The 56,367-nt window shown below is 64.7% G+C and carries 55 protein-coding genes (2 of these 55 running past the window's edge); 41 read left to right on the forward strand and 14 right to left on the reverse strand.

Going from position 1 to position 56,367, the window contains the following annotated elements; translation table 11 throughout:
* The 7 genes in view from HJG53_RS12440 to HJG53_RS12470 are tightly spaced (at most 34 nt apart) and all read left to right on the forward strand, a layout consistent with a single transcriptional unit that may run on beyond the window.
* Window positions 1-86, forward strand: partial view of a DUF2334 domain-containing protein gene (locus HJG53_RS12440; RefSeq protein WP_171131041.1) — the final stretch only. It extends 667 nt beyond the left edge of the window; 86 of the gene's 753 nt are visible here — the last part of the coding sequence; the start codon falls outside the window, past its left edge; the stop codon is at window positions 84-86.
* Window positions 87-120: 34 nt separating this feature from the next.
* A complete protein-coding gene (locus tag HJG53_RS12445) occupies window positions 121-1,311 on the forward strand; it encodes a glycosyltransferase (RefSeq protein WP_171131043.1) in 1,191 nt (396 codons plus the stop codon).
* The gene (locus HJG53_RS12450) at window positions 1,308-2,282 is read left to right on the forward strand and encodes a hypothetical protein (RefSeq protein ID WP_171131045.1); all 975 of its coding nucleotides are present in this window, start codon (window positions 1,308-1,310) and stop codon (window positions 2,280-2,282) included. The genes HJG53_RS12445 and HJG53_RS12450 overlap by 4 nt, the downstream gene beginning before the upstream one ends.
* The gene (locus HJG53_RS12455; RefSeq protein ID WP_171131046.1) at window positions 2,279-2,803 is read left to right on the forward strand and encodes a DUF2141 domain-containing protein; all 525 of its coding nucleotides are present in this window, start codon (window positions 2,279-2,281) and stop codon (window positions 2,801-2,803) included. Before HJG53_RS12450 ends, HJG53_RS12455 begins: the two co-directional genes overlap by 4 nt.
* A gap of 4 nt (window positions 2,804-2,807) precedes the next feature.
* Window positions 2,808-3,977, forward strand: a complete 1,170-nt coding sequence (locus HJG53_RS12460) for a glycosyltransferase (protein WP_171131048.1) — start codon at window positions 2,808-2,810, stop codon at window positions 3,975-3,977.
* Window positions 3,974-4,183, forward strand: a complete 210-nt coding sequence (locus HJG53_RS12465) for a hypothetical protein (protein ID WP_171131050.1) — start codon at window positions 3,974-3,976, stop codon at window positions 4,181-4,183. The genes HJG53_RS12460 and HJG53_RS12465 overlap by 4 nt, the downstream gene beginning before the upstream one ends.
* A 9-nt stretch (window positions 4,184-4,192) precedes the next feature.
* A complete protein-coding gene (locus HJG53_RS12470) occupies window positions 4,193-5,548 on the forward strand; it encodes an LptF/LptG family permease (RefSeq protein ID WP_368039574.1) in 1,356 nt (451 codons plus the stop codon).
* Here HJG53_RS12470 and HJG53_RS12475 read toward each other — a convergent pair.
* Both HJG53_RS12475 and HJG53_RS12480 read right to left on the reverse strand, forming a co-directional pair.
* A complete protein-coding gene (locus tag HJG53_RS12475; RefSeq protein ID WP_171131054.1) occupies window positions 5,545-6,609 on the reverse strand; it encodes a S1C family serine protease in 1,065 nt (354 codons plus the stop codon). The two genes, HJG53_RS12470 and HJG53_RS12475, sit on opposite strands and share 4 nt — an antisense overlap.
* On the reverse strand, window positions 6,606-8,345 hold the full coding sequence (locus tag HJG53_RS12480) for a chloride channel protein (protein WP_368039575.1): 1,740 nt from the start codon (window positions 8,343-8,345) through the stop codon (window positions 6,606-6,608). The genes HJG53_RS12475 and HJG53_RS12480 overlap by 4 nt, the downstream gene beginning before the upstream one ends.
* Window positions 8,346-8,501: 156 nt before the next feature.
* Here HJG53_RS12480 and HJG53_RS18760 point away from each other — a divergent pair, with 156 nt between their 5' ends.
* From HJG53_RS18760 to dmeF, 3 genes are all read left to right on the forward strand, one after another.
* Window positions 8,502-8,816, forward strand: a complete 315-nt coding sequence (locus HJG53_RS18760; protein ID WP_254447728.1) for a DUF4168 domain-containing protein — start codon at window positions 8,502-8,504, stop codon at window positions 8,814-8,816.
* Between the two features lie 95 nt (window positions 8,817-8,911).
* Entirely contained in the window at window positions 8,912-9,187 is a 276-nt protein-coding gene (locus tag HJG53_RS12485) for a metal/formaldehyde-sensitive transcriptional repressor (protein WP_171131058.1), read from the forward strand.
* Window positions 9,188-9,197: 10 nt separating this feature from the next.
* Window positions 9,198-10,121: a CDF family Co(II)/Ni(II) efflux transporter DmeF gene (gene dmeF / locus HJG53_RS12490; protein WP_171131059.1), complete on the forward strand. Its 924-nt coding sequence runs from the start codon at window positions 9,198-9,200 to the stop codon at window positions 10,119-10,121.
* A 34-nt stretch (window positions 10,122-10,155) separates the two neighbouring features.
* Here dmeF and HJG53_RS12495 read toward each other — a convergent pair whose 3' ends face one another.
* Window positions 10,156-10,560, reverse strand: coding sequence for a hypothetical protein (locus HJG53_RS12495; protein ID WP_171131061.1), 405 nt, complete (start codon window positions 10,558-10,560; stop codon window positions 10,156-10,158).
* 365 nt (window positions 10,561-10,925) lie between these two features.
* Here HJG53_RS12495 and HJG53_RS12500 point away from each other — a divergent pair, with 365 nt between their 5' ends.
* From HJG53_RS12500 to HJG53_RS12525, 6 genes are read left to right on the forward strand one after another with little or no spacing between them, the layout of a single operon-like run.
* The gene (locus HJG53_RS12500; RefSeq protein WP_171131062.1) at window positions 10,926-11,231 is read left to right on the forward strand and encodes a PepSY domain-containing protein; all 306 of its coding nucleotides are present in this window, start codon (window positions 10,926-10,928) and stop codon (window positions 11,229-11,231) included.
* 5 nt (window positions 11,232-11,236) lie between these two features.
* Window positions 11,237-11,914, forward strand: a complete 678-nt coding sequence (locus tag HJG53_RS12505; protein WP_171131064.1) for a response regulator transcription factor — start codon at window positions 11,237-11,239, stop codon at window positions 11,912-11,914.
* Between the two features lie 3 nt (window positions 11,915-11,917).
* Window positions 11,918-13,255 (forward strand): HAMP domain-containing sensor histidine kinase, encoded by a 1,338-nt coding sequence (locus HJG53_RS12510; protein WP_171131066.1) that lies wholly within the window; start codon window positions 11,918-11,920, stop codon window positions 13,253-13,255.
* Window positions 13,252-14,592 carry a TolC family protein gene (locus HJG53_RS12515; protein ID WP_171131068.1) on the forward strand — a complete coding sequence of 447 codons (1,341 nt, stop codon included), beginning with the start codon at window positions 13,252-13,254 and terminating at the stop codon, window positions 14,590-14,592. Before HJG53_RS12510 ends, HJG53_RS12515 begins: the two co-directional genes overlap by 4 nt.
* Window positions 14,589-15,608: an efflux RND transporter periplasmic adaptor subunit gene (locus tag HJG53_RS12520; RefSeq protein WP_171131070.1), complete on the forward strand. Its 1,020-nt coding sequence runs from the start codon at window positions 14,589-14,591 to the stop codon at window positions 15,606-15,608. Before HJG53_RS12515 ends, HJG53_RS12520 begins: the two co-directional genes overlap by 4 nt.
* Window positions 15,605-18,703 (forward strand): efflux RND transporter permease subunit, encoded by a 3,099-nt coding sequence (locus tag HJG53_RS12525; protein WP_171131072.1) that lies wholly within the window; start codon window positions 15,605-15,607, stop codon window positions 18,701-18,703. Before HJG53_RS12520 ends, HJG53_RS12525 begins: the two co-directional genes overlap by 4 nt.
* Before the next feature lie 16 nt (window positions 18,704-18,719).
* Here the strand turns inward: HJG53_RS12525 and HJG53_RS18765 are convergent, their stop codons facing one another.
* A complete protein-coding gene (locus HJG53_RS18765; protein WP_254447729.1) occupies window positions 18,720-18,920 on the reverse strand; it encodes a hypothetical protein in 201 nt (66 codons plus the stop codon).
* A gap of 1 nt (window position 18,921) precedes the next feature.
* Window positions 18,922-19,617, reverse strand: coding sequence for a YncE family protein (locus HJG53_RS12530; RefSeq protein WP_254447730.1), 696 nt, complete (start codon window positions 19,615-19,617; stop codon window positions 18,922-18,924).
* A gap of 235 nt (window positions 19,618-19,852) precedes the next feature.
* Here HJG53_RS12530 and HJG53_RS12535 point away from each other — a divergent pair, with 235 nt between their 5' ends.
* Together HJG53_RS12535 and HJG53_RS12540 are read left to right on the forward strand one after the other, a co-directional pair.
* Window positions 19,853-20,401, forward strand: a complete 549-nt coding sequence (locus tag HJG53_RS12535) for a phosphatase PAP2 family protein (RefSeq protein ID WP_171131074.1) — start codon at window positions 19,853-19,855, stop codon at window positions 20,399-20,401.
* Window positions 20,402-20,409: 8 nt separating this feature from the next.
* On the forward strand, window positions 20,410-21,120 hold the full coding sequence (locus HJG53_RS12540) for a sulfotransferase family 2 domain-containing protein (RefSeq protein WP_217352814.1): 711 nt from the start codon (window positions 20,410-20,412) through the stop codon (window positions 21,118-21,120).
* On the opposite strand, the gene HJG53_RS12545 is transcribed toward HJG53_RS12540, so the two are convergent.
* The 4 genes from HJG53_RS12545 to HJG53_RS12560 all read right to left on the reverse strand — a co-directional run bounded on the left by HJG53_RS12545 (window position 21,049) and on the right by HJG53_RS12560 (window position 25,085).
* Window positions 21,049-22,446, reverse strand: coding sequence for a lipopolysaccharide biosynthesis protein (locus tag HJG53_RS12545; protein ID WP_254447731.1), 1,398 nt, complete (start codon window positions 22,444-22,446; stop codon window positions 21,049-21,051). The genes HJG53_RS12540 and HJG53_RS12545 overlap by 72 nt on opposite strands.
* The gene (locus HJG53_RS12550) at window positions 22,439-23,632 is read right to left on the reverse strand and encodes a hypothetical protein (protein WP_171131076.1); all 1,194 of its coding nucleotides are present in this window, start codon (window positions 23,630-23,632) and stop codon (window positions 22,439-22,441) included. Before HJG53_RS12550 ends, HJG53_RS12545 begins: the two co-directional genes overlap by 8 nt.
* Window positions 23,629-24,501, reverse strand: coding sequence for a nucleotidyltransferase family protein (locus tag HJG53_RS12555; RefSeq protein WP_171131078.1), 873 nt, complete (start codon window positions 24,499-24,501; stop codon window positions 23,629-23,631). Before HJG53_RS12555 ends, HJG53_RS12550 begins: the two co-directional genes overlap by 4 nt.
* Before the next feature lie 143 nt (window positions 24,502-24,644).
* On the reverse strand, window positions 24,645-25,085 hold the full coding sequence (locus tag HJG53_RS12560; protein ID WP_171131080.1) for an ion channel: 441 nt from the start codon (window positions 25,083-25,085) through the stop codon (window positions 24,645-24,647).
* Window positions 25,086-25,468: 383 nt separating this feature from the next.
* On the opposite strand from HJG53_RS12560, the gene HJG53_RS12565 reads away from it, so the two are divergent.
* Entirely contained in the window at window positions 25,469-25,768 is a 300-nt protein-coding gene (locus tag HJG53_RS12565) for a hypothetical protein (RefSeq protein ID WP_171131082.1), read from the forward strand.
* Between the two features lie 227 nt (window positions 25,769-25,995).
* Here the strand turns inward: HJG53_RS12565 and HJG53_RS12570 are convergent, their stop codons facing one another.
* Window positions 25,996-26,436, reverse strand: a complete 441-nt coding sequence (locus tag HJG53_RS12570; protein WP_171131084.1) for a YidH family protein — start codon at window positions 26,434-26,436, stop codon at window positions 25,996-25,998.
* Window positions 26,437-26,853: 417 nt separating this feature from the next.
* Here HJG53_RS12570 and HJG53_RS12575 point away from each other — a divergent pair, with 417 nt between their 5' ends.
* A complete protein-coding gene (locus HJG53_RS12575) occupies window positions 26,854-27,129 on the forward strand; it encodes an HU family DNA-binding protein (RefSeq protein WP_171131086.1) in 276 nt (91 codons plus the stop codon).
* 40 nt (window positions 27,130-27,169) lie between these two features.
* Here the strand turns inward: HJG53_RS12575 and HJG53_RS12580 are convergent, their stop codons facing one another.
* On the reverse strand, window positions 27,170-28,165 hold the full coding sequence (locus tag HJG53_RS12580) for a HEPN domain-containing protein (protein WP_368039576.1): 996 nt from the start codon (window positions 28,163-28,165) through the stop codon (window positions 27,170-27,172).
* A 625-nt stretch (window positions 28,166-28,790) separates the two neighbouring features.
* Between HJG53_RS12580 and HJG53_RS12585 the strand changes: the two genes are divergently transcribed.
* Window positions 28,791-29,153 carry a DUF411 domain-containing protein gene (locus HJG53_RS12585; RefSeq protein ID WP_254447732.1) on the forward strand — a complete coding sequence of 121 codons (363 nt, stop codon included), beginning with the start codon at window positions 28,791-28,793 and terminating at the stop codon, window positions 29,151-29,153.
* Window positions 29,154-29,352: 199 nt separating this feature from the next.
* Here the strand turns inward: HJG53_RS12585 and HJG53_RS12590 are convergent, their stop codons facing one another.
* Window positions 29,353-30,666 (reverse strand): type II restriction endonuclease, encoded by a 1,314-nt coding sequence (locus HJG53_RS12590; protein WP_171131227.1) that lies wholly within the window; start codon window positions 30,664-30,666, stop codon window positions 29,353-29,355.
* Between the two features lie 134 nt (window positions 30,667-30,800).
* Here HJG53_RS12590 and HJG53_RS12595 point away from each other — a divergent pair, with 134 nt between their 5' ends.
* The 14 genes from HJG53_RS12595 (at window position 30,801) to adhP (ending at window position 46,851) form a co-directional block, all read left to right on the forward strand.
* Window positions 30,801-31,214, forward strand: a complete 414-nt coding sequence (locus HJG53_RS12595; protein ID WP_217352815.1) for a hypothetical protein — start codon at window positions 30,801-30,803, stop codon at window positions 31,212-31,214.
* Between the two features lie 198 nt (window positions 31,215-31,412).
* Window positions 31,413-32,579 (forward strand): TolC family protein, encoded by a 1,167-nt coding sequence (locus tag HJG53_RS12600; RefSeq protein ID WP_171131091.1) that lies wholly within the window; start codon window positions 31,413-31,415, stop codon window positions 32,577-32,579.
* Window positions 32,580-32,584: 5 nt separating this feature from the next.
* Window positions 32,585-34,093: an efflux RND transporter periplasmic adaptor subunit gene (locus tag HJG53_RS12605; protein ID WP_171131093.1), complete on the forward strand. Its 1,509-nt coding sequence runs from the start codon at window positions 32,585-32,587 to the stop codon at window positions 34,091-34,093.
* Window positions 34,090-37,317 carry an efflux RND transporter permease subunit gene (locus tag HJG53_RS12610; RefSeq protein ID WP_171131095.1) on the forward strand — a complete coding sequence of 1,076 codons (3,228 nt, stop codon included), beginning with the start codon at window positions 34,090-34,092 and terminating at the stop codon, window positions 37,315-37,317. Before HJG53_RS12605 ends, HJG53_RS12610 begins: the two co-directional genes overlap by 4 nt.
* Before the next feature lie 186 nt (window positions 37,318-37,503).
* Window positions 37,504-37,869: a hypothetical protein gene (locus HJG53_RS12615; RefSeq protein ID WP_171131097.1), complete on the forward strand. Its 366-nt coding sequence runs from the start codon at window positions 37,504-37,506 to the stop codon at window positions 37,867-37,869.
* A gap of 53 nt (window positions 37,870-37,922) precedes the next feature.
* A complete protein-coding gene (gene gnd / locus HJG53_RS12620; protein WP_171131099.1) occupies window positions 37,923-38,882 on the forward strand; it encodes a phosphogluconate dehydrogenase (NAD(+)-dependent, decarboxylating) in 960 nt (319 codons plus the stop codon).
* A gap of 64 nt (window positions 38,883-38,946) precedes the next feature.
* Window positions 38,947-39,300: a hypothetical protein gene (locus tag HJG53_RS12625; RefSeq protein WP_171131101.1), complete on the forward strand. Its 354-nt coding sequence runs from the start codon at window positions 38,947-38,949 to the stop codon at window positions 39,298-39,300.
* A 26-nt stretch (window positions 39,301-39,326) separates the two neighbouring features.
* On the forward strand, window positions 39,327-41,261 hold the full coding sequence (locus tag HJG53_RS12630) for a 2Fe-2S iron-sulfur cluster-binding protein (protein ID WP_171131230.1): 1,935 nt from the start codon (window positions 39,327-39,329) through the stop codon (window positions 41,259-41,261).
* On the forward strand, window positions 41,261-41,989 hold the full coding sequence (locus HJG53_RS12635; RefSeq protein ID WP_171131103.1) for a hypothetical protein: 729 nt from the start codon (window positions 41,261-41,263) through the stop codon (window positions 41,987-41,989). Before HJG53_RS12630 ends, HJG53_RS12635 begins: the two co-directional genes overlap by 1 nt.
* Entirely contained in the window at window positions 41,986-42,702 is a 717-nt protein-coding gene (locus HJG53_RS12640; protein ID WP_171131105.1) for a cytochrome c3 family protein, read from the forward strand. Before HJG53_RS12635 ends, HJG53_RS12640 begins: the two co-directional genes overlap by 4 nt.
* Complete coding sequence (locus tag HJG53_RS12645; RefSeq protein WP_171131107.1) at window positions 42,689-43,126, forward strand: DUF1622 domain-containing protein; 438 nt, start codon at window positions 42,689-42,691, stop codon at window positions 43,124-43,126. Before HJG53_RS12640 ends, HJG53_RS12645 begins: the two co-directional genes overlap by 14 nt.
* A 666-nt stretch (window positions 43,127-43,792) precedes the next feature.
* Complete coding sequence (locus HJG53_RS12650; RefSeq protein ID WP_171131109.1) at window positions 43,793-44,134, forward strand: hypothetical protein; 342 nt, start codon at window positions 43,793-43,795, stop codon at window positions 44,132-44,134.
* A gap of 146 nt (window positions 44,135-44,280) precedes the next feature.
* On the forward strand, window positions 44,281-45,801 hold the full coding sequence (locus HJG53_RS12655; protein WP_171131111.1) for an aldehyde dehydrogenase family protein: 1,521 nt from the start codon (window positions 44,281-44,283) through the stop codon (window positions 45,799-45,801).
* A gap of 24 nt (window positions 45,802-45,825) precedes the next feature.
* On the forward strand, window positions 45,826-46,851 hold the full coding sequence (adhP, locus tag HJG53_RS12660) for an alcohol dehydrogenase AdhP (protein WP_171131113.1): 1,026 nt from the start codon (window positions 45,826-45,828) through the stop codon (window positions 46,849-46,851).
* 49 nt (window positions 46,852-46,900) lie between these two features.
* Here adhP and HJG53_RS12665 read toward each other — a convergent pair whose 3' ends face one another.
* Complete coding sequence (locus tag HJG53_RS12665; RefSeq protein WP_171131115.1) at window positions 46,901-47,122, reverse strand: hypothetical protein; 222 nt, start codon at window positions 47,120-47,122, stop codon at window positions 46,901-46,903.
* A 183-nt stretch (window positions 47,123-47,305) separates the two neighbouring features.
* Here HJG53_RS12665 and HJG53_RS12670 point away from each other — a divergent pair, with 183 nt between their 5' ends.
* The 6 genes from HJG53_RS12670 (at window position 47,306) to HJG53_RS12695 (ending at window position 55,993) form a co-directional block, all read left to right on the forward strand.
* Window positions 47,306-48,700, forward strand: a complete 1,395-nt coding sequence (locus tag HJG53_RS12670; protein ID WP_171131117.1) for an MBL fold metallo-hydrolase RNA specificity domain-containing protein — start codon at window positions 47,306-47,308, stop codon at window positions 48,698-48,700.
* 253 nt (window positions 48,701-48,953) lie between these two features.
* Window positions 48,954-50,087 (forward strand): MFS transporter, encoded by a 1,134-nt coding sequence (locus HJG53_RS12675; RefSeq protein WP_217352816.1) that lies wholly within the window; start codon window positions 48,954-48,956, stop codon window positions 50,085-50,087.
* Between the two features lie 146 nt (window positions 50,088-50,233).
* Window positions 50,234-50,524, forward strand: a complete 291-nt coding sequence (locus HJG53_RS12680) for a hypothetical protein (RefSeq protein ID WP_171131120.1) — start codon at window positions 50,234-50,236, stop codon at window positions 50,522-50,524.
* 236 nt (window positions 50,525-50,760) lie between these two features.
* Window positions 50,761-52,290 carry a thymidine phosphorylase family protein gene (locus tag HJG53_RS12685; RefSeq protein ID WP_171131122.1) on the forward strand — a complete coding sequence of 510 codons (1,530 nt, stop codon included), beginning with the start codon at window positions 50,761-50,763 and terminating at the stop codon, window positions 52,288-52,290.
* Window positions 52,287-53,246, forward strand: coding sequence for a ribose-phosphate pyrophosphokinase (locus HJG53_RS12690; protein ID WP_171131124.1), 960 nt, complete (start codon window positions 52,287-52,289; stop codon window positions 53,244-53,246). Before HJG53_RS12685 ends, HJG53_RS12690 begins: the two co-directional genes overlap by 4 nt.
* A gap of 362 nt (window positions 53,247-53,608) precedes the next feature.
* Window positions 53,609-55,993: a heavy metal translocating P-type ATPase gene (locus HJG53_RS12695; RefSeq protein WP_368039577.1), complete on the forward strand. Its 2,385-nt coding sequence runs from the start codon at window positions 53,609-53,611 to the stop codon at window positions 55,991-55,993.
* A gap of 348 nt (window positions 55,994-56,341) precedes the next feature.
* Here the strand turns inward: HJG53_RS12695 and HJG53_RS12700 are convergent, their stop codons facing one another.
* A protein-coding gene (locus tag HJG53_RS12700; RefSeq protein ID WP_171131126.1) for a DUF305 domain-containing protein crosses the window boundary here: on the reverse strand, window positions 56,342-56,367 show its 3' end. 421 nt of this gene lie beyond the right edge of the window; only the last 26 of its 447 coding nucleotides appear in the window; its start codon lies beyond the right edge, outside the window; it ends in the stop codon at window positions 56,342-56,344.

The raw sequence follows: 56,367 nt of genomic DNA on the forward strand, positions 1-56,367 counted from the left end.
TCCTCGACAGCATCGTAAGGACGCTCGCGGCGACAAAGCGAGGGCGGCGCGCATCCGGCTATGGAGACCTTCTGGCCCCACACTGATTGAGGAATTCCGCAGCGGCGCCGTCAGCGATCGATGGCCAAGTCGTTTCGCATCCTCACCTTCCTCCACAGTTTCGAACCCGGCGGCGTCGAGCGGGTGGCGTTGCGGCTCAATGCCGCCTGGCGTGCGCGCGGCGTCGATGCGCAAGTGGTGCTCGGGCGTCCCGACGGGGCAATGCGCGAAGAGGCGCCCCCGCTTGACTATCACTATCTGGAGCGGGGTGGCCTTCGAACTAGATGGTTCGAGACCTTGTGGATGATCATGCGCCTTCCCGGCGTGATCCGCCGCCAGGCCCCGGATATATTGTTCTGCGCGGGCAACACCTATGCGGTGGTCGCAGTGGCGATGCGGCTGCTGCTCGGGCGTCGCTGCCCGCCGATCGTCGCCAAGATCAGCAATGATCTGGAACGGCGTGACCTGGGCGTCATCGCCCGGCAGGCCTATTATCTCTGGCTTCGCATCCAGGCGCGCGCGATCGGTCACTTCGTCGGCATGGCAGCGCCGATGAAGTCCGAAATCGCAATCGCCATGTGGATCAGCGAGACGCGGGTCGCGATCATCGAGGACCCGGCGCTCACGCAAATGGAGCATGCGCGGCTGGCACGCTCCAGCCGACCGGAGCGGCGGGCGGGCGAGAGCCGTCACTTCGTCGCCGCGGGACGGCTGGTCGCTCAGAAGAATTTCGCGCTCCTGCTTCGCGCATTTGCCTCGGGAGCAGGCTCCGAGGACCGGTTGACGATATTCGGCGAAGGTCCGGAGCGGCGATCGCTTGAGCGATTGGCATCAAGGATCGGCATCGCAGAGCGCGTGAACATGCCGGGCCATGTCCGGCGCTGGGCGGAGCAACTGAGCGTCGCGGATGCGTTCCTTGTTTCCTCCGACTATGAAGGTGTGCCCGCCGTCGTCATCGAGGCTTTGGCCGCCGGTGCACCGATCATCGCGACGGCATGCAGCGTCAGCATGGCGGACCTGCTGGGCGCGGGCAGATTCGGACGGCTGGTGCCTGTCGGCGATGTCGACGCGCTCGCCCGTGCCATCGCCACAATCGGCGATCGCGGATTCTGCGTGGCGGGGGCACGCGCTCAGGCCGGCCGTTTCACGGTCGAGCACGCAGCCGACGCGTATCTCGCCGTAATGCGCGAGTCTGCGCGACTAGTATCGGTCGAGCCCGCTTCCGGTGCGCCTGCGGATTTTTCAGTTGGGCGACGTCCAGTCATCGAATGACCACGACCGCGGGGCGCTTGCGCGTGCATGACATGAACCAGGTAATCCGCGCGCGTGTGCTGCCGCTCGAGTGGGCGGGGCCTCAAGCTTCCGACCCCCCGGCATTGAAGATCCGAGGGCGCGGGCTTGCAGCCTTTGTCGGCCCGGCGATTTCATTGGCGGTACTGGTCGCTGTGGTCATGCAGCTGCGCACCCTGGATTGGCGGCAAATCTGGGCGATCGTGCCCAGCTCGCCGCTGTTCTGGACAGTGTTTGCGGCGACCTATTTCGCAGCGCCATTCGCGGACTGGATAATTTTTCGGAAGCTTTGGGGGATACCGGCGTCCGGCTTTGCGGCGCTGCTGAAGAAGCTGATCGGCAATGAAATCCTGCTCGGCTATATCGGCGAGGTCTATTTCTACGATTGGGCGCGCAAGCGGGCCGACATCACGACCGCGCCGTTCGGCGCGGTCAAGGACGTCACAATCCTGTCGGCCCTGGTCGGCAACGCGGTGACGCTTGCGATGCTCGTCTTCGCATGGCCGTTTCTGGGCATTCTGCAACTCGGCACGCAGGGAAGGACGCTGCTGCTTTCGGTCGCCGCCGTGATCCTCACATCGCTTGCAGCGATGGTGCTTCGTCGACGCTTGTTCAGCCTGCCGCCGCGCGAGCTCCGGTTCGTCGCATGGGCGCATCTTGGGCGCATCATCGCTTCGACTGTCCTGGCGGCGATGATGTGGCATCTCGTGCTGCCTCAGGTGGCGCTCGTCTGGTGGCTGTTGCTGGCAACTTTCCGTCTGTTGCTGTCCCGACTGCCCTTCCTGCCCAACAAGGACATCGTGTTTGCAGGGATGGCGGTGTTCCTGGTCGGCCATGAGCGCGACATCGGCGCGATGATGACGATGATCGCGAGCTGCATCCTTGCCGCCCATCTGCTGCTCGGCGCGGCGCTGACGAGCGGCGACCTTGCCAATCGCGGGAAGCGGGCATGAGGGCGCTGCTGCTCGCGAGCTGCGCGATGCTCTGCGGCGCTGCTGCTCCCCTGCGCTCGACGCCGGATCTGGGCAAGGCCGAAGGACAGTGCCGCAGGAACGAGCCGGGGCCGGCGTTCGAAGTGACGGTGGTCGGACTCAAGGACCGCAAGGGACTGCTTAAGCTTGAGCTCTACCCGGACAACGACACCGACTTTCTTGCCGACGACAATGTGCTGCTCGAACAGGGAAAGGCGTTCGCACGTGTGGAGATGCGCGTCCCTCAGCGGGGCCCTGTCGAGATGTGCATCCGTGCCCCTCGCCCGGGCGGGTACAGCCTGTCGCTGCTCCACGACCGCGACATGAACCGCAAATTCGGCGTATCGAGCGACGGCATCGGGTTCCCGAATGACCCGAAGCTGGGCTGGTCGAGACCAAAGGCGGCTGCTGCGCGGGCCTTGGTCGGATCGGGAGTCTCCCGGCTCCGCATCCGCCTCAACTACCGCCACGGACTGTTCTCCTTTGGCCCGATCGACAGGTGAGGGAATGAAGGTCGTCGACGTCTGTGCATTCTATGCGCCCAAAGGCGGCGGCGTGCGTACCTATGTGGACCGCAAGCTTGCTTGGGGCCAAGGCGCGGGACACGAGATCGTCGTGGTCGCGCCGGGACAGCGCACCTGCCAGGAATGGCGGCCCGAGGGCGGCCGCATCCAGTGGATCCGGGCGCCCCGCTTCCCGCTCGACCTGAACTACCGCTACTTCGCTGATGCCCAAGCACTTCACGACGTGCTTGACGCCGAGCGGCCGGACCTGGTCGAGGCATCGTCACCCTGGCGGAGCGCGTCGATGGTGGCGGCGTGGCGCGGTTCTGCCCCGCGTGCGCTCATCATGCATGCCGATCCGCTGGCCGCTTATGCGTATCGCTGGTTCGAAGATGTGGCCGACCGCGCGACGGTCGATCGTCATTTCGATTGGTATTGGCGCCACCTGCGACGGCTGGGGCGAAGCTTCGATGCGGTGGTGAGCGCCAGCGCGAGCCTTTCGGCGCGGCTTGTGGAAGGAGGCCTCGGCAATGTGGCCACCCACCCAATGGGCGTGGAGCCCGGCATCTTCTCGCCGGCGCTTCGCGATGGGGATCTCCGGCGTCGCTTGCTCGACCGCTGCGGGCTCGGCGAAGACGGTTTGCTGCTGCTCGGCGTGGGCCGGCACGCGCCGGAAAAGCGGTGGCCGATGGTCATCGAGGCGGCGATATCGGCGGGATATGCCTGCCCGGTTGGGCTGGTTCTGGTGGGCAATGGCCGCGAGCGCGCACGCATTGCCCGCCACATTGGCGACAATCCACACGTTCATCTGTTGGCTCCGATTGCCGACCGTTTCGGCCTGGCGCGGTTGATGGCAAGCGCGGATGCGCTCGTCCATGGCTGCGAGGCGGAGACGTTCTGCATGGTCGCGGCCGAAGCGGCGGCGTCGGGACTGCCGCTGATCGTGCCGGACAGAGGCGGCGCTTCCGACCAGGCGCGGCGCGGAGCAGACCTCACCTATTCGGCAGGAAACGCCGCAAGTCTGGCCGAGGCGATCGAGCGGTTCGGTCGCAGGCGCGCCGGGTCCGCTATTGGCTCGTCGGCCGACGCTCCTGTGCGCACCATGGATGACCATTTCGCCGCATTGTTCGCGCACTATGAAAAGATGCGCGCGCCTATGAAGGTGGCGGCGTGAAGACGGCCACCATCCTCAACGCAGGCGGCAGTGCGGAATTTCGTGCTGCTCGCCTGGCCGCGGTTGCTCCGGACGAGCGCAGTTCGGGCGCCGAAGGCGGTCGCGGCTGGCCGCTCGTGCGGGGGCGGAGCGTGCAGCGCGAATGCGGGTGCCTCGCTTTCGTTGCGCGGCTTCTCATCTGGGGCACGCGCAACGCCTCGCGGTGAGCTGGGCCAGTGATATCGTTCCCCGGTCCGGCGCTTCTTGACCGATCGATTCTACGGTCGATGGGGCAGGCCTATCTGCTGATCGCAGCGACGATGTTCCTGCTGATGATCGTCGAGCATTTGCCGCGCCTGTTGTCGTTGGCCCGCGACATCGATCGCACCGCACTGTTCATCGGCGAGAGCCTCGCCAGTCTCTTTCCCGAGTATCTGGGGCTCGGACTGGTCGTGGCGCTCTTCCTCTCGACCGCGTTGACGTTCCGGAGAATGGCGCTGACGTCCGAGCTGGAGATATGGTCCGCGGCGGGCGTTTCGGATTTCCGGCTGCTGCGCGTCCCGATCATCCTCGGCTGTGCGACTGCGATTCTGGTCCTGGGCGTACGGCTTTATGCTCAACCGCTCGGGGAGACCAACCTGCAACGCATCGGCGAGCAGGCACGCGCGGGCGACTACGGCTTGGGCCTGCCGCCCAAGGATATTCTCACGCCTTCGGAAAATGTGACGCTGACGTTCGATCACGTCGATCGACGCGCAGGCCGCTTCGAGGGCGTGTTCGCGCAGGTGGACAATGCAATCATCGTTGCCCAGAGCGGGAGCGCAGGCGTCGACAGGCAAGACCAGTTGCTGCTCACGTTGCGGGATGGAGTCGTGTTGAAGCGCAAGGGCGTGGACGAACGCGAGCGAACCGCGTTCCGCGTACTGTCGCTCGCGATTCCGCGCCGCGGTGCGCGCGCGGCCGATCCGGTTGCCAATGTTCTGGACCAGCGCGATTTGATCCAGCTGATGCATCTGGTCCGCGCCGCGCCGATGGCTGGCGAAAGGAGCGCTGCCAAGGCCGCCATTCACGGGCGCCTCGCGATGGGCGCGTTCACGATCCTGCTGCCCTTTCTTGGCTTCGTGCTTGGGACGCCGCCGCTTCGCGAAAGTTCGGCATTTGGCATTTTCGCCGGACTGATCCTGATCGCCGGCTATGTCAGGGCGTCCGCCGGCATCGAGGGCAGCCTTGCGGCGGTTTCATTGGCCGCGAACGGCCTGATCCTCTCCGGCTTCGCGGCAGCCACTGTGCTGCTGTTCCGGCTGCATAGCCGGATGGGGCGCGGCTTCATCGACCGCTTCGCCGGCAGGCTCCTGGCGCGCATGACGCGGCGACTGAACACTAGGCGGCAGAAGGCGGAGATGCGTTCTGAGGTTCAGCGCTCATGCGCTCGCGATGAGGCGCAGCAAATAGACCCCGAGCAGAGCCGCGATCAAATAGAGCAGAGCCGAGGTGAGCAGCGCCTCGCTGTGCTCGGCGAGTATGAAGAGCCCGATGATGGCCGCAGTGGTGGCGGCCAGGCGGATCATTTGGAAGAGGATCGGGCGCATTAGGACGATCCGCCCGTCTGCACGGGTTTCGCGTGAAGCGTGAAGGTGAGACGCTGGCCCAGGCGCTGGACCTGAATCGCCGCACTGCCGCCGGTTGCGAGAGCACGACCGGCTTCGGAGACGCTGGCGATGGGCGTATCGTTGATGCTCAGGATGATGTCGCCTGCCTGGAGGCCTGCCTTGGCTGCTGGTCCTTTGTCGCTGAGCATGGTGAGGATGGCGCCCCCGTCGCGGCCGAATCCCAGCCGCTTTGCGAGCGCGGGGGTGACCTCGCCGATGATCAATCCGAACGGGTTTGCGTCGGGAAGCTCGGAACGGAGCAATTCGGCAACGATTGGAGCGAGCGTCGTCGCCGGCACGATCGCCGGCGCTTCGCCAGCGGTCGTTGGAACGCCGACCATCCCCATCACCTTGCCGCCCGAATCGAGGACCGGTGCGCCGGCGAGCTGCGGGTCGAGCGGTACAGCTGAACTCAGGGAAGCCGCTAGCCCGCCTTCGCCGCTGGTCAGATAGTCGCTGCCGATCATGGTCGGAACGACGGCGCAACCGCTGCCGGCAGGCGCCCAGGCAATGAGTCCACGCGATCCGACGCGCGGGAAGTCCGCCGCCGTCAGGTCAAACGGATTGAGGTCCTGCTGATCGATCCTGAACAAGGCGATGCCTGCGAGGGGGGCGTCGCCGATGCGCTTCGCTGGAAAACGTCGGCCATCGCTGGTCAGCACGGTCGCGGTATCGCCCTGGATCGCCTGCGCGGTCGTCAGCACGGAACCGTCGCGAGACACGATGAAGCCGGCCGCGCTGGTCGCATTGCCGCCGGCAGTGTCGTCGGTCAGACCGACGATGCTCGGGCAGGCTGCTTCGACGAGGTCGGCGTCACTGGCCGGATCCGTCCTTTGCGGGATGATGCGAATTACCGACGGCAGCCGGTCCTTCGCCAAGGTCCCGTTCGGTCTGCCGAACTGGGCGCCGAAATAGCCGCCGAGCAGCGACAGGCCGACCACTCCAATCAGGCCGCCTCCCAGCAAAGCGGTCTTTCGCCAGTCCGGACCGGTGCCGTCGCTCAACCGTCCCGCTCCCCGAACAGATCACGCTGGGCCTTTTCGATCTCGGCGGTGTAGCGCCGATGAACATAGCGTTCGCTGAGCAGTCCAAGGACATGCCCGTCATCATCGACAATGGCGAGGTCGTCGCTTTCCGTGTCGTTGAACGTGCGCATGATCGTCAAGATGTCCGCGTCGGGCTTGACGCTGCCCGCGTCGGGGTCAGCGAGAAGGTTTACGCCGGAGTCCAGATCAAGGTCGGACACCCATGCAGCAGCGGTGGCGACGATCCCGGCAAAACGCTCTTCCTTGTCGATGAGGACAACCTTGCTGGTCGAGCCGAGCGGAAAACGGCGCCGGAATTCTTGGATTGTTGTCGACAGATCGGCTGTCGCCACACCTCGTCGCATCATCCTCCCGGCGGTCAGGGTCCGCGCCCAACCGACATCGCGCGCGCTGCGGATCGTCTCGCCGCGAGTGTGGAGGCGCCAGGTCGAGAAGGAGAAGCCGAATGTCTCGCGAACAAGCGCGCTGGCGCACAGGCCCGCGGTGACCGCCACGCCGGTCAGGGTGAAGTCATGCGTGGTTTCCAGAACCAGCATCGACATCGTCATCGGTCCGCCGACAACGGCGACGGCGAGCGCGGCCATGCCGATCAGGGCCGCGTCTGTCGGATCGACCTGGCCGACACCGGGTACGAAAGGGAGCATCATCGCGAAGATCTGCCCGACCAGGGCGCCGAGAAACAGCGAGGCGAAAAAGAGGCCGCCGCGGAAGCCGAAGCCGATCGAGATCGCCGACGCTGCCATCTTGAGCAGCAGCACCATCGCCAGCAATTCGACGCTGACGCTCATGGTGAGGTCGAGGCGGAGAGCGCCGTGTCCCGCAGAAAGGACCTGAGGCGAAACAAGGGCGAGCGGGATAAGCAGGAGACCGCCGACGACGGGCCGCCAGCGTTCGGCAAGCGGAGACGCGCGAACGCCTTTCTCGAGCAATGTGACGGCGCGCATCAGTGCCACGCCGATAATCGCGCAAAGCAAGCCGAGAAACGCGAACACGACATAGTCGGCGGCAAAGATCGGCTCGGCGCTCGGGATGACGCTGATATAGCCGCTCAGCCCAAGCGAGCGCACCACCAGCACCGCGGCGAGCGCCGCCGCCGCGACCGGCGCAATCGCCGCCGGCGTGTAAGCGCCGATCACGATTTCAAATGCGTAGAAGGCGCCGGTCAGCGGGGCCCCGAACGCGGCGCCGACCGCTGCACCTGCCCCGGCGCCGACCAGGATGCGCTGGTCGGCGCGGCGGAGCCTCAGCGCTGTGCCGACGACCGAGGCAAGGCCGCCGCCCGCCTGCGCATAGGCCGCTTCGAGGCCCACCGACGCCCCGAAGCCGTTCGAGACGATGGTTTGCGCGGAAACGAGCAGCGAATCGGATGGGGGAATGACGCCGCCGTGAAGCGCGTTGGCTTCGACGACGTCGATCGGCGCGCGCCTTCGGCGGACAAGGAGAGCGATCCCCAGAAGCACCAGCCCTCCGAGCGGCAGCGCAAGGAGGCGGAACGGGGATATGAAGGGAAGTTCGCTCAGTCGCTCGGTCCCGAGGCCGTAGAGCAGCCGTTGCAGTCCCTGCGCCATATCCTTCTGAAGGAGCGTGAGCAGGCCTGCCGCGCCGCCGACGGCGATCGCAACCAGGATGAGTCCGGCTTCGCTGGCGCGGATCGAACGCCGAAAAAGGGGCAGGAGGACACGGAGACTGCGCACGGAACCTGAATCTGGAAGGGCAGGTGAGAGCCGCCCTATCGGACCCGGCTCCGCGCCGCAAACCGTGAAAGCGCGATGGCGTGTGAGGGAGAGCAGGTCTATGGACGGTGCGCTGGTGCCCGGACTCGGAGGCTGAAGGTGATGCAAGGTGCAGTCTTGGCGGGCTTGGTCGCCGCAGCAATGACGGTCACCCCTTCGATCCCGGCCGACAAGCCCCCATCGGCAGGCGAACTGCAGCGTTATGCCGCCGCATTGGTCGACGTCGTGCGGGCCGAACGCACCGCCCAAAACGGAGGTGCCGCCGCGATTGCCGGGCAGGCGGTGTCGCCGAACGCGGCGCTGGTCGAGGTGATCAAGCGCCATGGCTTCAGCCGCAACCGCTTCAACGCGATCAGCACGATAGTCGAGCATGATCGCGCGCTGCGGCGCGATGTCCGGACGATGGCCATGCGCGATCGGATCGGTTTCTAGAAGAGCATCGGGCGCGCATTTGATTCGGCCACGCTGGCCCGAACCGGCTCTGTCCGCATTGTCTCGAACGATCATATAGGGTAGGGGGATATCCTATGGCTCACCTCAACGAAAATTCGGAAACTCTGGTGAAGAGAGTCCGCCGCATCGCGGGGCAGGTCGCCGCGGTCGAACGCGCGCTGCTCGCCGACGATGATTGTGCAACCACGCTGCATCTCGTTGCCGCTGTGCGGGGAGCCGTGAACGGGTTGATGGACGAGATCATCGAGGCGCATCTGCGCGAGCATGTGACTAGGCCGGACCTGTCGGATGAACAACGGGCGGCGGGGGCAGCCGAGGTGATCGCCGCCATTCGCCGCTACGCAAGATAAGGTCGTTTTCATGTCGGTGGTCGTAGAAGCGGAGCGCTTGGCGCATGATCATGTTTTTCTAGGCTCGGCGCATGACGATAATGCGCGCCGGACCTTGTGGGTGGTCGCGCTGACCGCGGTGATGATGATCGGGGAGATCATCGCCGGTTATCTGACCGGTTCGATGGCGCTGCTTGCAGACGGTTTCCACATGGCCACCCATGCCGGCGCGCTTTCGGTTGCGGCGGCAGCTTATGCGTTTGCAAAGCGCCATGCCGACAATCGGCGATTCAGTTTCGGGACCGGCAAGGTCGGCGATCTCGCCGGATTCGCGTCCGCGCTGGTGCTTGGGCTGATCGCGCTTGGGATTGGCGTCGAGGCGATTTTGCGGCTGCTCCGGCCGACGATCGTCGATTTCGGGACAGCAACGCTGATCGCGGTGATCGGACTGGTCGTAAACATCATCAGTGCGCTGCTGCTAAGCGGGAGCCACGGCCATGACCATGCGCATGATCACCACCATCATAATCATCATCGTGCAGGCAGCGGCCAAGACAATAATCTTCGCTCCGCCTATGTCCATGTCCTCGCCGATGCGCTGACATCGGTGCTCGCGATCGCGGCCTTGTTGACGGGCAGATATCTCGGCTGGGTCTGGATGGACCCGGTGATGGGAATTGTCGGGGCGGTGGTCATCGCGCGCTGGTCGTGGACGCTGATGCGCGACACCGCGGCCGTTCTTCTGGACACGACGGACGCCCATGTCGCCGAGGAAGTTCGCGACCTGGTCGAGTCGCCGGGCGATATGCGGATCACCGACCTGCATGTCTGGCGGGTGGGACCCGAAGCGCATGCCGCCATCGTCAGTGTCTGCGGGGCCAGCGACGGCGAGATCGTGCGCGAACGCCTTCGGCCCGTCCATGAGCTTGCCCATCTGACGGTCGAGACCCGGTGAGAATACGGTGAGCGAGGGGCACACGGGACCTGCGTCAGCGCCGAGCCTCCGCGATCTTCAGTTGAAACGCCTCCCGCTGGGCGCGGCCGAGAAAATAGTCGACATAGGTGCGAAAGGGCCGCTCGTTCATCGGCGATCGGCCGGCCGGCGGCGGTGCGCCGGCTCGAACCGCAAGGCTCGCCATCGTGCTGAAAAACTGTTTCGCGGCGGCTCGGTCGGTTGGGCCTGCCGATGCAGCGTTCTCCAGGATCAGCGTTTTCTCGGCCTTGGGAGTGAGTGCCCAGGCCCGCTCGAGCCGCGCCACAGCGACACCTTGGGCGACGAGCGCTGCTGCGGCCGCGTGCTCCAGCGAGGCGCCCGCGAGCGACGCACCAACCAGCGGCATCAAGCGATCGCCTGCGACGTCAAGCCCGCATATCCGGCCGGCCCGGCGGATCATCGCGTTTTCGACAGGAACGCTCGCAAGCGCCTCCGATCCTGCCCGCGCATAGCCGGCGACGATCGCCGCCCGGCTGGCCTGCGGCAGCGCCGTCCACAGACAATCGGATGGCGGCCGACTGGCGCCGGCGGGCCGGGCGACAGTGAGAGCAAGGATCGCAGCGACTGCTGGAGCAATGCGCGGCAGATGGCGGCAAGGCGCTGGCTGAGGCGTCCGCAAAAGCTGTTCGATCGGCTGCATGGGCTTTCCCTCGCGTGATTTCGCAACATTGGGAATTTGTATTTTTACCGCAAGCATGGCCGAACCTAGGAGGGACTATCGAGAGGGGGCGTTCCGATCGGGAGCGCAACTACAAGGAACCGACCATGTTCAGGACCCACTCGCTTATCGTTGTTGCCCTTGCCGGTCTCGCAACCGCCGGCGTCGCTCAGGCCGCGCCGCACGCTCCTGCCGCGAAGCTTTCGATGGCCCAGGCGCGCGCGATCGCGCTGAAGGCTGCGCCGGGCAAGCTCATCTCCGGCGAATATGAGAATGAGGGCGGCGGCTGGCGCTATTCGTTCGACATCCAGCAGCGCGGCCATGTCCAGGAGATCGGCGTCGATGCGAACTCGGGCAAGATCGTCGAGAACAAGTCCGAAGGCCGCGTCGACCGCGACGCAGGGAAGAAGTGAACTGAATGCAGATCCTCGTCGCCGAGGATGACGCCGAAACGGCCGAGTTCGTCGCCCGCGGGCTGGACGAACTCGGCCATGGCGTGTTGCGAGCCGCCAACGGGCCCGACGCGCTGCACCTGGCGACGACCGAGGCCGTCGACGTGCTGGTGCTGGACCGGATGCTGCCCGGAATGGACGGCGTTGCCGTGCTCCGCCGACTGCGCGCTGCGAAGATCGACACGCCGGTGCTCCTGCTGACGGCGCTCGGGCGGATTGAGGATCGCGTCGAAGGCCTGGAGGCGGGCGCGGATGACTATCTGGTGAAGCCGTTCGCGTTTTCGGAACTGGCGGCGCGGATCAATGCGCTGGGGCGGCGCAGACCGCTGAGCGATGCGCCGACCGAACTTGCGTCCGGGCCTTTGCAGATGGACCTGCTGAAGCGCGAGGTCCGACGCGGCCGGCGCGCGATCGCGCTTCAGCCGCGCGAGTTCCGGCTGCTGGAGGAGCTGATGCGGAACAGCGACCGCGTCGTCACCCGCACGATGCTGCTGGAGCGGGTCTGGGGCTTTCACTTCGACCCACAGACCAACATCGTCGAGACCCATATGAGCCGGCTCCGCGCCAAGCTGAACGAAGGCGGGGCGGATGATGTGATCGAGACGGTTCGCGGCGTCGGCTACCGCATGCGCGGGCAGGCCTAGCCCATGCGCAGCGCCGCATATCGGATCGCCTTCATCTATTCGGCCGCCTTTGCTCTCGCGATCGCGCTGCTCGGCGTGGTCATCTTTTGGGCTATGCACATCGCCTTTCTCCGGCAGCTCGACACGACGATCAAGGACGAGTCGGCGGCTCTCGTCGCGGAATACCATGCCGACGGCGCGACCGAGCTCGCCGAAGCCATCGCGAAGCGGGAAGCGATCGGCTCGCGCGACCGCATGCTCTATGCGCTGTTCGCGCCCGACGGACGGCGCGAGGGGGGGCATCTGGTGACCAGAAGGCCCGCGCCCGGACTTCGCGACTTGACCTTCATCGATCCCCGCGAAGGCCCGGATGGCGGGCGGGGCTTTACCGTCGACCTCGGTGATGGCCGGGTGCTGCTCGTCGCGGCCGATCGGGAGCGGATCGAGCAGATCGACCGCACGATCATCTCGGTCTTTCTGGCCGGCTTCGGGCTCGTGTTGCTGTTCGGCATTGCCGGCGCGCTGACGCTTGGCGGTTATCTGCGCGATCGGCTGGGTGCGATCAGTCATGCGGCGGAGGGCATCGCCGCCGGCCATCTCGGCGCGCGGATGCCGGTCAGCGACCGCGGCGACGAGTTCGATCGGCTGGCCAGATCCTTGAACGCGATGCTCGAGCGGATCGAAGGATTGATCGAGAATGTCCGGCAGGTCTCGAGCGACATCGCCCATGATCTGCGCACGCCGCTTGCGCGGCTGCGCAACCAGCTGGAGCGAGGGCTGGGGCAGGACGACCCTCTGGCGCAGCGGCATGCGATCGAGGATGGCATCCAGCGGGTCGACGATGTGCTCGGCCTGTTCGCCGCGATCCTTCGGATTGCCGAGATCGAGAGCGGACGGATCCGAAAGAATTTTGGTCCCGTGGATCTGAGCGTGCTGACGGCGGAACTCGCCGAAAGCTATGCCCCTGCGGTCGCGGACGGGGGCCGCGCGCTCACCTGGAGTGTCGAACCCGATATCGTCATTCCGGGCGATCGCGAACTGCTTGCCCAGGCCCTGGTCAATCTGATCGAGAATGCCCAGCGGCACACGCCGGCCGGCACGGCGATCAGGGTCGAGCTTGCGGCTTCCGACGATGTGTGCCGTCTCCAGGTATCGGACAATGGACCGGGCGTCCGCGCTGAGGATCGCGAAAGAATCGTGCAGCGCTTCATCCGGCTGGAGGGCAGCCGCTCGGCGCCCGGCCACGGCTTGGGTCTCAACCTCGTCGCCGCGGTCGCGCGGCTGCATGGGGCCCAACTGAGTTTCGGGGACAATGGGCCGGGCCTGATCGTGACGATCGCCTTTGCGGAGAGCTGCGTGTGACAACAAAGGGGGTGTGTGCGGCGGCCTTGCTGCTTTCGGCCTGTGCGACTTACCGGCCGTTGCCGCTCGACGAGACTCCGGCGGCTCTGTCGGCGCCGGCATTGGCGGTGCTGGCGCAGGACGCGGCGACGATCGACCGGCCGTTTCTGCAGCCCGAAAGGATCGACTTCACCCGCCCGCTTGATCCCAATGCGGTCGCGGCGCTCGCCGTTCTCGGCAACCGGGATCTGCAGGCGGCGCGGGTGCGGGCGGGCGTCGCCGATGCGCAAGTGTTTGCCGCCGGCCTTTTGCCCGACCCGAGCTTCAGCTTCGGGCTCGACCCGCTGCTCTCGGGGCCGGACACGATGCTCGGCATCAGCTCGAGCCTCGGCTTGAACCTGAACGCGCTCCGCACGCGCGGCGTCACGTTGCAGCAGGCGCGGGCGGACGCACGCAAGGTTCGGCTCGACCTTGCCTGGACCGAATGGCAGACCTCGGGGCAGGCGCGACTGCAGGCGGCGCGGATCGCAGCGCTCGAGCGCCAGGTTGCGCTGGACCTGGAAAGCCGTGATTCCACGCAGGCGATGCTCGATCGCATGCTGCGTGCGGCCGGGCGCGGCGACATGGCCGGCGACGCGGTGCAAGGCGCGCGCGTGGCGGCATTCGATGCCGCCGAGCGGCTGCGAACCGATGAGAAGGATCTCGGCGCAGCCCGGCTGGAGCTGGCGAAGCTGATCGGCTTCCCGCCCGATCGAGAACTGAAGCTTGCCGCCGCGCCGCTCCCGCCTTCGCCGCCCGATGCGAGTGCGTTGTTCGCGATCGCGCAGCAGCGGCGGACGGACCTCAAGGCTCTTCGCGCTGGCTATGAGGCGCAGGAGGCTGCGGTGCACAAGGCTGTGCTTGATCAGTTTCCCAATCTCGATCTGAGCGTCAACGGCGCGCGCGACACGGCGGGCAACGTGACCCTCGGCCCGGCCGTCTCGTTTACGCTGCCGCTCTGGAACCGCAATCGCGGCGGGATCGCGGTCGAGCGTGCGACGCGCGCGGCGCTCAAGGCGGAATATGAAGCGCGGCTGTTTCAGACCCGCGCCGAGATCGCCGCAGCCGTGAACGGCATTGCGATCGCGCGGCGGCAGCGCGACGCGGTACTGGCAGCGTTGCCGGCGGTGCGCCGCTTCGCCGCCGCAAGCCGCCGCGCCGCCGACCGCGGCGACATCGCGCTTGCGACCGCCGCGACCGCCGAACAGGCGCTCCGCGACAAGGAAATGCAGCGCGTTCAGGCCGAGCGCGACATCGCCGAACAGACCATCGCGCTCGAACTCCTGGCGGGCGCGCCCCAGGAGGCATGGAAAGAATGAAAACAAGCATCTGTGCGGCCGCGCTGGCGCTGGCAGCCTGTTCGAGTGGACAGAGCGCGACCGAGAACACCGCCGAGCCGGTTGCGCTGGTCAAGCTGGCCGCGGCTTCGCCGGCGTCGGTCCAGTCGAGCGTCGCCCTGTACGGCACTGCTGAGGCGGGAGCGGCAGGAAGCGCGATTCTGAGCGCACCGACGGAAGCCGTGGTGGCGGCGATCGTGGCGCCGACCGGGAGCGCTGTGTCCCGAGGACAATTGGTGGTTCGCCTGGCGCCGAGCGCCGCCGCCCGGCTCGACCTGGTCAAGGCGGCGAGCGACGCCCGCGCGGCGCAGCTCGCTTATGAACGAGCGCAGCGGCTTCGCGCCGACGGGCTGGTCAGCAATGCCGAGGTCGATACCGCGCGCGCGACTGCGCAGGCTGCGACCGCGACGCGCGCCAGCCTTGCCGCGCGCAGCGGAGCACTCGAGTTGCGCGCGCCCATTGCCGGCCATGTGCAGACCGTCTCCGCAACGCTTGGCAGCCTGGTCCCGGCAGGGACTTCGGTCGCAACGATCATGGCTGGCGGTGACTTGCGCGGCCGATTCGGGGTCGATCCCGCGCTGGTCCGGCAGATCCGGCCTGGTACTGGTATCCGGGTCGCGCCTTCGGCGGGCGGACCGAGTTTTGCCGCGACCGTGCTTTCGGTCGATCCGACCGTCGACGCGCAGACGCGGCTTGCCTCGCTGTTCGTCAGGATACCGGCGGCGGCCGCGATCGGCGCGGGCCAGCCGCTGACCGGTCAGCTGGCATTGGCGGCCGGAGACGGGGCGCCGACTGTGCCGTACGCGGCGCTCCTGGACGATGCCGGCCAAGCCTATGTCTTTATCGTGTCGGGCGGCAAGGCGCACCGCCGCAATGTGACGCCAGGGCCGAGCGATGGCGAGCGGGTCGTGATCTCGCGCGGATTGAAATCCGGCGAGCAAGTTGTGGTCGAAGGCGGGACGGCCCTGGATGACGGCATGAAAGTGCGGACGCGATGATCGGCGCGCTTCGCGACCATGCGCGGGCGATCGTGCTCGCGGCGATCCTGCTCACCCTCGCGGGCATCGGCGCTGCGCTGCGCTTGCCGGTAAGCCTTTTTCCACACATCGATTATCCCCGGGTGGTCGTGTCCGTCGAGGCCGGCGACCGCGAGCCGGCGCAAATGGCGGCCGAGATCACGCGCCCGATCGAGATCGCGTTGCGCCAGGTTCCCGGCGTCACGCGCATCCGCTCGACGACCAGCCGCGGTTCGGCGGAAGTCGGGCTGAACTTCGCATGGGGCGATGACATGGTGGCGGGGACGCTCGCGACGCAAGGGGCGTTGGCGACCGCGCTGCCCGACCTGCCGCCGGGCACGCGGTTCAGCGTGCGCCGCTCCGACCCGACGATCTTTCCCGTGCTGGGCATTGCGCTCACTTCGAAAAGCCTCGACCCGGCGACGCTGCGGCAGATCGCCGAGCTGCAGATCCGGCCGGCGCTGAGTTCGGTGGCGGGCGTCGCCGGAGTCGATGTGCTCGGCAGCGCGCCGCGCGAGATCGCGGTCGATCTCGATCCGGGCCGGCTTCAGGCGCTGGGCATCAGCCTCAGCGATGTCGCCACCGCAGTCGGGCGGGCAAGCATGGTGCGCGGCGTCGGACGAGTCGAGGATCGGCACCGGCTCTATCTGGTGCTGGTCGAGAACCGCGCGACCTCGATCGAGGATATCGGCAAGCTTCCGGTCAAGGCCGCGAGCGCGCCGCCGGCCGGCGCCGGCCCGCTTGCCGGCCAGCCCATGCCGCCGCCGTCCGCCTCGGTTGTGACGCTCGGGCAGATCGCCTCGATCCATCCGGCGACTGCCCCGAACTTCACCCGCGTCACATCGGGCGGGCGCGACGCGATCCTCGTCAATGTACGTCAGTCGCTGACCGGCGACAGCGTTGCGATCGTGAGGGCGGTCGACGCGCGCCTCGCTCAAATCCATCTGCCGCCGACCGTCTCGGTCACGCCCTTTTACGATCAATCGGAGCTGGTCACCGGCGCGGCCAATGCCGTGCGCGACGCGATCCTGCTCGGGGCGCTCCTGGCTGGGCTGGTGCTGTTCCTGTTCCTGCGCTCGTTCCGGCTGATGGCCATTACCGGGATCGCCCTGCCGGCGGTGCTCGCCGCCACTTGTCTGCTTCTTCTGGCGTTGAACATGGGCTTCAACATGATGACGCTTGGCGGCATGGCGGCCGCCGTCGGGCTGGTCGTCGACGATGCGGTCGTGATGCTCGAGCACATGATGCGCCGGATGCAGGAAGGCGCTGCCCGAGACCGGGACAGCCTGCTCGCCGCCGCGGCCGAAATGGGCAAGCCGCTGTACGGGTCCAGTCTTGCGACGATCATCATCTTTCTCCCGCTTGCGTTTGTCAGCGGCGTCACCGGCGGCTTTTTCAAGGCGCTTGCGCTCACCATGGCGGCCGCGCTGATCCTGTCGCTGCTCTATGCGCGGTTCGTGATCCCGCTTGTCGCCGCCGCCTGGCTGCGGCCGAAGGATGTCGAGGCTGCCGGGAAGGCGGACCGCCTGATGCAGCGCCTAGAGCGAGGGCATGACTGGGCCGAACGCCGCACGCTCGGCCGCCCGCGCCTGTTCGTGGGGATCGTCGCCATCGCCATGCTCGGCCTTGGCTATCTCGCCTGGACCAAAGTGCCCTCGGGATTCATGCCCGCCATGGACGAAGGCGGCTTCGTTCTCGATTACAAGGCGCAGCCGGGCGCGGCGCTGAGCGATACCGACCGCATCCTCAGGCAAGTCGAGCAGATCATCACCGCCACACCCGAGGTTGCGAGCTATTCGAGACGAACCGGCGTCCAGCTCGGCGGCGGGCTGACCGAAGCGGACGAGGGAGACTATTTCATTCGTTTGAAAGGCGGATCGCGGCGGCCGATCGATGCGGTGATGACGGACATTCGCACGCAGATCGAAGCGAAGGTGCCGGGGCTCCAGATCGAAACCATCCAGCTGATGGAAGATCTGATCGGCGACCTGACCGCGGTGCCGCAACCGATCGAAGTCAAATTGTTCAGCGACGATCCGGTGGCGCTCAACGCGGCGGCGAAGCGCGTGGGGGACGCGATCGGGAAAATACCAGGCGTCGTCGAAGTGGTGAACGGTTTGCGCGTCGCTGGCGATGCGATCGACATTCGCGTGCGCCCGGGTGCCCTTGCTCAACAGGGCATGGATGCCGACGCCTTCGCATCGCAGATTGAGGGGCTGATCGGCGGAACCGAGGCGACGCGCATGCGCGCGGGCGAGCAATTGCTCGCGGTTCGCGTCCGCGCGCCTGCAGATCTCCGCCAACGGGCCGCGCAGATTGCGCAATTGCCGCTGGTCGCGCCTGACGGACATGGCCTGACGGTTGGGCAGGTGGCCGATGTCGGCGTGCAAGCGGGCCAGCAACAGCTGACCCGAGAGGATCTGGCGCCCTTTGTCGCCGTGACGGCGCGGCTCGAAGGGCGCGATCTCGGTTCCGGCATGAAGGATGTGCGCAAGACGGTCGGCGATCTGCGACTGCCGGGCAGCGTCCGGGTCGATTATGGGGGCCTTTACGCCGAGCAGCAGAAGAGCTTTGCGGACCTGAGCATGGTGTTCGCCGCCGCCTTGCTGCTGACGGCGCTGCTGCTCACGATCCTGTTCGAGCGGATCGCCTGGACGCTCGCGGCGATCCTGACGGTCCTGCTGTCGGCGGCCGCGGTGCTGATCGGACTCTGGGTCACAGGCATCGAACTGAACATCTCGGCGTTGATGGGTCTGACGATGGTGGTCGGCATGGTGACTGAACTTGTCATCTTCTACCTCGCCGAGCTCGATCCAGCCGCTTCTGTCGGAGAAGATGCCTTGCGCGAGGCGGGCCGAAAACGCCTGCGGCCCATCCTGATGTCGGCCTTGATCGCGGTGCTGACGCTCAGTCCGCTGGCGCTCGGCCTGAGCCGCGGCGCGGGGCTTCAGCAGCCGCTGGCGACTGCGATCATCTTCGGTCTGACCGCCGCTGTGCCTTTGGTGCTGCTGTTCCTGCCCGGAGCGCTGCTGATCTTTGGCGACAAGCCGAGGCCGGCGCGAGACGCCGCGGCATGAACAGTGCTCGACCGGCTCAGCGCGGCTTCACGACCAGCAGATGGGCCGTCCCCGCCACAGCGGCGGGCCGGCTGCCGCGATCGGAGGCGGGCGCGAAGCGGGCCGTCGGCAGATAGAGGGCGCCATCGGCCGGATCGAGCGCGCCGGTCCGGGCGCCGTATTCGGTTTGAACCTGCTCGATGACCTTGGGCGCGCCAGGACCATCAAGCGCGATCACGTCAAGTATTCCGTCGCGGCCGCACGGGATAAACGCGGTCCGGCGCGACTGGTCGAGGATCACGCCGTCGGGACCGCGCCCGATGTCGAGAAGTGCCGTTTCCCGGCCGGAATGCGCATCGACGATTGGCGCAAGCGCTGATGAGCTTGGCGGATCCGGGATCAAACGCGAGCCCGGTCGGACCCTCGCAACCCGGCAACGGAATCGCGGCGCCGGGCCGGAGCGTTTGAAGGTCGATCGACTCGATTTCGTTCGCCTCCTCATTGTTGATGAAGAGCATGCCCTCCGGCGTGATCGCCGGCAGTTCGAGGCCGGGCTTGAGCTGGACTGTCGCATACACGCGGATTGTCGCCAGGTCGATCACCGACACGGTGCCGTCCTTCGCGTTCATGACAAAGGCGTGCCTGGACGTCGGGTCGATGATCGCCGCGTCGGGGTTGGCGCCGACGGCGAGCCGCGCGATCTGCCGTCCGGTTCTTTGGTCCAGAATATAAACGCTGTTGTCCTTGCCGCTTGTGACAAGCAGCCTGGAGGAGTTCGGGATGGGGAGCGCCGCGTGTCCGCGCTCGATTTGACCGAGCGTGCGCGCTTTGCCGGCATGCGCGAGATCGACGGCCGTCACATTGGCCGTTCGTGCGACAAAGACTTGGTGCGTGGAAGGAGCGACCGCGACCAGATCCCAGCCGCCGTCCGGCATCACGAGGGATGCAGCCACGGCGTAATGCGGGGAAGACGCGGCATGCCCAGGGGCCGCCAAGCCCAGCGCGAGGCAAATCGTAAGCGACCGGATCATGGCAGTCTCCATTCCTGGGAGGCACGGGGATGTGGAACGAGCCTAGCGCACCGGAGCCCGCGCGCGAGGTAATTCGGGCCGGTTGAGGATTATTGGTCGCGGCAGCGTCTCAAATAATCCGAGGTGCATGATCATCAAAATGAGCAATATCTTCCGGACCAATATCCTCGGCGCCGCGGTCGCGCTGAGCCTGCCGGCGGCGGCCGCCGCGCGCGACGCGGCTGCCTGGGACAGCGCGGGCGGCATCGCTCGCGATGCGCTGGTGGTCGCGGCGCTCGGCGTTCCTGCCATCAAGGGTGACTGGCGGGGAGACGCAGAGGCCGGCGCAAGTCTCGGGAGCGCTGCACTTGCGACCTATGGACTGAAACGCGCTTTTCCCGAACTGCGACCCGACGGCAGCGACCGCAAGAGCTTCCCGTCCGGGCATAGCTCGATTTCGTTTGCCGCCGCCGCGACGCTTCAGAACCGTTATGGCTGGCGCATCGGCCTGCCGGCGCAACTGGTCGCCGGCTTTGTCGGCATCTCGAGAATCGAGGCGCGCAAGCATCATTGGTACGATGTCGTGGCGGGTGCCGCGGTCGGCGAGGCGAGCGGCTTCCTGCTCACGACCAGGCGCAACTCGAGCGTGCGCGTGCTGCCTTGGGCCGGTTCCGGCGATGCGGGCGTCACCGCGCTGGTGCGCTTCTAGGCGGTGCCGTGATCGATCCGGAGAGCCCCGAAGCCTATGGCTTGCGCCGGCATCTGGCGCGAAGCTTCGGAGTCAAGCTCAGCAGCGACATCTACGAGCGGATCTGCGATCTGGGCGTGACGCCGCCGCTCGACCGGGAGCGGCGGCGCCGGCTGGCGGTGATCCGCGCGGCCGGCATCCTGTTCATCCATATCCCCAAAAATGCCGGCATGTCGGTCAGCAGCGCGCTTTATGCCCGGCAAGTGAAGCATTCGACGGTCCGCTATTATCAGCGGGTCGCGCCGGACCTGATCGCGCAGCTGCGAAGCTTTGCGGTCCTTCGCGATCCGATCGAGCGCTTTCTCTCCGCCTATCATTATGCACGCGCGGGTGGCAGCGCGGACAACCGGGTGTCTCTGCCCTTCCGCAGGGATTATCGCGCCTTCGAATCGATCGAGGACGCCCTTGATCATATCGAGAGGGCGGAACTTCCCTATGGGGTCGACCATATCTTCCGGCCGCAAAGCTGGTACATTCTTGACGCATCGGGAAAGGTCGCCGTCGACGATCTGCTGTTGATGGGGGATGTGAGCGCCTATCTGGCGCAGCGGACGGGCAGGCCGCTTCCATGGGTCAATTGCGGCGATGGGAGCTTCGAGGCGCCGACCTCAGCTCAGGTCGATCGCCTCCGCCGCCTCTATCGACGCGACTTCGAGCTCTTCGAGGCGCTTTGCCGGTAAGGGCGCCACGCCCGCAGGTAGCGCGCTCGTGCGCCAGACGAGCCCGGCAAGAAGCGCGCTCGTGGCCGCCGCTTGCAGCAGCGCCTGCATGCCCGCTCCGACCAGGCCGAACCGCATCGTGAGGGGCAGCAAGAGCGGCAGCAGCGCGAGACCAAGCCCTGCATTGGCGAGGACCGATAGGGCGGGCCGGCCCATGGCGATCAGCCCGGCACTGCAGGGCGGCGCGACCAGCAGGATGGTGCGCGCGGCTGCAAGCCAGATCATGACCGCAGCAGCATCGCCAAAGGCGCCGCCGCCCAGCAGGACAGCGATGTCGCGCGAGAAGAAGGCGAGAATGATCAGGATCGGCACTGCCGAGCCGAGCGCTATCGCGATGCAACGCAGCAGCGCTCGCCGGAGCGCGCCGGAGCGGTCGCCTTGGGCGACGAGTTTTGCCAGTTCCGAATAAGCGGCCTGGCCGAGGATCTGGGCAGGTTGGGCCAGCACGACGGTCGCTCGCTGGGCGATCGCGAACAGCCCGGCAGGCCCTGGACCCAGCGTCCAGCCGATCGCGAGCGGCGCCAGCCGCGCCGAAAGGTCGGCAAAGGTCACATCCGCATTGGCTGCGAGCATGAACCGCCACAGGCCGGGCGTGTCGCTAGCGACATTGGTGGGGCGCCCGACCAGTGGCGAGTGGCGAAGGCGCCGGCGCGCGACGACTGCCGCGATCGCCCAGAGCGTTGCCCATTCCGCAAGGGCGGCGATCAGCCAGGCGACAAGGAATCCTGTCAGTCCCCAGCCGGCCGCAGCGACCATTATCGCGCCAACCAGCCGCACCGCGGGCGCGACGGCGCTGTGATAGGCGAGCAGGTCGAAGCGCCGCACCAGCTGGAGCAGGCCGGCCGGAGTGGTCCGTACGGCGCCCAACACCGCCAGGCTGTACGGGATCGCGAGTGCCTGAACGCCGAGGGGCCAGCCAAGGCTGGGGCCGATTATCGGGACCAGCGCTGCTGCGGCGATGATTGCGGCGGCGCCTGCGGCGAGTTCGACCGCTGCGGTAAAGCGCAACAACCGGATGAGCCCGGCTTCATCATGGTCGGCCAGCGCCCGAGCGCCGTAGCGCACTACCGCGTGCCAGCCGGGGAAGCCGATGATCGCGCCTATGACCACGACATAGCCATGAACGAGCACCAGCACGCCGTAGTCGGTGGGGCCGAGGGCACGCGCGGCAATGACCATGTAAATGAGGCTGAGGACGCCCGCCGCGGCCCTTCCGCCCAGCAGCAGCGCGAGGTTTCCGAAGATCCGGCGAACGATGCCCGCTCCTTGGGCGGCCGTTTCAGGCAATCCGCCAGCTCCCAGGGAGAGGCAAGGACCGCCCCCGCCGCGACAAATAGTCCAGGATGGCGCGTGCGCCCCTTGCCGACGACGGCTCGTCCTGAACGTCGAAGGTATAGTCGAACAGCTCGCGCTGGACGGATGCGTAGCGAGGGGCGTGCTCTTCGCTGGCTGCGCGCAATCCGGATTCCAGCTCTGCGGCGTCGCTAATCACCGGTCCCGCTCGCCAATGGGCATAATTGGGATCGCCGTCATAGGAGACGTGATGGGCGTTCAGGAACAGCGCGGGGCGGGGGCGGCGCAAGAACTCATAGATCTGGCTGCTGACATCGCCCAGATAGATGTCGGCCGCATCGGTGTAGCTCATGTCGGTCGAAGCAGGACTGCCCAGATCGATATGGATGTTGGGCGCCTGGAAATACCTGCGGTCGAGATCACGGGGGCGGGCGATGCGAAGCCTGTCGATGCTCAGTGCCCAGCGCCGTTCGAACAGCATCACATGGGGCGCAAAGATCAGGTTGTAGCGATCGCTTGCAAGAAAGAAGTCGAGCACGCGCCGGCCCTGTGTGAACCAGGACGACAAATGCGGCGACACGTGCGGGTTATAGAGGACGGCCGGCCGGCCGGATGCCGCAAAAGGGAGCGTCGCCGGCGCGAGACGCCGCAGGTCGAATTTGGGATAGCCTGTGATGGTGATTCTGGCGGGTTCGACGCCTGCCTCGCCGATCAGCCGATCGCGTATCTTGGGGCCTGCCGCCAGGATATGATCGAAGCGGCTCGCCTCGCGGCCAAAGCCGATTTTCCGGTCTCCTGCGCCATGGTCGGCGAGAATGATCGGGAGGTCCGACAGGCCATAGCGTGTTTTCAGCATCAGCGACGTGCGCTCGGTGACCACCAGCGCGTCGAGCGTTTCGAAGAACTCCAGATTGTCGCGATAGACGAGCAGCTTGCGTGCGGGCAATGCGCGGCCCAGGCCCTGCTCGAGCAGCCGGGACGTGCGGGACGACAGCCCGAGGCGGAGTGGTGACAGCCACGGGTGACCGGCCGCGGCCCCTATGCGGCGGATTTCGTTTGCAAGCTTCTCGCTCGTTGCCGCGAGCACGACCTCGGCGTGTGGCAGCAGCGCGATCGCGATTGGCAGGCTATGCGCGATCTGATGAATCTGGTCGTGATTGAACAGGAATCCGACCCTCATCGAGGCAAATCCGCGGCGCGGTCCGCATCGTACGGCTCGGGGATTGGTGTTCGCGCAGCCGGCGCGCCAGCAAGCGTGGAGCGACGCGCGAGGATGTCGGAAACGAGGGAGTAGTCGCTGAGCTTGTCGACATCGATCGCCGCTTCGGGCGCGCTCAACTCGACCAGACGCGCATCGACGCCGAGCCTTTGCCCGGCCTGTGCGATCGCGTCGCGAAATCCGATCAGGCGCAGGATGGCGCGGAGCGCCAGCAGCGGCCCGAAATGCCAGAAGAGCCGGAACGCCTGTTTGCGGTCGCGCTCGGCGTTGCGCCAGAGTTCAAGCGCACTCGCCACACGTTCGTTCCTGAGCGCGAACAGATTGGCGCCTGAATAGGCGCCGTCAGCGAATTTGAGCCATGTGCGGGCTGTCTCCGGATAGCGGCGAAGCACCGTTTCGCGTTCGACGGCGCCAATCGAGAGGTCGCCCTCCTCAGCGCCGGCGAGGAATTCCTCGACGATTTCCGGGGTCAGCAGCGCATGGTCCGCGGTCGTTACCAGCACGGGCCATCGGCATGACGGGCTCCGAAGGACAGCGCCGATGCTTTCCGCGATGCCCGCATGGCTGACGAAGCCAAGGACTCGCGGATCGGCGCCGAGGCGGTTGCCGGATTCGCGTATCAGCAGTTCCGGTTGCTGGGCGAGGATGATGACCCGGCCGATCTGCGGGACGCGCAGCAGGCATTTCGCGACGCGCTCCAGCATTGTCGCGCCGTGAACGGGGATCAGCGCCTTGTAGCGTTGATTGAAGAAGCGCGCGAGGGGATCGGGCCCCGGCCGCTGACCGGCGAGCAGAATCGCTGTCCAAAGCTGTGCTTGTCCCGCCGCCATTGAGCCGCCTCCTGATCAGAGACGGCGCACCATGATTTATCCGCAGCCCGTCATTGGCAGGAGAGGACGGTAATGAAGAGGCGAGCCGGACGAATGCCCGCTGGCCTTGGTGCGACGGCCACCTCTGCCACGAGTAGAGCCAGCTAGCCCTGATCGCGCGCGCTGCGTTGGTCGACTTGACCCGTCACCGTGAACAGAAAGGATCCCGACCAGGCCAAGAGCAGGATGCCGTTCAGCGAGCCGATGCTGGTGATCAGCCGGATCGCGCCATGGGGCAGGATGTCGCCATTGCCGAGCGAGGAGTAGGTTTCCGCGGCGAAGTAGACGAGCGTCAGCGGAGTCAGCTTCACGCCCGTGATTGAACCCAGGTGCAGCGGGCCCAGCGCGATCTCATAGATGCAGGCGTAGAGCAGGACTTCGACGACATGAGCCGCGATGACCAAGGAGAGCACCGTCGGCACGATCAGGTGGGGATGGTGGTGCAACCTGGAGAGTCGCCCAACCGCCTTCAGCGACTCATAGTGGAAGATCGTCGTTCCGACGACGGCAAGATAGGCGATGAAGACAGCAATCAGGACCGTCATTTCAGAGTGACAGCATCGCATTTGGGTGACCGCGATGCCCAGGGAAGCTTTTTCCCCGCTGCGCTGCAGATGGACACAGGGGATGCAGATTGCCCGCTGATGTGTGTCGGTTGGCAAGCATTGAGCGAAGATATTCTGGCTGCGTCTGCAATCTCGGACTCCGCGGCCGGCTCGGCGCAGCGGGCGCCACGGGCTTGCTGGCAGGCCGGTCGGATCGGCCATTGTGCCCGGACAAATGTCGCGAAGCTGAACGCGGGCGCGGCTGGGCGCATCCGTGCCGCAGATCGATATCGACAGGCGAGGCGAGCGTTGTCGCTCGACGCACGCTGGCGGTCCCGGTAATCAGCGGTCTTGCCGGTGGCGGTTCGGGTGGAGGGATGCGCGTGCGCAGATTCTATTTCGATCTGGTCGAGGGCAACCAGGTCCTTGTGGATTTCGAAGGCCAGTTTCTGACCGATATCGCTGCCGCGAGAGAGGCAGCGGTCAGAACGATCAGGGACCTTTTGGGGGAAGCAGCACGGCGCGGCCTGATCTCGCTCGATGGGTTTATCCGGATCCGCGGAGCCGGAGCTCAGATTGCCGCGATTGTCGCCTTCAGCGAAGCGGTAACGGTAGTGAGCGACTGCACGGCCCAGAGCGAGTGGAATGCGCGCCTACGCCGGACCATTGTCCTGGCCGGTTGACGGACACGCTCAGCTTGAGTCTTTGAAGCTGCCAAGCCTAGCCGTGGCTGGAGATGGGGGGACGGCGTCGCAGGCGAAAATGGGGCGGGGTTCGCGGGCCTGGCGTCCCCGTGAAGCTCGCGACGACTAAGGCGCCGAACGCGGGTCGCGTCCTCGCGAAAACGTCAAGGGGCGAATATCGCGACGGGACGGCTAGCGGAGGGGGCGAGGGCCGCCACGGCGGGCGGTCACTGGGACCAAATGCCGATCAGCGCTGCGACCGACATCATTGCCAGGAAACCGCTGAAGCCGACCAGCAGCCATGAGGGCAAGGTCCTGGTGTCGGGTCGGGGCGGAGGCACGCTGCGATCGATCTGCCGCCAGACCGCGGCAAGAAAGCAGAAGATCGAGAACACGATCAGCACGAGCGTGGCGGCAAAGATCAGCCAGTCGGCGACGAGATCCTGGAGCAGGGCCTTGGTTCCGATGCCCGCGGCGAGGGCGGCGAGCCCGGTTCGGATCCAGGCGGCATAAGTCCGCTCGGCGGCCAGCACCGTCCGGTCGGCGGCGAGTTCGGTGCGCCGATCGGCGCTATCGACCTGCTGTACCGCGCTTTTTTCGAGCTTGCCCGCGCTCGCGGCGAGTTTCGCTTGCGCCGCGGCAGCCCGCTTTTCTGGTTCAGCGTTCATGGATGAGCGCGCCGGCTGGTCATTGCGCACTCGAACGAGGGCCGAAACGGCTGGTTCCAGAGCCCGCCAGTGGCCACCGCTCGGTTCGGCAATGCTCGGCCCAGGGGGCTCGCTACGGCGCTTGGGAATTGTCGATCTCCGACGGGCGCGCGGTTTTGACCGTTACCGGGCTCGTCCTTTAGCGACGAGCCCGGCCCTTCTCTATTCGGGCTTCTTGCCGTGACCTTTCAGCCAGGCTGCAGTTCGACGTTCGGACCTACGACAGGTGACAGTTCAACAGGCCATGAAAGCGCGCGCTCGGTGGAGGCATCTGCACGCCGAATCCGCGATTGTGAAGGCGCGAGGCGGAACAGCGGGGCGCTCGACGTGAGCCATTCAGCAGGTTAGCGGATGCGCTTCTATAGAAGGGAGTAGGACATGAACAGCTCGGATCTCGCGCTGAAAGTGGCAGACCAGGCCAACGTCTCGAAAGCTCAGGCGAAGGCGATCGTCGACCAGGTGTTCGCGGCGATAGGGGAAGCCGCTACGACTGGAAATGAGGTCTCGATCCCGGGATTTGGCAAATTCAAGGTCAAGCATAGCGCGGCGCGCCAGGGCCGCAATCCTCGCACCGGCGATCCGATGGACATTGCCGCGTCGAAAAAGTTGACGTTCACGCCGGCGCTGGCGCTCAAAACCAAACTCAACGGCTGATAAGTCCGGCGCGCGAGGCTGTCAGCCTCGCGCGCGATCTTCAGGCAACCGACCTTTGTTCGAGTGCTGCCAGCCGCTCCTCGCAAGCGGCGCGGACCAACTCCTGCAGGACGGCGATGCGCTCGCCGATCCACTTCAGTTCTTCAGGCCTGATTTTGTAGTGTGGCGAATAGCGGGCCTCGACGTAGGCGCGCCGCAGCAGCTCGAAGCAGCGCTGCCCGAATCTGGTGCCGCGCGGCCATGCTTCGATCAGCCGCAGGTCGTGGCTTTCGGCCTGCGAACGCAGGAAATTGAGCTTATGCGACTTCGGGCTGTAGAGCGTGAGCGTCAGCAAGGCGCAGTGATACAGACGCTCGGCAGCTTGATGAAACAGGAATGCCGCGTCGCGGCTCTTGCCGTTAGCGACGTAAAAATCCGCCCCCATCCTGGCGCTCGACGCCTGTTCGAACCAGTAATCGAAATTGTTCTTCGCCTCCTTCCGCTGCTCGTCCGGCGACAAGGGCTTTGGCGGCTCAAGGTCATGGCCCTCCATTTCGTACAGCGCGATCCCGTCGCGGACTATATCGACGAAGAAAGGTCGACCACGCTGAAGCTGAGTGTTCACGTCGGCGATCGAGTGGACGATGAAGCTGGCGGGCGCGGTCAGCCGGTGGGTGACGCTATATTCGCGCAGGAGGTGATCGTCGGCCTTCGCCCAATATTCGAGCGTGTCGGTGAGCCTGTCGTGGTTGACCACGACCAGCAGGTCGTAATCGGAAACATAGCCGCCGACCGGATCATGAATCCAGTCGCCGCGCGCATAGCTGCCATACAGGATCATTTTGAGAATACGGCCCTGCTTCTTCCACGCTTGGGTGCCCAAGCGGATTGCATCATCGAACTCCTCGAACAGAATTCTTCGAACCCGCTCCAACTCGCGCTGCTTGGCGACGGGCAGATGATCGAGGTCGGTGCGCATGGGAGCGATTTTAGCGGGGATGATCAGGAAGGCCAGCGCGCCGGACGCACTGCTGAAGCTGAACGGTTCAGAACCCATAGGGCCAGAAACGCAACAGGCAGTAGACGTTATTGAAGTCTGTCATGACCACGAGCCGAATGGGCCGCATACCCCGATCGGACGGGGTCCACTTTCCTGAGGTGTCTGCAAGAGATTGAAAATGAGATGAAGGCCGTCTCGTCCGATATGGTCCGAACAGAGATTGCGAGCGCGCAGCCGATCTCCGTGGTCCAGTTCGCACCATAGGCGAAATGCGTGTCCGAGGCCGCCCGAAGCCGGCGTGCCCGGACGCCTTTGAGCTTTACGGGAGACCTTTGCGGCTGGAAGAATGCAGGCGATCCTAAATGGCCTCCGCACGGGGCGACCAAGCCGCCACGCGAGCCGTGATGGCTGGCCGGATGCGTCTCGCCCTGCAAGGATGGCATGGCGCGAGCATGGATGAGGGGGATGCCTCGCTGCTGCGTATGTCCGTTGAAGCACTTTGCCCGGGAGACGCCGAATGCCCGTTTCACTCAACGACTTGGCCCGACGCAACATCGTTCTAGGTGGACTCGCTATGGGCGGCCTTGCGCTGGCAGGGTGCTCCCCTGAGGAGCGGCGAGGCTCCTTCGGCGGCACAAACACGGCGATGGCGGGACCGGATGAAGGGCGGAAAACCGCGGCAATGACGGTTTATCGCGACCCGAGCTGCGGCTGTTGCGAAGCCTGGGCCGCTATTGCCCGAAATGCCGGCTATCAAGTCGCCCTGCTCGACGATGCGAACATGGCCTCGGTCAAGCGCAGGTTGGGAGTTCCGGCGCAGCTCTCCTCCTGCCACACGGCGGTGGTGGGCAATTTTGTCGTCGAAGGACATGTGCCGCTTGCCCAGGTGGACAGGCTACTTCGGGAGCGGCCCGACGGTGTCAGGGGCATCGCCGTCCCGGGGATGCCGATAGGCTCGCCTGGAATGGAATCGCCCGATGGCGCCAAGGACCCGTTTCAGGTCTTTGTGTTCGACCGGGAGGGGCGGACCTCCGTCTTTGCCTGAGGTAAGGACCCCAGGCGCGGCATTCGAGTGCATGATGTTCGGGAACGGTCTCCGCACGTCCGTGAGAGCAACAAAAAATGGCGAATCCCAACCTCGTCGGGCCCCAGACTTACGCGTTGCTTTAACGCCGCGCGTGGAGACGCTTGACCAGTTCAGCCGCCAGCGCGTGCGTCTTCCCTCGGTCCATTTGTGAAGCAAATCAGTCGAGCTTGCGCGCGATCGCCTTGATCGCCTTCAGTCCGGAGCCGAAGCGGGCCATGGCATCCTTGTGCCGTTCTAGTTCCCCATAGGGGAGATAGGATATGTCGAGGTCCGCCACACGCCTAAAGGCGGGGCGATGAAGCTGCGCGCGAACCTCCGCTTCGCGGGAGTCCGGTGCAACGAGAAACAGCCCGGCGCTTGCATGGAGGTCGCAGCCTGACAGCGCGAGATCGAGCATGCGTACGATCCCCGAATAGATCGACGTGCTATGTTCCACCTCAAAGGCTGCGGTGACGGCGCCGGTCGCCTCGAGCCAGAGCACGTCGATGAGCCGGATGGCGTCAGCGGCCGGCGACGTGGCGACCGATTGCGGCAACCGATCGAGGCAGCCTTGGCCAAGGGGTATTCCATTGTGGATGCGGCTGCGGTCATTGGCGGCGATCCATACCTGACGACCGAGCGCCAGGCCGAGATCGCGTAGCCAGGCCTGGATTTCAGCATGGGTACGATCCGTCTCACCTTGCGCGGTGGCGGTCTTGTCGAGCTTCAGCGCTTCAGCACGCGCCTCCTCCAGCCGCTCCATCCAAGTCCGGCCCGCCGTCTCATCGCCATCGAGCGGTGGGGCCGGGTAGCGGCCGCTGCCGACATCGAACAACAGCCCGCCGATTGCACCGAGGTCATTGGAGAGTAGGTCCCGATAGCGGTCGTTCAGGTCCAGGATGCCGGCGCGCATTGCCAGGAAGTGATCCCAGGACCCCAGTTTCACCTTCGCACCGGTCAAGGCATTATAGCCGTTGACGATCGCCGTGTTGAACGGCGGAACCAGGGTTGGATGAAGGAAGTAAAGCAGATTGGCGACCGCTGGTCCGAGGCCCTTGATCCTGAGCCTGTCGATGTCGCGGATGTAGCCGATAACTTCCTCGGCTGTGTCACAGCAGGAGCAGGCATCGAGCAGTCGGCCAAACGCGCGCTGATGTTCTGGATTCTCGTAGATGTCGGGGATGCGGAGCTTGGGCTTCCATAGAAAGGCGTGATCGGCGCCTTTGAAGATCTGGCGCTGCTCGGCCACGGAGTGAACCACGGTTTCCAGCGACGACCCGCGATAAGCGACGCCGAAGGTGCCTGCCTCGATTTCCGCGACGACTTGCTGGATCCCACGCCGGATCGACCGGAAGTTCTTCAGCCGCTCATCCCACAGAAACCAGGAGCGATAGGTGGCGCCAGGGTCCTCGCGCCACCGTGACACTAACGCGCGTACGGGGTCCTGGCCCGATTGGGAGAAGGATTGGGGCTGCGCTGCAAGTGTTGACATCTGGGCCACGGGGGAGAGCTGATCCTTGGGAAGTCGTGTTGACGGGCCATGGTGTCGGCCTGGACCGCCGAGGTCAACTCAGCCGGTCGGGTCACCTGCTCGGCCGCTGGCGAGCGTACCGACATCCGATAGAGATGGCGTTCCAGCCTCGGTTGCCGGATTCGACCGATTACAAATATTTCATGCCGCGGATCCCAGCAGCTTTGATCTGGCTCATTTACTCCTGTGCCCCGGTTTGCGATAAGGGCCAGGTGATCAGGCTTTTGGCCGCCTTGCTGCTCGCGTTTTCGCTGCTGTCCAGCCCTGCCTGGGCGCATCCCGTTCGGCAGTCTGACTGCACGGCAATGTCCTCCGGTCACGAAAGTCAGCGCGACCACGATATGGATTGTTGCAAGTCTTCGTGCACGATGGCTGCCGCCGTGGCGCTGCCGGCAGTGAAGCTCTCCACTCCCGCGCCATTGCCGGCCGGCATGGCGCCTTGGCCATCATCCGCATCGAAGCTCGTCCCGACCAATTGGGCCGCAATCGATCCGCCCCCGAAGAACTAGGACAATTACGGACTAGTGCTTTGGCGAGTGCGCGCACAAACGCGCCCGTCTGGCATTGACTGAACCGTGACGCGGTAGGCCTTGCCGGCCCGTCCAGTCCTGACGGATCATCTGATGAATTCAACTATGAAGCGAGCGCTCGAGCTCGCCGGGCTTGCATTGGCTGCTAGTTGGTCGCCTGCTGCTCATGCCCAAAACATGTTGTCGCTCGATCAAGCTGTCGCCCTCGCCTTGGGCGATCAACCCACAGTGCAGGCGTATCGCCGCGAGGCCGACGCCTCGGAGCAGGCGGCCGAGACCGCACGGACGCTGCCGGATCCGCAGGTTTCCGCCGGAGTGCAGAACCTCCCGGTGACCGGGTCCATGGCATTCAACCCGAGCCGTGACACGATGACGATGTACACGATCGGCGTCATGCGCGAGCAGGTCCGCCGGTCGAAGCGAGAGGCGGAGGCCTATCAGCTTCACGTCGAGGCCGTTGCGAGCCGGGCCGAGGCCAGTGCCGAAGAGCGGCAGATTCGGCGCGCCGTGATGATCGCGTGGTTGCTGGCTGTCGAAGCAGAGGCCAAGCAGCGGCTGTTGAAGCAGGTCATCGCCGACTTGAAGACGGGACGGCAGGTCATGGAGGCGGGCGTGCCGACCGGCGCCTCAACGCCGTCACTTGCTCTTCAGGCGCAGGCCGAAGTCGCCATTGCAGAGGCTGATCTTGCGCAGGCGGGCGAGCAGGAAATGCGCGCGCGCGCCGAACTGGCCCGCTGGATCGGCCAAGCTGCCGACCGCCCGCTGCCCGACAGGGTGCCCGCGCTGAAACCGCCGCCGGAGGTCGAGGCCGACATCGCCGGCCATCCCCTGCTGCGTGTCGCCGAAGCGCAGGAGGAAGCGGCGCGAGGCCAGATCGGTGTCGCGCGCGCGCAGCGCAAGCCTGATATCAGCTGGTCGGCGATGTATGGCTGGCGGCCGAGCTACGACAATATGGTGAGCGTCCAGGTCAGCATCCCGCTGTTCGTCAACAGGAAGAACCGGCAGGATCGCAAGATCGTGGAAGCCTCGGCCCGGGCGGATGCTGCGAGGCTGCGGGTCGAGAGTACGCGGCGCGAGCTTCGTGCAGCGTACGCAGCGGCGCTCGCCGATTATCGCGGCGCCGACGCGCGGCTCAACAAGATCATCAAGGACGCGATTCCTGCCCTCGAAGCGTCGTTCGAGGCGGCCAGAGCCCGCTATGCGGCCGGCCCAGGCTCGCTCGAACTGCCGCTGACGATCGTGCGCCGATACGTCGAGACAAACATCCAGTCGGTTGAAGAGCAGGCCAAGCGCGCACGTGCCGCGGTCGAGCTCGCCTATCTTTCCGGAGATCTCGTGAAATGAATGCGATGAGCAAGAAAGTCGCCGCTGGCGGCATCGCGCTCGCTTTGGCGATGGCTGGAGGCGGCTATTGGCTCGGCTCCTCGGGCATGCTGGGCGGAGGCTCGCCCGGCGCGAGCGGCAGCGGCGAAAGCGCCGGCGGGGTGACGCAGGACGGTTCCGGTCGCAAGGTTCTCTACTGGTACGACCCGATGCTGCCGATGGAGCGCTACAATGCGCCCGGCAAGTCCTCGATGGGCATGGACCTGCAGCCCAAATATCAGGACGAAGCGGCGGGCGGCGACGGAGTTCGCGTCTCGCCCGAAGTCCAGCAGAATCTGGGCGTTCGTACGGCCCGGGTGGTGTTCGACAACATGGTGCCGGCGACTTCCGCGGTCGGTCGCGTGGAGGTCGACGAGAGGCGGATCGTCGAGGTGCAGACCCTCACGGCCGGATTCGTCGAGAAGCTGAGCGTGCGTGCCGTCGGCGAGCCGGTGGCGCGCGGCAAGCTCGTTGCCTCGGTCTATTCACCCGAGCTCTATGGCGCCCAGCAGGAATATAGCTCTCTCCTCAAGATTGGCAGCTCGGCGATTACGCCCGGCTTGAGGCAAGCGGCGCGGCAGCGGCTTGCATTGCTGGGTCTGCCCGAGGGGGCGATCCGGAATCTTGACCGGGGCGGGCGGCCTCAGCGCACCTATGCCGTCTATGCTCCCCGCACGGGGATCGTGACCGCGATCGGTGCCAGGCCGGGCGCGCGAGTCGAGCCCGGGCAGTCCATCGTCACGCTGGCCGATTTGTCTCAGGTCTGGGTCGTGGCCGAGGTTCCAGAGGCACGTCTCGGCCTGTTGAAAGTGGGGCAGACGGTCGAGATCAGCTTCGCGGCCTATCCGGACGAGCCGCGTCAGGGGCGCATCGATTATATCTTTCCGACGCTTGACCCCGAGGCCCGGACCGGACGCGTGCGGATCACGCTCGCCAATCCGGGCGGACAGCTTCGCATCGGCATGTACGCGAATGTGGTAATCTCCGGCAGCCCGACGGGCGCCCTGGTGGTTCCCTCCGAGGCCGTGATCTCGACGGGCAAGCGCGATGTGGTCATCGTCCAGCGGAACGGCGCCTTCATGCCTGTCGAGGTCGAGGTCGGGCGGACTGTCGGCGACCGGACCGAGATCAGGCGCGGTCTCAATCTCGACGACGTCGCAGTGGTCTCTGGCCAGTTCCTAATTGACTCCGAGGCTTCGCTCGCCGGCTTGATCGAGCGCCTTCATAAGGCACCGGACCATTCCGGGCATTCGGCCGCGCTCGTCGAGGCGCGCGGTGTCATCAAGTCGCTCGACGCGAAGGGGCGCAGGGTGACGCTCTCGCACGAAGCGATCGGCGCGCTTGGCTGGCCGGCCATGACGATGAGCTTCCCTGTCAAGGATTCGTCCGTTCTTCGCGGCCGCAGCGCAGGCGAACGCGTGCGCTTCTCCTTTGCCAAGCCGGCAGAGGGCCTGACGCCCGTCATCGAACGGATCGTGCCGGAGTCCGCGAAATGATCGAGCGCATCATCCGCTGGTCGGCGGCTAACCGGCTGCTCGTCCTCCTCGCTGCGGTCTTCCTGGCACTGGCGGGGATCTTCTCGATCAACCGCACCCCGTTGGACGCCCTTCCCGACCTGTCCGACGTGCAGGTGATCATCCGCACCCCCTATCCGGGACAGGCGCCGCAGATCGTCGAAAGCCAGGTCACCTATCCGATCGCGACGACCATGCTTTCGGCGCCTGCCGTCAAGGCGGTTCGCGCCTTTTCGCTGTTCGGAGACTCGTTCGTCACGGTGATCTTCGAGGACGGGACCGACCTTTACTGGGCGCGGTCACGGACGCTCGAATATCTGAACCAGGCGGCGGGGCGCCTACCCTCGGGCGTCACGCCGGCGCTTGGCCCGGATGCCACCGGCGTCGGCTGGGCATATCAATATGCGCTGGTCGATCGCACCGGCCGCCACGATCTCGGGCAGCTCCGCGCCCTTCAGGACTGGTTCCTCAAATATCAGCTGAAAGAAGTGCCCGGGGTCGCCGAGGTCGCCAGTGTCGGGGGCATGGTCCGCGCGTTTCAAGTGCAGGTCGATCCCGAGAAGCTGCAGCTATATCGCATTTCGGTCGGTGCCGTGATGGACGCGCTCCGGACCGCGAACAACGAGAGCGGCGGATCGGTGATCGAGCGCGGCGAGGCGGAATATATGATCCGGGTCGGCGGCTATCTCCGCGACCTCGACGATTTCCGCAATATTCCCCTGAAGGTCAGCGAGGGAGGCGTTCCGGTCACGATCGGTGACATCGCCCGGGTCCAGGTCGTTCCCGATTTCCGGCGGGGCATTGCCGAGCTCAATGGCCAAGGCGAAGTGACCGGCGGCGTCATCGTCGTTCGCGCCGGTGCCGACACGCGGTCGGTGATCGACGCCGTCAAGACGAAGATGGAGGAGCTCAAATCCTCCTTGCCCCAGGGGGTCGAGGTGGTGACGGTCTATGACCGGTCCGAGGTCATCGACCGGTCGATCGAGAATCTGTGGGAGAAGCTTGGCGAGGAGTTCCTTGTCGTCGCGATCGTCTGCGCCGTGTTCCTGCTTCACCTTCGGTCCGCGCTGGTGGCGATCATCACCTTGCCGCTTGGTGTCCTCGCGGCCTTCATCATCATGCATTCCCAAGGCGTCAACGCGAACATCCTGTCGCTGGGCGGTATCGCGCTGGCGATCGGCGCCATGGTCGATGCGGCCGTGGTCATGATCGAGAATGCCCACAAGAAGCTGGAGCATGCCGAACAGGAACATGGCGGGATGACCGAGCCGCTCCGTCGAAAGGTGCTGGTCGAGGCCGCCGTCGAGGTCGGGCCGGCGCTGTTCTTCTCCCTCCTCATCATAACGCTGTCGTTCCTCCCGGTGTTTTCGCTCGAGGCCCAGGAAGGAAAGCTGTTCAAGCCGCTGGCGTTCACCAAGACCTATTCGATGGCCGCCGCGGCGGGGCTCTCGATCACGCTGATCCCGGTGCTCATGGTGATGTTCATCAAGGGGCGGATCCGGCCGGAAAGCGAGAACCCGATCAACCACTTCTTGATCGCTTCGTACCGGCCTGCCCTGCACTGGGTCCTCCGGCGGCCCAAGATCGTCGTCGGGCTCGCTGCGCTCGCGTTGCTCGCCACCGCCTGGCCCGCGTCACGCCTTGGCGGCGAGTTCATGCCGGCGATCGCTGAAGGCGACCTTCTTTACATGCCGACCGCGCTCCCCGGCCTTTCCGCTTCGAAAGCGTCCGAACTGCTCCAGATCACCAACCGGATGATCAAGACCATTCCGGAGGTGAAGACCGTTTTCGGGAAGGCCGGACGCGCCGAGACCGCGACCGATCCGGCCCCAATCGAGATGTTCGAGACGACCATTCAGCTGAAGCCGAAAAGCGAGTGGCGGCCAGGAATGACGACGGACAAGATCATCGCCGAGCTGGACGCGCGGGTGAAGGTGCCGGGGCTCGCCAATGTCTTTGTGCCACCGATCCGCAACCGCATCGATATGCTTGCGACCGGCATCAAGAGTCCGGTTGGCGTGAAGGTGACCGGCCCCGACTATGCGACGCTTGACAGGCTCGGGGCGGAGATCGCGAAGGTGGTCAAGACGGTCCCGGGCACGAGCTCGGCGATCTCGGACCGCATGCTCGGCGGCCGCTATATCGATATTCGCGTCGACCGTCTCGCCGCTGCCCGTTTCGGCCTCTCAATCGACGACGTCCAGAACACCGCAGCGGCTGCGGTAGGGGGCATGCCTGTCGACGAGAAGATCGAAGGACTGGCCCGTTTCCCGATCAACGTGCGCTTTCCGCGCGAGACGCGTGACAGCGTCGATGCCCTGCGCGCACTGCCGATCGTGACCACAAAAGGCGCGATCGTTCCCCTTGGAGCGGTGGCGTCCGTCGAGATTGCGGACGGTCCGGTCATGATCAAGAGCGAGAATGCGCGGCCCTCGGTCTGGGTCTATGTCGATGTGCGTGGCCGCGACATCGTGGGCTTCGTCGACCAGGCGCGGGGCAAGATCGCGGCTCAAGTCAAATTGCCTCCGGGCTATTCGATCGCCTGGTCGGGGCAGTTCGAATATGCCGAACGCGCCGCGCAGCGGCTGATTTGGATCGTGCCGCTGACCATCGGCATCATTTTCCTGCTGCTCTACATGGCCTTCAAGCGCGCCCGCGAAGCGCTGATCGTGCTGCTCACTCTCCCCTTCGCCCTGGTTGGGGGTGTCTGGCTGATCTACCTGCTCGGCCACGCCGTCTCGGTAGCGACGGCGGTGGGGTTCATCGCGCTTGCCGGCCTCGCGGCGGAGTTCGGCGTGATCATGCTCGTCTATCTCGACCGCTCGATCGAAGAACGGGTCGAAAAGGGACGCTTCTCCAGTGAGGATGACCTCGAGCACGCCCTTATGGAAGGCGCCGTGCTTCGCGTAAGGCCCAAGGCCATGACCGCCGCCGTGATCCTCGCCGGGTTGTTCCCATTGCTGATCGGCACTGGCACCGGCTCGGAAGTGATGCAGCGGCTGGCCGCTCCGATGATCGGCGGCATGATCACGGCGCCGCTGCTGTCGCTGTTCGTCCTGCCGGCAGTGTACAAGCTTCTCGGCTGGGAACGGTTCACCCGCACCGTTGGCGGTGAGCCGTTGACTCTTGCTGCGCCGGCCCAAGCTTGCGGCCCCGGCGATGGAGAAGCGGACGAGCAGCAGAGTGGGCACAAACGATATTCGTGATTCTACCTATTCTGGGCCGGGCCGAAGTCAAATAGGCTCAAGCCAATGAGGCGATGATGACGAAGGCGGGAGCGGTGTACGCGCAGAAAAAGCGATTTGAGCGGCGAACATTGTGTCCGGGCGCACTCCCGCGAAAGACCACCAAAGGCGCAGATCATGACTCGGTAGCACATTGGAGGAAGTCTTATGAAACTGAGAACAGCTATACGTTTCGTAAGCGGACTGCTGCTGCTGGGAAGCGCTCATGTCGCGCCAGCGCAGGGGATTGGGCATTCCTTCTTCATGCGCGGCTCGATTGTGGGACTTGAGAGCGGGCAAGGGGTGATCTGCATTGGAAAAGCAGACGGCGCCGAGCCTGCGCAGCTTCTCGAGGTTTACCGCATCGAGCCGATACCCGGGCCGCCGCGAACAGCGGCCCCGGCCTTCCGGCGCAAGCTTGTCGGGCATGTGCGCGTCGAGCAGATCGTGGATGATCATTTCGCGCGGATCAGCGTCGTCAATGGAGCGCCTCGCCTTCATGATATTGCCGAGACAAAGCGCGTGAAGCGCTAGCCGTCTCTCAATCTCGCGACAGCTTCTGTCACCCGTGAACTAAAGGACCCGACATGGACATCGGTATTGTGGGAGTGGGGCGTATGGGCGGCGGCATAGCACGCCGCCTCCTCGCCGACGGGCACAGGTGCGTCGTGTTCGATCGCTCTCCCGCCGCTGTCGAGGGCGTCGTCGCGGCGGGCGCAGTCGCGGCGCCAAGTCTTGCCGAGATGGTGGCGCAGCTCTCCTGCCCAAGGGCCATCTGGCTGATGCTGCCCGCCGGCGGGGTCACGGACGAAGCCGTGAACAGACTTTCATCGCTCCTGGCGCGCGGCGACACGCTGATCGACGGCGGGAACGGCTACTGGAAGGACGCACCGGAGCGCGCCCTCGAACTGGAGCGCAAGGGCATCGCTTTCCTGGATGTCGGCACATCAGGAGGTGTGGGGGGCGAGCGCCGCGGTTTCTGCCTGATGATTGGCGGCCCCGAAACCGCGGTCCGATGGCTTCAGCCAATCTTCAACTCGCTCGCGCTCGCTGGCTCGAACGGCGGCGCCTATATCCATGCCGGACCGAACGGGGCGGGACACTTCGTAAAAATGGTCCATAATGGGATCGAATATGGGATGATGCAGGCGATGGCCGAAGGCTTCGACATCCTGCGTCAGGCGCCCTCGCAACTTGGCGCCGCTTTCGACCTGTCGCGGATCGCCGAGACATGGCGGCATGGGAGCGTCGTATCATCCTGGCTGCTTGACCTGCTCGCCGAACAACTCGCCGAGGACCCGCTGCTCCGCGACTTTTCCGGTGTCGTGGATGATTCAGGCGAGGGTCGCTGGACGATCCAGACGGCGATCGAGCAGGGCGTGGCGGCCGATGTGCTGTCGGCCGCTCTGTTTGCGAGATTCAGGACGCGCGATGTGACTCACTTTTCCGGCAAGGTCTTGTCGGCGATGCGCAAGGGCTTTGGCGGTCATGTCGAAGCGCCTGCCGCGGAGCTGGTCGCAATTGCTAGGAATCCTGTTCGTCCGTGAGCGGACAGCCAGTAGAGTGCCAATAGCTTCGATTATCCTGTCTCATGTGGAGGAGTAGGTTCAAATGGCTCAGAAGCGCAACAGCCTCGGCTTGGCAGCCGGCGGCTTGATCATCATCGCCGCCTTGGTGACAAGTGGCTGCAACAACAGTGAAAAGGGCAATACAGCCGCGCTCAACTCTAATAATTCCGTCGATGCTGCGGCTAACAACCTGGTCGTGCCGGGCAATGACGTCTCGGCCTCCGGCAACTATGCCGGTGAAGATGACCGAGGCGAGGGCATGGCCGCCGACATGGAGCGCGAACACCATCAGGAAATGGATCATCGCGACATGCGCATGGGCGACAGGAGCAGGGGCAATGCAGATGAACCCGACACGCAAGCGGACAACCAAGCGATGCCAATGAATCATATGTGATCGGGAGCCCAGGCGAGAAGATGTCGATGCGCCAGTCGTCCTGGCTTCCGGCAAGTCTGTTCTCCGCCCTGGCGGCTGTGGCGATCGCCTCGCCTGCCCTGGCCCAGGAGGGCAGCGAGCACTCCGCTCATCACGAGTCATCCCCGGCTGCCCCGATGGGCGCCGGCGCAGGCGCGCAGCCAGCTTCCGGTTCCGGAATGTCGGGGATGATGGGGTCGATGGGCTCGATGGATGAGGGCGAGCATGGCGACCGCAGGCAGAACCCCTTTTTCGCGCAGCTCCTTGCCATTCCCCCAATCGATGCGCGCGCGCGCCAGGAACTTCGGGTAACGGCCGCCGATCGGGTCCATCAGGGGCTGAAGCTGATCGGGGAGGGCTCGGCGGCGGGGATGCACGCAGACACGCCTGCGCAGCAACTCGACGCCGCGCGCCAGCTCAGGGAGGGAGTTGATCTCTTCCGAAGCGGTTCCGCCGCCCAAGCCGCCCTCGCAGGTTCGCAACCTCCTTCCAAAGTTGCTGCCGACTGGTTTCGGGATCAGCTTTCAATCGAGCCGCCGATGCAGGCCCACACCGATTTCCCGGTCGGACTATCCCCTGCGCATCTGCTCCTGATGCTGTTCCTGCTAGCGGTGAGCGGGAGCCTAATCGGCCTGCAATGGGCCCGTACGCGACGCATTCGCCGGATCGTGACGGATTCCCAAGCAACCGGTGCTCCACCCGCCCACGCCCCCGCGGCCGCCGCTTCCGCTCCCGGCCCGATCTCAGCAAAGGTTGCGTCCGCGGCGCCTGCGAGCGCGCCGTTCGCCACATTCGATGCATTGCCACCCAGCAACGCGGCGTCTCCGGCGGGAGCATCGCTCAGAAGGCCGAAGCCGTGGACCGGCTCGCTGCGGGTGGTGCAGATCGTCCGAGAGACGCCGACGGTGCAGACGTTTCGCCTTGCTGACCCCTCTGCGGACCGGCTGCCGTTCGATTTCCTGCCCGGCCAGTTCCTTCAGGTCGAGGTGGAGCCTGAGTCCGGCAAGCCTGCCCGTCGGTCCTACACGATCGCTTCTTCACCGACCCAGCGGGCATTTGTTGAGTTGACCGTGAAACGCGAGCAGCAGGGTGTGGTGTCGTGCTACCTGCATGACACGCTCAAGGTTGGCGATCTTCTCAAGATCTCCGGTCCGTTCGGCGCGTTCACTTTCACCGGCACCGATGCGGACAGCATCGTTCTCATTGCGGGCGGGGTCGGCATCACGCCGATGATGTCGGTGCTGCGCTATCTCACCGACACCGCCTGGTCAGGCGAAATTTTCTTCCTCTATGGCGCGCGATCAACGGAGGAGTTCGTCTTCAGGGACGAGCTCGAACGGCTCGAGCGGCGTCATGAGAATCTGCATGTGCTCGGCGTTATGAAACGTGCCCCAGGAACTGTCTGGCTCGGGCCAGAGGGCAACATCACCAAGGAGATGCTGGTCGCCGCGGTTCCCGATATTGCCCGGCGTCGAATCCATCTCTGCGGCCCACCGCCGATGATGGCAGCGATAAAAGCGCAGCTTGCCGAGCTAGGCGTTGCCGAGGCGCAACTCCATACAGAAGCATTTGGGCCGGCATCCCTGCCCGTCGAACCTGTCGAGGTGGTCGCAGAGCCGACCGCTGTCGCCACGGAGGCGAAATCTGCCGAGTCGCTTGCCGGCTCCGCTAATGTCGCTGCAACAACCATCACCTTCTCGGTCGCCGGCGTCTCAGCTGCTTTGCCGGCCGGGCAGACGGTCCTCGAAGCGGCGGAAGGAGCCGGCGTCGAGATTCCTTACGCCTGCCGGGTCGGCGAATGCGGTGTGTGTGTCGTCAAGTTGCTGGACGGAGAGGTGACGATGGCTGTGGAGACCGGCCTGGCGCCGTCTGACAAGGCGAACGGTTATGTGCTCGCCTGCCAAGCCAAAAGCACCGGAAAGCCGCTCGTGGTAGAAGCCTGATGCGCGAACGCGGTGATGTGCTGATCGGCGTGCTGGTTGGCTTTCTGCTGCTCTTTCCGCTGGGATATCTCGTCCATGTGTCGCCCCGATTTCCGGGCAGCCTCGCTGGCGGTATCCTTGGGATCGTTGCAGCATTGTTGATGCTGCTGACGCTGCCCTATGTGGCGGCAAAGCATATCGGCTGGGTAGAGCGGCGCCTGTCGAAGCGGATCGCGACGCCGACCCTGCTCGCGATTCACATCTATGCGGGCGTGCTGGCGCCGCTGATCGGGCTCATCCACGCTGCCCACACATTCGGGAGCCCTCTTGGCGTAGCGCTGACCGGGCTCATTCTGCTCACCGTGATGAGCGGCTTCATTGGCCGGTATCTTCTCGCGCAGATGGCAAGAGCGTTGCGTGGGCGCCGCTCCGAACTGGCATCGCTGAAATCAGCATTTCTGAACCTGCCGGCGCCGGTCGCAGGGGCGGATGAGAATACCCGGCTGCCGGGGCGCTGGGCGGGCTATTTCTTTGCAGCCGGCGATACACCCTCAGTACCGGTGCCGGAAGACAGGGTCGCGCTCGCGTCCGCTCTTTCCGACACCGAATATGCAGTACGTGCCGAAGAAGCGACCAACGCGCTTTTCGGGAAGTGGCGCGTCTTTCACATTGTGTGCGGCGTGCTGCTGTACGCGGCGCTGCTGCTCCATATTGGCGCTGCGATCTATTACGGGCTGCGTTGGTTATGATCGCGCGCGCCTTCTGGTATCTCGCTTCCTTTCTGGTGCTGGCTGCCGTCTTGCTGGGACTGGCGGCTGTGACGCGGCCCAATGCGCCGGCGTCCGCGGGGCTGGTCGCCCGCCTGGTTTCGCCGGGGCCTTCGTCGGAGGCGCACCAGAGTTTTGCTGGCCAATGTACGGCGTGTCACACACCGCTGAAGGGGGTTGAGGCGGCGACCTGTCTCAGCTGTCATGCAGGAGCCGATTTCGGTGGCAAGCAGTCGACCCAGTTCCATGCCGCGGCGGCCCAGTGCACCTCCTGTCATGTCGAGCATGAAGGCAGGCGCAGCCCAAGTGCAATGGACCATGACGCGCTGCTTGATGCGAGGCTCTGGCGCTATCCCCTAACGGTCCGAGGCGCGCCCGTGCAGGCAGCATCGGGGGTGTTGGATTGCGCCGGCTGCCATTCACTGCGGGATCCGCACGAAGGACTGTTTGGAACGGACTGCGCAACCTGTCACTCAACTGAGAGCTGGCAGATCTCGGGCTACCTTCATCCTTCGGTCAACTCGACCCAATGCTCGGAATGCCACAAGGCCCCTCCGAGCCATTACATGGAACATTTCAGCATGGTTTCGCAGCGTGCGGCTAACCGCCGCGCCCGCGTCGAACAATGCTTTGCCTGTCACACGACCGACAGCTTCAACAACGTCCGGGGGCGTGGCTGGTATGACCATCACTGATTTCCCCGCGGATTGGCTCAGCGCCTTCTTCAAGCTCGCGGTGATCGTGCTCGAACTGTGCGGCACGCTCACTATCCTGATCGGTGCCGCAATGGCGGTCATCGTCTTCGTGAAGCAATGGTCGCGGGGTGCAGCGGGCGACGCATACCGGCCGTTTCGATCAGGTCTGGGCCGGAGCATTCTCCTCGGTCTGGAATTTCTGGTCGCCGGAGACATCGTCAAGTCGCTTGTGATCAATCCCACGCTCGACGACCTGATTGTGCTCGCCGGACTGGTTCTGGTGCGCACGTTCCTCAGCATCTCCCTGGGAGTCGAGATCAACGGCCACTGGCCGTGGCAAGACACTCGAATGGAAAGGGAGAAGGGGCGTAAAGGCAACAGCGATATCGCTCGAGATCCCGCGCCGTCGCGCGAAGGCTTTTGAGCGGCCCTGATCGATGTTCAACCCGTGAAATGCTTTGGAGGTCTCAATGCACACTCGCCGGACAGTCCTCGGGACGACCTTGGCCGCAGCCTCGGTGACGGCAACGGCAGGGCTGGCGCAGTCTTCGGGCAGTCATATGGCCGGGATGTCGCTGGACGAATGCGCGGACATGTGCGCCAGGTCGCAGCGCATGTGCCTCGAAACCGCCCGCTATTGTCTCGAGCGGGCGGGATCGCGCCCCGACTTCGCCGCACTTGCCGTGCTGCTCTCGGACTGTGCGGAAATCTGCCAGACGACCGCCGACTCGCTGGTGCGACGATCGGCGCTCCATTCCATTCTCTGCGATGCCTGCGCGCGGGCCTGCGTTGCTTGTGCTCTTGAATGCGCAAAGCTTCCTCAAGACGAGCAGCTTCGCCGATGCGCCGCGACATGTCGCGAGTGTGCGACCAGCTGCGAGGGAATGGCCAAAATGAGCTATTGAGACCAATCTAGGCTGGGTCAGTCTCTTTATTAACATTGATCAAGTCGGGCACCGTGGAGGATTGGCGAAGAGAATTTGCGGCAAACGCTACGTACAAGACCGGATATGACGAGCACAGATGGTCGCGATAAAAGCTCCGAGCAGGACAGAAGCAAAGCTGTTTCGGTATTTCTGGGAGACTTGATATGCGCGCCTTTTCTCTGACCATTGCCGCTCTGGGATTCGTCTTCGCGAGTGCGAGTCCGGCCTTTGCCGACGACACGAAGATGGTGCCGCCGCAAGCCACTGCTGCGCCGGCGAAATCTGGCGCACCCCATGCTCATCAGAAGGGGATGCAGCATGGGGGTCAGCAAATGCATGACAAGATGATGCACGATCATGAAATGGGCATGCAGAGCATGTCCAAAAAGTCTGGCATGAAGATGGGCTGTGGCGACAAGGCCGGCTGCAAAGGCAAGGGCATGAAGGGCATGACCGACAAGGACAAGCCGGCCGACAAGCCGATGCCGATGGAACACCAGATGTAGCATCGGGAGAAGCGGGGTCGGCCTGTTGCCAGTCACGGTGCCAGGCCGATCCAGCTTTGGGTGCCATTCCGGCCGCCGACACACGAACATCGCTGGTGAATGTGCCGGTGCGATCCAGGATTGGGTTGCCACCAGGGAGGTCGATCATGTTCGAAAAGGCCATCAGCACGGTGAGAGCGACGGCGCTGTTTCGTGAGCGCTACGACAACTTTATCGGCGGCCGCTCGGTAGCCCCTCTGGCGGGCGCTTTTTTTACCGATCGCAGCCCGATCAACGGTCAGGCCATCACCGAGTTTGCAAAGTCCGGGCCGGAAGATGTCGAACTGGCGCTGGACGCGGCTCATCGGGCCACAACCGGATGGGGGCGCATTTCTCCAGCCGAGCGGGCGCGGCTTCTCAATCGCATCGCTGACCGAATCGAGGACGATCTCGAGCTGTTTGCGCTTGCCGAGACGATCGACAACGGCAAGCCGATTCGGGAAACCCGCGCCGCGGACATTCCGCTCGCCATCGATCATTTCCGCTATTTCGCCGGTTGTGTGCGCGCCGAAGAAGGCTCGATCTCCACCATCGACGAGAAGACGATCGGATATCACTTCCGCGAGCCGCTCGGGGTCGTCGGCCAGATCATTCCCTGGAATTTTCCTCTGCTGATGGCGGCTTGGAAGATCGCACCGGCCCTGGCAGCAGGGAATTGCACGGTGATCAAGCCGGCCTCGCAGACGCCGCTGACGCTTATGCTGTTAGCGGAGCTGACCGCTGACATTTTGCCGCCCGGCGTTCTGAATGTCGTCACCGGACCCGGCAACACGGTCGGGCAGGCGATTGCCGCCAATCCTCGGATCGCAAAGGTCTCGTTCACTGGCGAGACCACGACTGGCCGACAGATCATGCATTCCGCATCCGAGCACCTGATCCCCCAGACGATGGAACTTGGCGGCAAGTCCGCCAATATTTTTCTGGCCGATGTGATGGACGAGGATGATCGCTTCCTCGACAAGGCCCTTGAGGGCTTCGCCTTGTTCGCATTCAACAAGGGCGAGGTCTGCACTTGCCCGTCACGAGCCCTGGTTCATGAATCCATCTATGACCGCTTCATGGAGCGTGCGCTTGCCCGTGTAGCGGCGATCCGTCAGGGCGACCCCCTCGATCCCGCGATCCAAATCGGGCCACAGGCATCGGAGGGTCAGCTTCGCAAGATTTTGGGCTATATCGACATCGGCCGGAGCGAGGGCGCGCGTTGCCTGATCGGCGGCAACAGGGCGTTTCCCGGAGGCGAGCTCGACGCTGGCTATTTCGTCCAGCCGACGGTGTTCGCCGGTGACAACCGGATGCGCATCTTCCAGGAAGAGATTTTCGGGCCGGTGCTGTCGGTCACGTCATTCAAGACCGTCGACGAGGCGATCGCGATCGCGAACGATTCGCCCTATGGGCTGGGCGGCGGCGTCTGGTCGCGTAATGGCAACAACGCTTATCGGGTCGGCCGTTCGATCCAGGCCGGTCGTGTATGGACGAACTGCTATCACGTGTATCCGGCGCATGCTGCCTTTGGCGGGTATAAGGCGTCAGGCTTCGGACGCGAGAACCACAGGATGATGCTGGATCACTACCAGCAGACCAAGAACCTGCTCGTTTCCTACGACGAAGCGGCCATGGGCCTGTTCTGACAGCTGCGCCGAGGGAGAAGAGTCATGCAACAAATGATGAAGGCGGCTGTCGTGCGCGCATTCGGCGAGCCGCTCGCGATCGAGGAGGTGCCGGTTCCGAACGTTGGGCCGGGCCAAATTCTCGTCAAGATCGCGGCTGCCGGCGTGTGCCACACCGACCTGCACGCGGCTGAGGGCGACTGGCCGATCAAGCCGAACCCGCCCTTCATTCCGGGCCATGAGGGGGCTGGTCATGTCGTTGCCGTGGGAAGCGGCGTGACGCATGTGAAGGAAGGCGATCGGGTTGGAGTGCCCTGGCTCTACAGTGCCTGCGGCCATTGCGTGCACTGCCTCGGCGGCTGGGAGACACTCTGCGAGACTCAGCAGAATACCGGCTATTCGGTCAACGGCAGTTTCGCCGAATATGTCCTGGCCGATCCGAACTATGTCGGTCATCTCCCGCAGAATGTCGGGTTTGCGGATGTCGCACCGATCCTTTGCGCTGGCGTGACTGTGTACAAGGGTCTCAAGATGACCGAGGCGAAGCCGGGCGATTGGGTTGGTATCTCCGGTATTGGCGGCCTTGGCCATATGGCCGTCCAGTATGCAAAGGCGATGGGGCTGAATGTTGCTGCGGTGGATATCGACGATGAAAAACTCGAACTCGCCCGGCGGCTTGGTGCCACGCTGACCGTCAATGCGAACCACCAGGATCCGATTTCCGTGTTCAAGAAGGAAATCGGCGGCGCCAACGGCATCCTGGTGACTGCCGTTTCGCCCAAGGCGTTCAGCCAGGCGCTCGGGCTGGTCCGGCGGGGTGGCACGGTCGCCTTGAACGGATTGCCGCCAGGCGATTTCCCGCTTTCAATCTTTGACACTGTCCTGAACGGCATAACCGTCCGTGGATCCATCGTCGGAACAAGACTTGACCTGCAGGAAGCGCTTGCGTTCGCCGGTGAAGGCAAAGTTCAAGCAACGATCGCAACGGACGCACTCGAGAATGTCAACGACGTCTTGGCACGCATGCGTCGCGGTAAAATTGAGGGCAGGATCGTTCTGGAAATCGAGTGAGCCGAAGATGAGCCGACCGCCCTCGGGCGCGTCGGCCCGTTTCCTTTCTCTACTGCTTCAATAATTGCATGCAGCGCTCGTGAGAAACATTCATGGAATTAGGTCCCATGCCTCTCTGTTGTGAATGATCATGAGCGCTTCCTAGCCCCATGTCCTGCTCCATCCGCTGACATTCGGCGCGCTCGCGTGCGACAGTTTCCGCATTGTTCGACGTCGCGCACCCGGCCAGCAACGAGGCGGCGGAGGCAAGGCAAATAGTCAATCCACGCATGACACACTTCCTTTCGGTTCATGTGTCCACTCTGCGAGAGTTGATGTTCTGTTTGTCGGACTTTGCCTAGTCGCGCCGCTCGCGTCAACACGGCTGCTGAGCGGCATGCGGACGATTGCGTAAGGCTTCATGGTGCTATTTGGTCGAACAGTGCGGCCGGACGCCGCGACGAGGGAGGAGAACATGCCAACATTGATGAGCCTCGGTGGTGCCGGGACAGTGACCGGTTCAAGGCATCTTCTCCAGATCGGGGACACTCGCATCCTCGTAGATTGCGGGCTGTTCCAAGGCTTCAAGGATCTGCGCGAGCGCAACTGGGCGCCCTTGGGAGTGCCCGTGCAAACGATCGATGCAGTGATTCTGACGCACGCGCACCTCGACCACTCGGGTTATCTTCCACGCCTGGTCAAAGAGGGGTTTCGCGGCGCGATCTACGCTACCTCGGGTACGGTCGATTTAGCGAAGCTGATCCTGCTCGACAGTGCGCATCTGCAGGAAAAGGACGCCGAGTTCGCAAACCGGCACGGCTACAGCGCGCACAAGCCTGCGCTCCCTTTGTACGACACGAAGGATGTCGAAGAAACATTCGGCTTGTTCGAGGAAGTGCCGCTGCATGTGCCGGTTTCGCTGCCGGGCGGCGCACGGTTGAGCTTCTATGGTGCGGGCCATATCATTGGCGCGGCGTCCGCGAGGCTCGAGTGGGCTGACGGCTCAGTGCTCTTCTCTGGAGATCTCGGTCGCTACAATGACCTGGTCATGAAGCCGCCCGAGGCGCCTCGCACTGCCGATTATGTTGTGATCGAGAGCACTTACGGCGATCGCATCCACGACGCCACCGACCCGCTTCAAGCGCTTGGCGATGTGATCGAGCGAACTGTCAAGCGCGGCGGGACGGTGGTCATTCCGGCATTTGCGGTCGGACGCGCGCAGTCGCTCCTCTATTGCCTGTGGCGGCTGAAGGAAGCGGGGCGACTGGGGCTGGTGCCGATCTACGTCGATAGCCCGATGGCGACCAACGCGACCAACATCATGTGCAAGCATCCGGAGGATCACAGGCTGGACGAGCAGAGCTGCCGCGCATCGTGCGGGGTCGCCACTTATGTCCGGGATGTCGAAGCCTCGAAGGAGCTGACGGCAGCCCGATATCCGAAGGTCATCATCTCCGCGAGCGGCATGGCGACGGGAGGCCGTGTGCTGCACCACCTGAAAGCCTTCGGCGGAAGCTCCAGAAACACAATTCTTCTTTCAGGGTTTCAGGCCGCGGGCACGCGCGGCCGGCTGCTGCTGGACGGCGCACGAGAGTTGAAAATCCATGGCGACTGGGTGCCGATACGTGCGGAGGTCGTGGATTTGCCGGCCCTGTCCGCTCATGGTGATGCTGCCGATCTGACGAGTTGGCTGAGCGCCTTGCCGGAACCGCCGAAGCGAGTGTTTGTGGTTCACGGGGAGCCCGCCGCCTCTGCCGCCTTCGCATCGCGTATCGAACAGCAGCTTGGGTGGCGATCGCACGTCCTGAACATGTTCGAAGAAGTGCTGCTGGACCAAAACATTCCGCGAGTTCAGACAGCTGCGGAATGAGCGCGCGACAAGACGGTCTGATGCAGCCCTGCGCAATAACCGCTGTCACGCGCGCTTGAGGACCGGCAGGCCAGGTGGATGGAAGGGCTGAGTTGGCTTGCGTCAGAGGCTGCTGCAGAATTCGAGGTTATAGTCATTGATCAACGGTTTGGAATCTGAGGCGAGCTGCACTCGGGCAGCCTGCTAAATGACCGTATCTCCTTCGCCGGCTCCAGCGGGCTCTCGTGTCCGCGAACACGCCACCTTCGCTCTGATGTTGCTGGCGGTTGCACTGGTCACGTCAGCTCACACAGCTGCCATGCCGTTCCTGCCTGAGTTCGCGGCGCGCTCGGCGCCCGGCGCGGGGACTGCTGGACATGTGGACCATGTCGCGGGGCTAACGGCCGCATTTCCGGCTGCGGCCCTTCTGACGGCTCCGTTATGGGGGTGGCTTTCAGACAAGGCTGGCGAACGGCGGTTGCTGATGACCAGCGTGGGCGCCTTTGGCCTGACGGCCTTGCTGTTCGGAAATGGAGGGCTGAGCGGTCTCTATTTCGTTCGCTTTGCTTTGGGCATCTTCTTTGCCGGCGTTACGACGATCGCGTTCGCCGTGACGGCTCGGGCGGCGCGCGATTGCGTCGAGCGCGCGCGCCGGTTCGCCTGGTTGACAGCATCGATGTTCGCCGGCGATCTCGCGGGGCCAGTTCTCGGCGAGAGTTCACGGCTGCTCGGCGCCAGCTCCCCGCTCGCGATCGCTGCCATCCTGACGGTGCCGATACTGATCGGGATCGGCAAAGTTGCGTTCCCGATTGCTTTCCGGCTGCAGCCTCAGGCCGTTGAAGGCCCCATGTCTGCAAGAACAGGGAGCCTGATCCTTTTGTTCGCGGTCGCCCTGGTCGGCGGAGCGGGACTGGCGACCTTGCACGTCCTGCTTCTGCTCTCTGAACAGCCCGGAGGGCTCACGCGTCAAATCGTATCATGGACACTGAGCGCTTGCGGGGCTGGCATGCTCGCGGCTCAGCTTGCCTATTCCAGGGGTAAGCGCCTGTCCCGAAATGCCCACAGTCTGATCCTGCCTACGCTCATGGTGTTTTTGAGCTCGCTTGCCGCGGCAGCCTATGTCAGGACGACCCTTCCGCTATCGCTATCTGTCTTTGCGGCTGGTGCGACCGCTGCGGCTCTCAGGCTGGTGACCAGCTACCTGGCGTCGCGCATCGATCGCCGCAGGATCGGCTTCTGGCTCGGCGTGAACCAGTCGGCGACGAGCCTTGGCCAGACGATTGCGCCGCTTGCCATTGCCGGACTGGGTGTCTCGGGCAAAGGGGTCATGCTGTTGCTTCTTGCCGCCGTCTCCTTGCCGCTCACACTTATGAGCACTGCGGAAAGCCGCGCACAAGCGCAGTCTTAGTGTGACAGGATACCCCGCGACAACGCGAAAAGTTGATCGAAATCAATCCAAGATCAGAAAGGCGGCCAGCTCTTTCCCCACTAGGAACATTACTTAGTCGTTTTTAGCGCCGAAACGGCTAGGTTCGGAGGGAGAGGAGATTCGATATGGCCTCAATACTAGCTGAAGACGTCAACCGGTCCGATCGGCTCGGCGTCGTGCGAGTGACTGCAACGGGCGCCACCGTGGCCCCGCTCTTTTTCATCCTCTGCTGGCTGGGAAGCCTCATCCCGGGGTTTGGGGGGACCCACAGATATCTTGAGCTGTTCACAAATGCTGACCCGTCGACGGCGCTAGCGTTGATTGAAGGGCTCTGCTGGTCGCTCGCATTCGGCGCGGTGACGGGCTTCCTGATCAGCATCGTCTACAACGCATTTGGCAGCCTGGATCGTGCCTAAGAATGGGTCGCCGATCTCGTGCCAAGTCGAGCGCATGTGGTGAGTCTTGATGCGATGTCCGGCGGCAAAGACCGGGACCACCTACTTGACTCGCCGGGCCGCCTTCGGCGCGGTAGCGAACCACATTCGCCCCTCAAGGGCGAAGCCGTGGCCTCTGTGTCGCGTCGCCGATTGATCATCGACGAATTGTCGTGGACAAAATCCGTACCTGCGCAAGAATATCAGGCGGGGCCGGCATGAGCGCCACCGCGCTGGGCCGCGTCGCCAACGACCGGCGCCTCAAGGCTCGCCGCCTCGGCATCGAGAGTCAGCACGAGGCGCTCGTGCTGATGCACCGCGATTGCCCGGTTTGTCGGTCAGAGGGGTTCTCCGCTCGCTCTCGCGTTGAGCTGCGCGCCGGCGACAGGTCGGCACTGGCCACTCTGTATCAGGTAACGAGCGATATTGTGGCCCCGAACGAGGCCGGCCTGTCAGAAGCGGCCTGGCGCTCGCTGGGCATTTCAGAGGGCGCCATGATCGCGGTGCATCACCCGCAACCTCTCAGCTCGCTCGGTGCGGTTCGCTCAAAGCTCTACGGCCACTGCCTCAGCCTGGATCAACTGCGTACAATCATCGGCGATGTGGTCGAGGAGCGCTATTCCGATGTCGAATTGGCGACGTTCATCTCAGCGTTCGCCGCGCAACCGTTCAGCGTACACGAAGCCACGGCGCTCACGCGGGCAATGCTCGAGGCCGGAGAACAGCTGGCTTGGCCGTCGCAGCTGGTGTTGGATAAGCATTGCGTTGGCGGTTTGCCAGCCAATCGGACGACCCCAATCGTTGTGGCGATCGTCGCGGCCGCAGGGCTAATGATCCCCAAGACTTCCTCGCGCGCGATCACTTCCCCCGCCGGCACAGCCGATACAATGGAGACGATGGCCCCTGTCGAGCTGGACCTTGGCGCGATGCGGTCGGTGGTGGAGCGGGAAGGCGGCTGTCTCGTCTGGGGCGGCAGCGTTCGTCTCAGCCCCGCTGATGATATCATCATTCGCGTGGAACGGGCCATTGATGTCGACGCAGAAGCGCAGCTGATTGCTTCGGTACTTTCTAAGAAGCTTGCTGCGGGCTCCACGCATGTCCTGCTCGACCTTCCGTTCGGGCCCACGGCCAAGGTTCGCAGCCTGCAGGAGGGCACCCGGTTGAGCTCAAATTTGTCGGCAGTTGCCCGCGAATTCGGCCTTATCGTCAAACCAATTCTCACAGACGGCAGCCAACCCGTGGGCAATGGCATTGGTCCCTCGCTCGAGGGGCGCGACGTGCTGGCAGTTCTTCGGAACGAAGTGTGGGCCCCACAAGACCTCCGCAGCCGCGCGGTAACACTCGCCGGCGCGCTGCTGGAGATGGGCGGGGCTGCATCGATCGGAGGGGGAGAGGAAAGGGCCTCCGCCTTGTTGGCCGATGGGCGCGCGCTGGCCAAGTTCATGGCGATTTGCACCGCCCAGGGTGGTTTTCGGGAGCCCCAAACAGCAGGCTATACTCAAGTCGTGCACGCCTCGCACGACGGTGAGGTGAGGAACCTCGACAATCGGCTAATGGCCAAGGTCGCCAAGCTGGCAGGTGCCCCGCAGGCTAAGGCGGCCGGGCTCGATCTGCACGTGAAGCTCGGGCAACGCGTCGTGCGCGACCAGCCGCTTTTCACGATACACGGGGAAACGGAAGGCGAAATCGCCTATGCGCGCACCTTTGCGGACGCAAGTTCGGATATGCTTTCGGTGGCGCGGCTATGAGTCCCCTTCTCTTTTCGATGGGCTCCAGCAGCGGCCTCGCTGAGCGCCTTGCCCAGGCGTGCGCCTTGGAATTGGGCGAGCTGATTCAGCGGCCGTTTCCCGACCAAGAGAGCTATTTGCGGCTCATGACCGCTGTTGCCGGACGCGACGTGGCCTTCTTCAGCCCGCTCGACCGGCCCGACGCGAAGACATTGCCGCTCCTCCTTTTAGCTGCGGCTGCGCGCGAGCAGGGAGCTCGAAGTGTCGGGCTCGTAGCACCCTATCTCGGCTATATGCGACAGGACCGCGCGTTCAACCCCGGCGAAGCCGTGACCTCCGTCAGCTACGCAGCCCTGCTATCCAGAGCGTTCGACTGGCTGGTGACCGTCGACCCGCATCTTCATCGTCATGCAAGCCTTGCCGCCATCTACACGATTCCGAGCGCAGTCGCGTCGGCTGCCCAGCCTGTCGCCGATTGGGTCAGGCGCGAGGTGGATAATCCGATCCTGATTGGTCCTGACGAGGAAAGCGCACAATGGGTTGAGCACATCGCAAGTCTCGCCGGCGCCCGGTCTACGGTACTGCGCAAGACCCGCCGCGGCGACTATGATGTGAGCATAGACGGTGCGCCACTACAGCAGAATTCCGGCGCGACGCCCGTCATTGTCGACGACATCGTGTCGAGCGGCCGCACGATGATAGAGGCAGCGCGTCTGGTGCGCCACGCGGGGTGGCGGCCACCCATCTGCATTGCTGTGCATGCCCTCTTCGCCGGCGATGCCTATCAGGCCCTCCAATCAGCGGGCTCGGCACGTATAATCAGCACAAACACGATCACCCATCCAAGCAACACCATAGACGTTTCGCGACCCCTGGCCGATGCGGTCGCACAGTTCGTGGGGGAGGCGCGGGGCCCATCCGAGCTTATCGGGGTCACGCCGGAGTTGCGGCAGGGCAAACAGCGCTCGCAGAGCTGAGGACCACGCGTCGTGCGATCTTCGATCAATGCCCACCATAGGCCAGCTTCGATCGATCGGGCGGCGCTGGTCACCTCCGGATGGCAAGCTGCCATCCACTCCCTGATCGAACTTGCGATGGACTTCGTGCCCGATCGTCGCCCACACATCCTAAGCTTCCGCACTATTTCGGTATTGGCGGCCCGCTCGCGGCGCTGGATTCGATGCGCCGGCGATTGCACGTCGAGGCCTGTCCTGGCGGTTGATGAGCAGACGCGGGAACATGGGAGCGCTTATCCAGCGTTCGTGTGCTTATAATCGGCTCCAGGCATCGACCCCCTGGGATCGCGCCTTGCGCAAGTCACTGAAGAAGGACGGTATCGGTGGACCATTCCCAAATCCAAGGGGCGCAGGCCCATCACCCCGGCCATACGGAAGGGGAGTTGGCCGGTGCCGTCAAAGACCCCGTGTGCGGCATGACGGTCGACGCGGCCACCACCCCGCATCGCTTCGAAATCGGTGGCACCGCCTATCACTTTTGCAGCGAGGCTTGTCTCTCGAAATTCGCCGCCGATCCGGATCGCTACCTGAACCCCGCCGAAGCTGATCCGGCGGTCTCGACGCCGGCGCTGGGGGCATTGGCCGAGCCGGCGCAGGGGACCGTCTGGACCTGCCCGATGCACCCGCAGATTCGGCGTCCCGGGCCGGGCAGTTGTCCGATCTGCGGGATGGCGCTCGAGCCGGCGGATCCGACGCTGGAGGAAGGCCCCAATCCCGAACTGATCGATATGACGCGAAGGTTCTGGATCGGTGCCGTGCTGTCGATCCCGCTGGTCGCCTTGGCCATGGGCGGCGAGCTTTTCGACTGGCATCCGCTGCCGATGCGCGCCTCGGTCCTTATCCAGCTGGTATTGGCCACTCCAGTCGTGCTGTGGGGCGGATGGCCGTTCTTCGAGCGCGGATGGGCCTCGCTCAAGAACCGCAACCTCAACATGTTCACGCTGATCAGTCTCGGCGTCGGGGTGGCCTATGCCTACAGCCTGGTCGCGACGATTGCGCCGAATCTGTTTCCCGCATCGTTCCGGACGATGGGCGGGCAAGTGCCTGTCTATTTCGAGGCTGCCGCCGTCATCGTCACATTAGTCTTGCTCGGCCAGGTGCTAGAGCTGCGCGCCCGCTCGGCCACAGGCAAGGCTATACGCGCCCTGCTCGGGCTCGCGCCGAAGACGGCCCGTGTGGTCAGGAGCGATGGCCGGGAGGAGGATATTCCGCTCGAGCACGTCCAGATCGGCGACACACTCCGTGTCCGCCCGGGCGAGAAAGTTCCGGTCGACGGCGTTGTCCTTGAGGGTCGCTCCTCGGTCGATGAGTCGATGATCAGCGGCGAGCCGGTGCCGGTGGAGAAGACGTCCGGCGACGATGTGACCGGGGCAACCGTCAACGGCACGGGCGGCCTGCTCATTCGTGCGGAGCGGGTCGGCCAGGACACGATGTTGTCGCAGATCGTGCGGATGGTGGCCGAGGCCCAGCGCTCGCGCGCGCCGATTCAGAGCATGGCCGACAAGGTTTCGGCCTGGTTCGTGCCCGGCGTCGTGCTGGTTGCGATCCTCGCCTTTGTGGTTTGGTCGATCTGGGGCCCCGAGCCCGCGATGAGCTTCGCTCTGGTGAACGCGGTGGCCGTGCTCATCATCGCCTGCCCGTGTGCGCTCGGCCTTGCGACGCCCATGTCGATCATGGTCGGCACTGGCAGGGGAGCGACGGCAGGCGTGCTGGTGAAGAACGCGGAAGCCTTGGAGCTGATGGAGAAGATCGACACGCTCGTGGTCGACAAGACCGGGACGCTTACAGTCGGCAAGCCGAAGCTTGTCGCGGTCGTGACCGCGAAAGGCCTGGTCGAAGAAGAGGTGCTGCGGCTTGCCGCCGCGCTGGAGAAGGGGAGCGAGCACCCGCTGGCCGAAGCGATCGTGGGTGGCGCCGAAGAGCGCGGGCTCGACCTGCCGGACAGTGCAGACTTTGCCTCGCATACCGGAAAAGGGGTGTCGGGGACGATCGATGGTCGAGCAGTGGCGCTGGGCAACAAGGCGCTGATGGATGAGATGGGCGTCGATTTTTCGTCCCTGGCCGGCAAGGCGGACCAGCGGCGGGCCGATGGCCAGGGCGTCATGTTCGTGGCGATCGACGGAGAGCTTGCGGGGTTCATTGCCGTGGCGGACCCGATCAAGGAAAGCGCGGCGAAAGCGATCGCCGCTCTGCGCAGGGACGGCGTCCATGTGGTCATGCTGACCGGGGATAACCGGCGAACTGCCGACGCCGTTGCGAAGCTGATCGGCGGGATCGACGAAGTTATCGCCGATGTTCTTCCCGAGAAGAAGCAGCTGGTCGTGCAGGAGCTCCGGGCAAAGGGGCGTCGCGTTGGAATGGCGGGCGACGGCATCAACGATGCTCCGGCCCTTGCCGCCGCCGATGTGGGGATCGCGATGGGCACGGGCACGGACGTCGCGATGGAAAGCGCCGCGGTCACGCTGGTCCGGGGCGATCTGGCCGGCATTGTGCGCGCACGCCATCTGAGCCGCGCCGTCATGCGCAACATTCGCGAGAATCTCTTCTTCTCGTTCGTGTTCAATGCCGCCGGCGTGCCGATCGCGGCGGGCGTGTTCTATCCGGTGTTCGGGCTCCTCCTCAGCCCGATCATCGCCGGCGCGGCAATGGCCTTCAGCTCGGTTGCGGTCATCGGCAATTCGCTGCGATTGAACGCGGTGAAGCTCTGAGGAGCGGAAGCGCTATAGAGGCCGACGCCGCGCGGCTCTGATCTTCGAACCGGCAGCCAGAGCACTGATCACGCGACCACGTTCGGGCCGGCGGAGACACGCAGCAGGCGAGAGGGCCCCGGGCGAGAGGTCATTGGCAGGGGCTCTGACGGTGGAAGGCATCAGCACATGCCGCGGGACTTTTCGGCCTGGCGGCGACAGCCATGGGTCGCGGCGCGCATCGGTGACGGGCTTCCGCGCCTTGGGGATGGGGCAAGGCTCGGAATAGGGGGAATGCACCGTCCTCCATACGCTTTTTCGCGCTTTTCGGAGCCATCCCTGCACCTGGGTCTCGGCTGTTGGGTGGGGCTATTTCCGCGCCAGGATTGCCTTCA

The organism is Sphingomonas sp. ID1715, assembly GCF_013044515.1.
Lineage (GTDB): Bacteria > Pseudomonadota > Alphaproteobacteria > Sphingomonadales > Sphingomonadaceae > Sphingomonas_B.

Coding starts and splice junctions, on each gene's coding strand:
- HJG53_RS12640 (WP_171131105.1), top strand. CDS start 41,986: ATGATCGCGCGCGCCTTCTGGTATCTCGCTTCCTTTCTGGTGCTGGCT.
- HJG53_RS12595 (WP_217352815.1), top strand. CDS start 30,801: ATGGCGTTCCAGCCTCGGTTGCCGGATTCGACCGATTACAAATATTTC.
- HJG53_RS12590 (WP_171131227.1), bottom strand. CDS start 30,666: ATGTCAACACTTGCAGCGCAGCCCCAATCCTTCTCCCAATCGGGCCAG.
- HJG53_RS12500 (WP_171131062.1), top strand. CDS start 10,926: ATGTTCAGGACCCACTCGCTTATCGTTGTTGCCCTTGCCGGTCTCGCA.
- HJG53_RS12505 (WP_171131064.1), top strand. CDS start 11,237: ATGCAGATCCTCGTCGCCGAGGATGACGCCGAAACGGCCGAGTTCGTC.
- HJG53_RS12575 (WP_171131086.1), top strand. CDS start 26,854: ATGAACAGCTCGGATCTCGCGCTGAAAGTGGCAGACCAGGCCAACGTC.
- HJG53_RS12520 (WP_171131070.1), top strand. CDS start 14,589: ATGAAAACAAGCATCTGTGCGGCCGCGCTGGCGCTGGCAGCCTGTTCG.
- dmeF (WP_171131059.1), top strand. CDS start 9,198: ATGTCGGTGGTCGTAGAAGCGGAGCGCTTGGCGCATGATCATGTTTTT.
- HJG53_RS12460 (WP_171131048.1), top strand. CDS start 2,808: ATGAAGGTCGTCGACGTCTGTGCATTCTATGCGCCCAAAGGCGGCGGC.
- adhP (WP_171131113.1), top strand. CDS start 45,826: ATGCAACAAATGATGAAGGCGGCTGTCGTGCGCGCATTCGGCGAGCCG.
- HJG53_RS12510 (WP_171131066.1), top strand. CDS start 11,918: ATGCGCAGCGCCGCATATCGGATCGCCTTCATCTATTCGGCCGCCTTT.
- HJG53_RS12650 (WP_171131109.1), top strand. CDS start 43,793: ATGCGCGCCTTTTCTCTGACCATTGCCGCTCTGGGATTCGTCTTCGCG.
- HJG53_RS12495 (WP_171131061.1), bottom strand. CDS start 10,560: ATGATCCGCCGGGCCGGCCGGATATGCGGGCTTGACGTCGCAGGCGAT.
- HJG53_RS12570 (WP_171131084.1), bottom strand. CDS start 26,436: ATGAACGCTGAACCAGAAAAGCGGGCTGCCGCGGCGCAAGCGAAACTC.
- HJG53_RS12655 (WP_171131111.1), top strand. CDS start 44,281: ATGTTCGAAAAGGCCATCAGCACGGTGAGAGCGACGGCGCTGTTTCGT.
- HJG53_RS12670 (WP_171131117.1), top strand. CDS start 47,306: ATGCCAACATTGATGAGCCTCGGTGGTGCCGGGACAGTGACCGGTTCA.
- HJG53_RS12680 (WP_171131120.1), top strand. CDS start 50,234: ATGGCCTCAATACTAGCTGAAGACGTCAACCGGTCCGATCGGCTCGGC.
- HJG53_RS12585 (WP_254447732.1), top strand. CDS start 28,791: ATGACGGTTTATCGCGACCCGAGCTGCGGCTGTTGCGAAGCCTGGGCC.
- HJG53_RS12635 (WP_171131103.1), top strand. CDS start 41,261: ATGCGCGAACGCGGTGATGTGCTGATCGGCGTGCTGGTTGGCTTTCTG.
- HJG53_RS12525 (WP_171131072.1), top strand. CDS start 15,605: ATGATCGGCGCGCTTCGCGACCATGCGCGGGCGATCGTGCTCGCGGCG.
- HJG53_RS12665 (WP_171131115.1), bottom strand. CDS start 47,122: ATGCGTGGATTGACTATTTGCCTTGCCTCCGCCGCCTCGTTGCTGGCC.
- HJG53_RS12555 (WP_171131078.1), bottom strand. CDS start 24,501: ATGGCGGCGGGACAAGCACAGCTTTGGACAGCGATTCTGCTCGCCGGT.
- HJG53_RS12690 (WP_171131124.1), top strand. CDS start 52,287: ATGAGTCCCCTTCTCTTTTCGATGGGCTCCAGCAGCGGCCTCGCTGAG.
- HJG53_RS12610 (WP_171131095.1), top strand. CDS start 34,090: ATGATCGAGCGCATCATCCGCTGGTCGGCGGCTAACCGGCTGCTCGTC.
- HJG53_RS12600 (WP_171131091.1), top strand. CDS start 31,413: ATGTTGTCGCTCGATCAAGCTGTCGCCCTCGCCTTGGGCGATCAACCC.
- HJG53_RS12615 (WP_171131097.1), top strand. CDS start 37,504: ATGAAACTGAGAACAGCTATACGTTTCGTAAGCGGACTGCTGCTGCTG.
- HJG53_RS12645 (WP_171131107.1), top strand. CDS start 42,689: ATGACCATCACTGATTTCCCCGCGGATTGGCTCAGCGCCTTCTTCAAG.
- HJG53_RS12535 (WP_171131074.1), top strand. CDS start 19,853: ATGAGCAATATCTTCCGGACCAATATCCTCGGCGCCGCGGTCGCGCTG.
- HJG53_RS12550 (WP_171131076.1), bottom strand. CDS start 23,632: ATGAGGGTCGGATTCCTGTTCAATCACGACCAGATTCATCAGATCGCG.
- HJG53_RS12625 (WP_171131101.1), top strand. CDS start 38,947: ATGGCTCAGAAGCGCAACAGCCTCGGCTTGGCAGCCGGCGGCTTGATC.
- HJG53_RS12630 (WP_171131230.1), top strand. CDS start 39,327: ATGCGCCAGTCGTCCTGGCTTCCGGCAAGTCTGTTCTCCGCCCTGGCG.
- HJG53_RS12445 (WP_171131043.1), top strand. CDS start 121: ATGGCCAAGTCGTTTCGCATCCTCACCTTCCTCCACAGTTTCGAACCC.
- HJG53_RS12685 (WP_171131122.1), top strand. CDS start 50,761: ATGAGCGCCACCGCGCTGGGCCGCGTCGCCAACGACCGGCGCCTCAAG.
- HJG53_RS12450 (WP_171131045.1), top strand. CDS start 1,308: ATGACCACGACCGCGGGGCGCTTGCGCGTGCATGACATGAACCAGGTA.
- HJG53_RS12560 (WP_171131080.1), bottom strand. CDS start 25,085: ATGACGGTCCTGATTGCTGTCTTCATCGCCTATCTTGCCGTCGTCGGA.
- HJG53_RS12530 (WP_254447730.1), bottom strand. CDS start 19,617: ATGCCGGACGGCGGCTGGGATCTGGTCGCGGTCGCTCCTTCCACGCAC.
- HJG53_RS12580 (WP_368039576.1), bottom strand. CDS start 28,165: ATGGGTTCTGAACCGTTCAGCTTCAGCAGTGCGTCCGGCGCGCTGGCC.
- HJG53_RS12485 (WP_171131058.1), top strand. CDS start 8,912: ATGGCTCACCTCAACGAAAATTCGGAAACTCTGGTGAAGAGAGTCCGC.
- HJG53_RS12675 (WP_217352816.1), top strand. CDS start 48,954: ATGTTGCTGGCGGTTGCACTGGTCACGTCAGCTCACACAGCTGCCATG.
- HJG53_RS12605 (WP_171131093.1), top strand. CDS start 32,585: ATGAGCAAGAAAGTCGCCGCTGGCGGCATCGCGCTCGCTTTGGCGATG.
- gnd (WP_171131099.1), top strand. CDS start 37,923: ATGGACATCGGTATTGTGGGAGTGGGGCGTATGGGCGGCGGCATAGCA.
- HJG53_RS12455 (WP_171131046.1), top strand. CDS start 2,279: ATGAGGGCGCTGCTGCTCGCGAGCTGCGCGATGCTCTGCGGCGCTGCT.